At 34.0% G+C, this 57,671-nt stretch carries 41 protein-coding genes, 1 riboswitch and 1 other annotated feature (1 of these 43 cut by a window edge); of the genes, 2 read left to right on the top strand and 39 right to left on the bottom strand.

Annotation, left to right across the window (positions count from 1 at the left end; genetic code table 11):
• Positions 1 to 215: 215 nt before the first annotated feature.
• The 3 genes from ACY2U7_RS01490 to rplJ all read right to left on the bottom strand — a co-directional run bounded on the left by ACY2U7_RS01490 (position 216) and on the right by rplJ (position 3,113).
• Positions 216 to 1,868, bottom strand: coding sequence for a peptide ABC transporter substrate-binding protein (locus ACY2U7_RS01490; RefSeq protein WP_461815728.1), 1,653 nt, complete (start codon positions 1,866 to 1,868; stop codon positions 216 to 218).
• Between the two features lie 289 nt (positions 1,869 to 2,157).
• A complete protein-coding gene (rplL, locus tag ACY2U7_RS01485; RefSeq protein ID WP_461809909.1) occupies positions 2,158 to 2,535 on the bottom strand; it encodes a 50S ribosomal protein L7/L12 in 378 nt (125 codons plus the stop codon).
• 41 nt (positions 2,536 to 2,576) lie between these two features.
• Positions 2,577 to 3,113 (bottom strand): 50S ribosomal protein L10, encoded by a 537-nt coding sequence (gene rplJ / locus ACY2U7_RS01480; RefSeq protein WP_461812204.1) that lies wholly within the window; start codon positions 3,111 to 3,113, stop codon positions 2,577 to 2,579.
• A 37-nt stretch (positions 3,114 to 3,150) separates the two neighbouring features.
• Positions 3,151 to 3,287 (bottom strand) — a sequence feature (ribosomal protein L10 leader region).
• 163 nt (positions 3,288 to 3,450) lie between these two features.
• Between rplJ and ACY2U7_RS01475 the strand changes: the two genes are divergently transcribed.
• Positions 3,451 to 4,848 (top strand): alanine/glycine:cation symporter family protein, encoded by a 1,398-nt coding sequence (locus ACY2U7_RS01475; protein WP_461812203.1) that lies wholly within the window; start codon positions 3,451 to 3,453, stop codon positions 4,846 to 4,848.
• Positions 4,849 to 4,921: 73 nt separating this feature from the next.
• Here the strand turns inward: ACY2U7_RS01475 and rplA are convergent, their stop codons facing one another.
• The 6 genes from rplA to ACY2U7_RS01445 form a co-directional block, all read right to left on the bottom strand.
• Positions 4,922 to 5,611 (bottom strand): 50S ribosomal protein L1, encoded by a 690-nt coding sequence (gene rplA / locus ACY2U7_RS01470; protein WP_461812202.1) that lies wholly within the window; start codon positions 5,609 to 5,611, stop codon positions 4,922 to 4,924.
• Between the two features lie 59 nt (positions 5,612 to 5,670).
• Complete coding sequence (gene rplK, locus ACY2U7_RS01465; RefSeq protein WP_461809905.1) at positions 5,671 to 6,096, bottom strand: 50S ribosomal protein L11; 426 nt, start codon at positions 6,094 to 6,096, stop codon at positions 5,671 to 5,673.
• Positions 6,097 to 6,149: 53 nt separating this feature from the next.
• Positions 6,150 to 6,665, bottom strand: a complete 516-nt coding sequence (gene nusG / locus ACY2U7_RS01460; RefSeq protein WP_461812201.1) for a transcription termination/antitermination protein NusG — start codon at positions 6,663 to 6,665, stop codon at positions 6,150 to 6,152.
• A gap of 32 nt (positions 6,666 to 6,697) precedes the next feature.
• Positions 6,698 to 6,904: a preprotein translocase subunit SecE gene (gene secE / locus ACY2U7_RS01455; protein ID WP_461809903.1), complete on the bottom strand. Its 207-nt coding sequence runs from the start codon at positions 6,902 to 6,904 to the stop codon at positions 6,698 to 6,700.
• A gap of 24 nt (positions 6,905 to 6,928) precedes the next feature.
• Positions 6,929 to 7,078, bottom strand: coding sequence for a 50S ribosomal protein L33 (gene rpmG, locus ACY2U7_RS01450; RefSeq protein ID WP_084667662.1), 150 nt, complete (start codon positions 7,076 to 7,078; stop codon positions 6,929 to 6,931).
• 177 nt (positions 7,079 to 7,255) lie between these two features.
• The gene (locus ACY2U7_RS01445; protein ID WP_461812200.1) at positions 7,256 to 7,624 is read right to left on the bottom strand and encodes a YbaN family protein; all 369 of its coding nucleotides are present in this window, start codon (positions 7,622 to 7,624) and stop codon (positions 7,256 to 7,258) included.
• A 161-nt stretch (positions 7,625 to 7,785) separates the two neighbouring features.
• Here ACY2U7_RS01445 and ACY2U7_RS01440 point away from each other — a divergent pair, with 161 nt between their 5' ends.
• Positions 7,786 to 9,210, top strand: coding sequence for a phospholipase D family protein (locus tag ACY2U7_RS01440; RefSeq protein WP_461815727.1), 1,425 nt, complete (start codon positions 7,786 to 7,788; stop codon positions 9,208 to 9,210).
• A gap of 46 nt (positions 9,211 to 9,256) precedes the next feature.
• Here the strand turns inward: ACY2U7_RS01440 and ACY2U7_RS01435 are convergent, their stop codons facing one another.
• The 30 genes from ACY2U7_RS01435 to ACY2U7_RS01290 form a co-directional block, all read right to left on the bottom strand.
• Complete coding sequence (locus ACY2U7_RS01435) at positions 9,257 to 12,730, bottom strand: LamG-like jellyroll fold domain-containing protein (protein ID WP_461815726.1); 3,474 nt, start codon at positions 12,728 to 12,730, stop codon at positions 9,257 to 9,259.
• A gap of 15 nt (positions 12,731 to 12,745) precedes the next feature.
• On the bottom strand, positions 12,746 to 17,338 hold the full coding sequence (locus tag ACY2U7_RS01430; RefSeq protein WP_461815725.1) for an InlB B-repeat-containing protein: 4,593 nt from the start codon (positions 17,336 to 17,338) through the stop codon (positions 12,746 to 12,748).
• Between the two features lie 150 nt (positions 17,339 to 17,488).
• On the bottom strand, positions 17,489 to 19,216 hold the full coding sequence (locus ACY2U7_RS01425; RefSeq protein WP_461815724.1) for a beta-N-acetylhexosaminidase: 1,728 nt from the start codon (positions 19,214 to 19,216) through the stop codon (positions 17,489 to 17,491).
• 142 nt (positions 19,217 to 19,358) lie between these two features.
• On the bottom strand, positions 19,359 to 24,917 hold the full coding sequence (locus tag ACY2U7_RS01420; RefSeq protein ID WP_461815723.1) for a glycoside hydrolase family 2 TIM barrel-domain containing protein: 5,559 nt from the start codon (positions 24,915 to 24,917) through the stop codon (positions 19,359 to 19,361).
• 230 nt (positions 24,918 to 25,147) lie between these two features.
• A complete protein-coding gene (gene rpsR, locus ACY2U7_RS01415) occupies positions 25,148 to 25,411 on the bottom strand; it encodes a 30S ribosomal protein S18 (RefSeq protein ID WP_461813201.1) in 264 nt (87 codons plus the stop codon).
• 69 nt (positions 25,412 to 25,480) lie between these two features.
• Positions 25,481 to 25,915: a single-stranded DNA-binding protein gene (locus ACY2U7_RS01410; RefSeq protein WP_461813202.1), complete on the bottom strand. Its 435-nt coding sequence runs from the start codon at positions 25,913 to 25,915 to the stop codon at positions 25,481 to 25,483.
• A 21-nt stretch (positions 25,916 to 25,936) separates the two neighbouring features.
• The gene (gene rpsF, locus ACY2U7_RS01405; protein ID WP_461813203.1) at positions 25,937 to 26,224 is read right to left on the bottom strand and encodes a 30S ribosomal protein S6; all 288 of its coding nucleotides are present in this window, start codon (positions 26,222 to 26,224) and stop codon (positions 25,937 to 25,939) included.
• 93 nt (positions 26,225 to 26,317) lie between these two features.
• Complete coding sequence (locus tag ACY2U7_RS01400; protein WP_461813204.1) at positions 26,318 to 26,515, bottom strand: DUF951 domain-containing protein; 198 nt, start codon at positions 26,513 to 26,515, stop codon at positions 26,318 to 26,320.
• A gap of 8 nt (positions 26,516 to 26,523) precedes the next feature.
• Entirely contained in the window at positions 26,524 to 27,348 is an 825-nt protein-coding gene (srtB, locus tag ACY2U7_RS01395; RefSeq protein WP_461813205.1) for a class B sortase, read from the bottom strand.
• Positions 27,349 to 27,544: 196 nt separating this feature from the next.
• Entirely contained in the window at positions 27,545 to 31,357 is a 3,813-nt protein-coding gene (locus ACY2U7_RS01390; RefSeq protein WP_461815722.1) for a DUF7601 domain-containing protein, read from the bottom strand.
• A 177-nt stretch (positions 31,358 to 31,534) separates the two neighbouring features.
• Positions 31,535 to 31,969 carry an RrF2 family transcriptional regulator gene (locus ACY2U7_RS01385; protein WP_461815721.1) on the bottom strand — a complete coding sequence of 145 codons (435 nt, stop codon included), beginning with the start codon at positions 31,967 to 31,969 and terminating at the stop codon, positions 31,535 to 31,537.
• A gap of 152 nt (positions 31,970 to 32,121) precedes the next feature.
• On the bottom strand, positions 32,122 to 32,769 hold the full coding sequence (locus ACY2U7_RS01380; RefSeq protein ID WP_461815720.1) for a Type 1 glutamine amidotransferase-like domain-containing protein: 648 nt from the start codon (positions 32,767 to 32,769) through the stop codon (positions 32,122 to 32,124).
• A 150-nt stretch (positions 32,770 to 32,919) separates the two neighbouring features.
• Entirely contained in the window at positions 32,920 to 34,866 is a 1,947-nt protein-coding gene (lysS, locus tag ACY2U7_RS01375; protein ID WP_461812906.1) for a lysine--tRNA ligase, read from the bottom strand.
• Between the two features lie 17 nt (positions 34,867 to 34,883).
• Entirely contained in the window at positions 34,884 to 35,366 is a 483-nt protein-coding gene (gene greA, locus ACY2U7_RS01370) for a transcription elongation factor GreA (RefSeq protein ID WP_461810654.1), read from the bottom strand.
• 205 nt (positions 35,367 to 35,571) lie between these two features.
• Positions 35,572 to 39,756: a sialidase family protein gene (locus ACY2U7_RS01365; RefSeq protein ID WP_461815719.1), complete on the bottom strand. Its 4,185-nt coding sequence runs from the start codon at positions 39,754 to 39,756 to the stop codon at positions 35,572 to 35,574.
• 173 nt (positions 39,757 to 39,929) lie between these two features.
• Positions 39,930 to 40,895, bottom strand: a complete 966-nt coding sequence (gene dusB, locus ACY2U7_RS01360) for a tRNA dihydrouridine synthase DusB (protein ID WP_461811768.1) — start codon at positions 40,893 to 40,895, stop codon at positions 39,930 to 39,932.
• A complete protein-coding gene (locus ACY2U7_RS01355; protein ID WP_461815718.1) occupies positions 40,892 to 41,239 on the bottom strand; it encodes a DUF6145 family protein in 348 nt (115 codons plus the stop codon). The genes dusB and ACY2U7_RS01355 overlap by 4 nt, the downstream gene beginning before the upstream one ends.
• Positions 41,226 to 43,109 (bottom strand): biotin--[acetyl-CoA-carboxylase] ligase, encoded by a 1,884-nt coding sequence (locus ACY2U7_RS01350; RefSeq protein ID WP_461811770.1) that lies wholly within the window; start codon positions 43,107 to 43,109, stop codon positions 41,226 to 41,228. The genes ACY2U7_RS01355 and ACY2U7_RS01350 overlap by 14 nt, the downstream gene beginning before the upstream one ends.
• A 68-nt stretch (positions 43,110 to 43,177) precedes the next feature.
• Entirely contained in the window at positions 43,178 to 44,128 is a 951-nt protein-coding gene (locus ACY2U7_RS01345; protein ID WP_461811771.1) for an SPFH domain-containing protein, read from the bottom strand.
• 87 nt (positions 44,129 to 44,215) lie between these two features.
• Positions 44,216 to 45,532, bottom strand: a complete 1,317-nt coding sequence (locus ACY2U7_RS01340) for a sensor histidine kinase (protein ID WP_461815717.1) — start codon at positions 45,530 to 45,532, stop codon at positions 44,216 to 44,218.
• The gene (locus ACY2U7_RS01335; protein ID WP_461815716.1) at positions 45,489 to 46,208 is read right to left on the bottom strand and encodes a response regulator transcription factor; all 720 of its coding nucleotides are present in this window, start codon (positions 46,206 to 46,208) and stop codon (positions 45,489 to 45,491) included. The genes ACY2U7_RS01340 and ACY2U7_RS01335 overlap by 44 nt, the downstream gene beginning before the upstream one ends.
• Before the next feature lie 28 nt (positions 46,209 to 46,236).
• Complete coding sequence (locus ACY2U7_RS01330) at positions 46,237 to 46,680, bottom strand: hypothetical protein (protein ID WP_461815715.1); 444 nt, start codon at positions 46,678 to 46,680, stop codon at positions 46,237 to 46,239.
• A gap of 135 nt (positions 46,681 to 46,815) precedes the next feature.
• On the bottom strand, positions 46,816 to 47,853 hold the full coding sequence (locus ACY2U7_RS01325; RefSeq protein WP_461815714.1) for a cell wall hydrolase: 1,038 nt from the start codon (positions 47,851 to 47,853) through the stop codon (positions 46,816 to 46,818).
• A gap of 156 nt (positions 47,854 to 48,009) precedes the next feature.
• The gene (locus ACY2U7_RS01320) at positions 48,010 to 48,783 is read right to left on the bottom strand and encodes a TrmH family RNA methyltransferase (protein WP_461811776.1); all 774 of its coding nucleotides are present in this window, start codon (positions 48,781 to 48,783) and stop codon (positions 48,010 to 48,012) included.
• Between the two features lie 4 nt (positions 48,784 to 48,787).
• Positions 48,788 to 49,438, bottom strand: a complete 651-nt coding sequence (locus ACY2U7_RS01315) for a potassium channel family protein (protein ID WP_461811777.1) — start codon at positions 49,436 to 49,438, stop codon at positions 48,788 to 48,790.
• An 11-nt stretch (positions 49,439 to 49,449) separates the two neighbouring features.
• A complete protein-coding gene (locus tag ACY2U7_RS01310; protein ID WP_461811778.1) occupies positions 49,450 to 50,826 on the bottom strand; it encodes a TrkH family potassium uptake protein in 1,377 nt (458 codons plus the stop codon).
• A 77-nt stretch (positions 50,827 to 50,903) separates the two neighbouring features.
• Positions 50,904 to 51,593, bottom strand: coding sequence for a response regulator transcription factor (locus ACY2U7_RS01305; protein ID WP_461811779.1), 690 nt, complete (start codon positions 51,591 to 51,593; stop codon positions 50,904 to 50,906).
• A complete protein-coding gene (locus tag ACY2U7_RS01300) occupies positions 51,586 to 53,079 on the bottom strand; it encodes a sensor histidine kinase (RefSeq protein WP_461811780.1) in 1,494 nt (497 codons plus the stop codon). The genes ACY2U7_RS01305 and ACY2U7_RS01300 overlap by 8 nt, the downstream gene beginning before the upstream one ends.
• Before the next feature lie 178 nt (positions 53,080 to 53,257).
• Complete coding sequence (gene metK, locus ACY2U7_RS01295; protein ID WP_461811781.1) at positions 53,258 to 54,445, bottom strand: methionine adenosyltransferase; 1,188 nt, start codon at positions 54,443 to 54,445, stop codon at positions 53,258 to 53,260.
• Between the two features lie 124 nt (positions 54,446 to 54,569).
• Positions 54,570 to 54,669, bottom strand: a riboswitch (SAM riboswitch).
• Positions 54,670 to 54,755: 86 nt separating this feature from the next.
• On the bottom strand, positions 54,756 to 57,671 hold the 3' portion of the coding sequence (locus ACY2U7_RS01290) for a discoidin domain-containing protein (protein WP_461815713.1). It continues 1,875 nt past the right edge of the window; 2,916 of the gene's 4,791 nt are visible here — the last part of the coding sequence; its start codon lies beyond the right edge, outside the window — the gene reads right to left on this strand; the stop codon is at positions 54,756 to 54,758.

The following is a 57,671-nucleotide window of genomic DNA, read 5'->3' as shown; positions in this document are numbered from 1 at the left end:
TGTAAGGCACAAAACATTTTCCTGTACGTTTCTATTGCCGTTATTTGTACTTTACATAAGCAACATGAAGAACTTGTGAAATTGTTCTTCATGTCACTATGATAACCGCCACAAATGTACAGGTACGGTTTTTCGGAACAAAGAGGGGTTATCTTCTGTTTCCTCAAGATAAAACTCCCTCTTTCCTTCCTCATGATATATTCACTTATATAGAACTATTTAATCTTAGCACCATCTGTAAAGTCAAATTCTTGGAATCCTGTACGAGTCATTCCTTCTAATTTGTCAGATACTGTATATGTTACTGACTGGAAGTATAAAGGATAAATTGCTGCATCTTTCTGGCATACTAATTTTTCAGCTTCCATTAACATTCCCTGACGTTTCACTTTATCAACTTCTTTTGTTGCATCTGCGATTAATTTATCATATTCTGGATTAGAATATTTACCATAGTTATTACCATTTCCTGTTGCAAACATATCTAAGTATGTCATTGGGTCATTGTAGTCTGGTGACCAACCAGCAAAAACAATATCAAATTCTCCACTATCCATTGCTGCTAATTTTGCTTTAAATGGCATTGGTGTGATTTCCACTTGAATTCCTAATGCTTTTTTCCATTGTTCCTGATAGAACGCTGCTTCTTTCTGTGCCCCTGCACTATCTTCTGTTAAGAATGAAATTTTATATTTATCTGCTGTCATTCCAATTTCTTTCAAGCCTTCTTCAAACAACTGTTTTGCTTTCTTTGTGTTGTATTCTGTAATATCACCAAGTACTTCTGCATATTTCTTTCCGTCTGCACCTGCGATAGATGATGGAACAACTCCTGTTGCTGGTGTAGCCCCTGTTTTGATTACATTCTTACAAAGAGATTCTGTGTCAATTGCCATTCCAAGTGCCTGGCGAATTTTAGCATTGCTTAATTCTTTTTTCTTTGTGTTAAATTGGAAGTACCAGTTACTGTTATCAACATAAGATGTTAATTTCATACCTTCTTTTTTCGCTTGTTCCAATTGTTCTCCACCAACGTTAATAACGTCGATCTGACCAGCTTTAAATGCATTCATACGAGCATTTGCATCTTTTAACATTAAGTATTTTACTTTTGGAATATTTACTTCTTTTGCATTGTAGTATTCTTCATTTTTCGCTAAAGTAATGTGATCATCGTGTACCCATTCTTCTACTTTGTAAGCACCGTTTGTTACAATTTTATCTGCATCTTTTGCATATTTATCAGCACCGATTTCTTCATATGCTTTTTGATTTAAAGGATAGAATGATGAGAATGAGAATAAATGTAATGCATATGGGATTGGGTTAACAAATGTAACTTCCAATGTGTAATCATCCAATGCTTTTACTCCTAATTCTGAAGGAGCTTTCTTTCCATCAAATACTTCCTGCCCATTTAATAAATTCTGGTATACGATAAATCCATATACTGAACCAGTTTCCTTTTTAGAAATTGTTTGGTATGCAAATACAAAGTCATGTGCAGTTACTGGTTCTCCGTTAGACCATTTCACACCTTTTTTCAATTTCATTGTGTAAGTCTTTCCGTCTTCACTTACCTTTGTATCTTCTGCAAGTTCAGGTACAGGTTTGTCATCCTTATCAAGTTTATATAACCCTGAAATAACCATTCTTAAGATATCTCCTGAAGGAACATCTGATGTCTTAATAGAGTTTAACTCCGCTGGTTCTGTTCTTAAATCAACAGTTACCATATCTTTATCTTTTGTTCCTGGATAAGCTCCTGCTGTTTTAGAGTCTCCACCTTTGTTTCCGCTACCACAGGCTACTACTGAAATTGCCATTGCACCTGCTAGACATAGCGCTACAAGTTTTTTCATTTTCATAATTTTCTCCTCCTTTTTTTGCTTTACCTCTTTAAAGTGGCATTATAGTAGAACTTCAACGAGAAGTCAAGTGAAATTGTGAAAGTTTTTCATTTTTTTCTCTTTTTTCATCTCTTTTTGTTCTTTTATGAATTTTTATGCATTTTTAATGTATTTTATAACATCGAATTCAATAAGTCAATAGGTTATATTTATATTTATAAAAAACGGATTAAAAACAAAAGGAAATCCTAGAAACGCAAAAAAGGCACTTGAGAATAAATTCTCAAGCGCCTTTCAAAAACAGAAATTATTTTAAGTTAACTTCTGCTCCTTCTGCTTCTAATTTTGTTTTGATTTCTTCAGCTTCTGCTTTAGTAACACCTTCTTTAAGTACTTTTGGTGCTCCATCTACAACTTCTTTAGCTTCTTTTAATCCAAGTCCTGTGATTTCACGAACAACTTTGATTACTTTAACTTTAGATGCTCCTGCTGATACTAATTCAACATCAAATTCATCTTTTTCTTCTGCTGCTCCAGCTCCGTCTCCACCTGCTGCTGCAACTACTACACCTGCTGCTGCAGATACTCCGAATTCTTCTTCACATGCTTTTACTAATTCATTTAATTCTAATACTGATAATTCTTTGATTGCTTCAATCATTTCAGCTGTTGTTAATTTTGCCATTTGATTTTCCTCCACTAATTCTTATTTTCTTATTTTTTTAATTACTCCTCAACTGGAGCTTCTGTTGCTTCTTCAGCTGGAGCTTCTACTGCTTCTCCACCCTGTTCAGCGATTTGTTTAATAACACGAGCAAAGTTTGTAATTGGTGACTGGATACTTCCAAGTAATTTTGAAAGTAATTCTTCTCTTGAAGGGATTTTTGATAATTCCTGAATACCAGCAACATCATAAACTGTACCTTCAACAACCCCACCTTTTACTTCTAACGCTTTAGCGTCTTTTGCAAATTTGCAAAGAATTCTTGCTGGAGCTGTTGCATCGTCTTTAGAAATTGCTAAAGCACTTGGTCCTTCTAAATATTCTTCAAGACCTGCAAACTCAGTTCCTTCAAAAGCTCTTTTCATCATTGTGTTTTTGCAAACTTTGTAGATAACACCTGCTTCTCTCAACTGTTTACGTAATTCTGTATCTTCTGCTACAGTTAAACCACGATAGTCAACTAATACTGCTGACTGAGCACCTGCGATGTCTTCTGCGATTGCCTGTACGATTGGTTGTTTTAATTCAACTTTTGCCACGAATGGTGCACCTCCTTATAGATTTTGCTTGCACCGCCGATAAATAAAAAAATCTCTTTATCCTAAGACAAAGAGATTGTGTAAATTCGATTTAAGAATTCATATCTCCTCGGTAGGCGTTCTCAACTTATGCCTTACGGCACCTACTGTCTTCGGCAGTTACTAGTATAGTTTAGCATGCTTATCACACAATGTCAATGGTAAATAAAATTTTCTTGACTTTATTTTTACTTTATATTACACTTAACCATATTTTACAGAGAAAGTATGTTTTAATGAAATATCCCCCTTTGCCATGCTATCACTCTGGATAACAAATAATTAAGGAGGACAACATTTGTTTAATCAATTTTTATCAAGTCTAAATGACTTTCTTTACAGTTACATTCTTATTTTTCTGCTCGTTATAGCAGGTCTTTATTTTTCTTTTCGTACAAAATTTGTACAATTCCGATTATTTAAAGATGCCATTCATGCTCTTAAAGAAAAATCAGGAAATACTAAAAAATCAGTTTCTTCATTTCAAGCACTTATGATTTCTACTGCTTCTCGTGTTGGAACAGGAAATATCGCTGGAATCGCAACGGCTATTGTTGCTGGGGGATCTGGAGCTGTATTTTGGATGTGGATTATGGCACTTGTCGGAGGAGCTTCTGCATTTGTAGAAAGCACACTAGCTCAAGTTTATAAAGTAAAAGATGGTAAAACTTTTCGAGGCGGCCCTTCTTATTACATTGAACAAGCACTAGGAAAGCGATATTTGGGGGTACTCTTTTCTATATTATTGATTGCTTGTTTTGCATATGGTTTCAATGGATTGCAAACTTACAATATGTCTTCTGCTCTTGAATATTACATTCCTAATTATAGCAAAAGCATTTTACCTGCAATCGTTGGTTTGATCATCGCCTTTGCGACTGCATTCGTTATTTTCGGCGGCGTACATCGTATAAGTTTTATTACTTCAGTCATTGTACCTATTATGGCTGGAATTTATATTCTTATGGGAATTGTTATTACGTTAATGAATTGGAATCAAATTCCAAAAATGTTTTCTGAAATTTTAGAAGGTGCGTTTAATTTCAAAGCAATTTTCGGGGGATTTGCCGGAAGCACAATTCTAATCGGTATTAAGCGAGGCCTTTTTTCAAACGAAGCCGGTATGGGAAGTGCACCGAACGCTTCCGCTTCCGCAGAAGTTTCTCATCCGGTAAAGCAAGGAATGGTACAAGTAATTTCTGTGTTTATTGATACACTTTTGATTTGCACAACAACTGCTTTTATTTTACTACTTTCCAATGTAGAAGGAACTACCGGAAAATTAGATGGTATTCCTTATGTACAAGCTGCTCTTCAAGCAAATGTAGGGAAAATCGGTATACATTTTATCACTTTCTCCATTTTTGCTTTTGCTTTTACAAGTTTAATCGGAAATTATTATTATGCAGAATCAAATATTCTTTTCATCAAAGATAATAAAGTTTTGCTTTTTCTTTTCCGCATTTCTTGTTTGATTGCAATTTTCTTTGGAGCACAAGCTGATTTTAGTACAGTTTGGAATATCGCAGATATCTTAATGGGATTTATGGCAATTGAAAATATTCTTGTTATCTTCGTACTTGGCAACATTGCTTTCAAAGTACTTGATGACTATACCGAACAAAAGAAACAAGGATTAAATCCTGTTTTTAAAGCTAAAAAGATTGGTTTAAAAAATACAGATCATTGGAAATAAGACAAGTAAAAAGAACTATTGCAAATACTTTTGCAATAGTTCTTTTTGTTATATTTATTCTCGATGTAATATCTTATAGTTTAACTGGATTTAATTTTACTCCAGGTCCCATTGTAGATGTTAAAGTTACGCTCTTTAAGTACTGTCCTTTAACAGCTGCTGGTTTAACTTTGTTGATCGCATCGATAAGCGTCTGGAAGTTGTCCGCTAATTGTTCTTCTGTGAAAGAAGCTTTTCCAACTGGCACGTGGATAATGTTTGTTTTGTCCAATCTGTACTCAATCTTACCTGCTTTAATATCGTTGATTGCTTTTGTAACATCCATTGTAACTGTACCTGCTTTTGGGTTTGGCATTAAACCTTTTGGTCCAAGTACACGTCCAAGACGACCTACAACACCCATCATATCTGGTGTAGCAACTACTACGTCAAATTCAAACCAGTTTTCGTTCTGAATTTTTGGAATTAAATCTTCTGCTCCTACGTAATCTGCTCCTGCTGCTTTAGCTTCTTCTGCTTTAGCATCTTTAGCAAATACTAAGATACGAACTGTTTTACCTGTTCCGTGTGGTAATACTACAGCACCACGGATCTGTTGATCTGCGTGACGTCCATCACAACCTGTTCTGATGTGCGCTTCGATTGTCTCATCGAATTTTGCAACTGCTGATTTTTTTACTAATGCGATAGCTTCGTCTTTATCATAAAGGTTTCCTCTATCGATTAACTTAGCAGCTTCTGTATATTTCTTTCCTCTTTTCATTTAAATAACCTCCTAGTGGTAATATCGGGAGCGAGCCCTCCCACATTCTATGTTTACAATTATTCTGTTACTTTTACACCCATGCTTCGACAAGTACCTTCTACCATGCTCATTGCAGCTTCAATTGTAGCAGCATTTAAGTCTGGCATTTTCATCTCAGCAATTTCCTGTACCTGTGCTTTTGTAATTGTAGCAACTTTGTTTTTATTTGGAACACCTGAACCTGATTTAATGTTGCAAGCTTTTTTAATAAGAACTGCTGCAGGTGGTGTTTTTGTTACAAAACTAAAACTTCTGTCATTGTAAACTGTAATAACAACAGGGATAATCAAGTCACCTTGATCTGCTGTTTTTGCGTTAAACTGTTTTGTAAATTCAACAATATTTACACCATGCTGACCTAAAGCTGGACCAACAGGTGGTGCCGGAGTTGCCTTTCCAGCAGGAATCTGCAATTTAATATAACCTTGTACTTTTTTTGCCATTTTTGTGTACCTCCTTGTGGTATTTGCGGGGATTTCCCTCCCACTTATTCTTGTTACATTTTCTTAACTTCTTTAAAACTAATTTCTACTGGCGTTTCACGACCAAATAATTCTACATTGATAGTTAAACTTTGTTTTTGCGTGTTCATTGCTTGAATTACTCCAACTGTTCCTTCCCACGCTCCGGCAACAACTGTAACTGTATCGCCTTCTTCAAAGTCAACAACAATTTCTTCTTTCTGGATACCTAACGGAGCCATTTCCTCATCCGTAAGCGGAACCGGTTTTGACCCAGGGCCAACAAATCCTGTTACCCCTCTTGTATTTCTTACAACATACCAAGTATCATCATTCATAATCATATGAATCATAACATATCCTGGGAACATTTTTTTAGAAACTGCTTTCTGTACTCCGTTCTTCAATTCCACTACATCTTGCATTGGAACTCTTACTTCTAAGATTTGGTCTTCCAGGTGTCTGTTCTCAATTGTCTTATCAATGTTTGCTTTTACTTTGTTTTCATACCCTGAATAAGTATGAACTACATACCATTTTGCCTCTGACATAAAAACTCACCTTCCATTATTATTCACAGTCATTATTTTATCAAGAAATCGACTCCGTATTTTACGATTACATCAATTATCGAGATTACTACTGCCAACAATAATGAAACTGTAACAACTGCTGTCGTTTCTTTTGCAACTGTTTTTTTGTCTGGCCAAATAATCTTCTTAAATTCCGCTTTAAGACCTTTGAACCAACTTTTCTTCTGAGCCTTTTCCTTACTAGACTTTTCGCCCATACTGTCACGTCCTTTCACAAACGATTATTTCGTTTCTTTGTGTAATGTGTGTGTTCTACAGAACTTGCAGTATTTCTTTGTTTCCATACGATCAGGATGTGTTTTCTTATCCTTTGTCATATTGTAGTTACGTTGTTTACATTCTGTACATGCCAATGTGATTCTTGTGCGCACAACTTCCACCTCGCTTTTTCTGTTCTTAATTTCATAGTTACCGGTAGTTTGCGAGACTACCTATTTTTAGGCATAAAAAAAAGACCTACTTCCATTCGCTTGTTCAGTTTATCACACAGACGAATGCTAGTCAAGTCTTATTCTTTGATTTTTATGGGCATTTTCTCTATATTTCCTCTATATTTCCTCTTTTTTTGTCTGAATCTTTGTAAAGAAATAAACATACTTAAAAATAATTAAAAAGACAATAAAAATTCTCCCATATATATTTTGCATCATTAACATAGCAATGACTAACATCAAAGAAGCAGGAAGTAAAATACACCATTTTGTTTTTAATGTCATACTTCTTTCCTTAACAAAACTATCCAAGTGTTTCTTGTATAATTGCGTTCCTATAAACCAATTGTGAAAACGATCCGAACCTTTTGCAAAACAAAAAGATGCTACTAAAAGAAAAGGAGTGGTTGGAAGAACAGGCAATACAACTCCCACACATCCTAGTGCCATTGCAACAAAACCAATCGTAAGCCAAATAAATTTCATTTCTACCTCCATGTATTGTAAACTATTTTTTGTTAGTCAATTCTAACCCAAGTGTATCGAATTGTCAACTCATAATTCATAAGTAACTGTTTACTTTCTTTTTATGCAGATTTATAATATTCTAATCGAATAGAAAATACAAAGGAGAAAGAGTATATAACATGAAGAAAAAATTTTTTATTTTATTCAAATATTTATCCCCTAGAAAACTTTTATTATTTTTACTTATCATATACATTTCACTTTTGGTTATTCCTTATGTTTCCCACAAAAAAGTTTCCGTTGGTTATCAACGTCAGTTTCATTCAAAAGAGTTTTACAGCGATACAGTCGGAAGTGAAAGAGTTTCTTATATTAATGATAATTCTGATGCTCTTTTATATCGGTTAAACATGATTGAAAGTGCAAAAGAAGAAGTCATTTTATCAACATTCGACTTTAACCCTTCTAAATCTGGAAAAGATGTTATGTCCGCATTAATTCATGCAGCAAAGAGAGGGGTTTCTGTTCGTGTTATTGTTGATGGATGTAGTGGATTTCTTGATCTGTATGGAAACGAATATTTTCAGGCTCTTGCCTCCTATCCGAATATTTCTATACGCATCTACAATCCAATTAACCTACTAAAACCTTATGATTTACAGGCACGCCTTCATGATAAATATGTCATTATTGATCATCAGATGTATCTTCTTGGCGGAAGAAATACAACAAACTTATTTTTAGGAGATTATTCTTCTTCCAAAAACATTGACCGAGAACTTTTTGTATACAATACAAAAGAAAAGAATACTTCTTCTCTCTCTCAATTACGTTCTTATTTTGAAAGTGTTTGGGCATTACCAGATAGCAAAAACTATCTTTGTCAAAAAGAAACTTCTAATATAATAAAAGCAAAAAAAGATTTAGAAAATAGGTATGACTACTTACGCAAAACTTACAAACAAGCATACGAGAAATGGAACTTTGAAGAATTAACTCTACCAACTAACAAAATCACTCTTTTAAGCAATCCAATTGAAACTGAAAACAAAGAACCTCTCCTTTGGTATTCACTACAACAGTTAATGCTTGACTCTACTCATGTAACGATTTACACACCTTACATTATCTGTGGAAAAGAAATGTATCAAGGATTTACTGATTTAAACAAAAAAGGAATTCCAGTAGAAATTATCACAAACGATGTTGCTAGTGGTGCAAATCCTTGGGGATGCACAGACTACCTAAATCAAAAAGAAAAAATCCAAAAAACCGGCATAAAAGTATATGAATTTATGGGAAAATATTCTTGTCATACAAAAGCCCTTCTTCTTGACGAACGCTTAAGTATCGTCGGCTCTTATAATTTCGATATGCGAAGCACGTATCAGGATACGGAATTGATGCTTGCCGTGGATTGTCCTGAATTGAATTCTATTATTCGCAAAGAAGCAGAAAGAGATAAAACTTACAGTAAGACAATGGAAAAGAACGGTGAATATACTTACGGAAAAAATTATAAAGAAAAGAAATTAAGTATTGGAAAGAAAATTTTTTACGGTGTACTTAGAGTGATCGTTTTACCAATACGAAGGTTTTTATAGTAAAATGGGACGTAATGATTACATCAAATCATTACGTCCCATTTTATTAGTGTTTTTTTAATACAACTAAGACTGCTCCAAGTCCCATAATCATCAATGGAAGTATCGGTGCTGTATCTCCTGTTTTCACTGGCTTACTTGTTGTATCTGTTTTGTCATGCTGCTCATTATTTGGTTTCTTATCTGGTTTTTGTGGTTTCTGTGTCTCTTCTGGCTTTTCTACTTCTACTTTTACAAGTTTATTTTGAGCATCTTTTAATTGTTTTACTGCATCTGCAATTTCTTGTTCTGTTGCATCTTCATTTTCATATACTGACTGTGCAACTTCTAATGCATTTACAAATACCTTCCAACCATCTTCCTTATAATCTTTTCCATTTAACTTTTTCGCTTCCATCAAAGCATTTTCCAACGCTTCCTTAGAAGGTTTTTCTGGTTTAGGTGCTGGCTTATTTGTTAAACCTTTAATAGCTTCTTCAATGGCTTTAGCCATTCCATCTACTTCCGCCTGTTTTGTAATATCTAAATCACGTACAACGGCATTTAAAGCTTTCTCTACTTCGCTAAAATCAACAAAATCATCTTTGTTTAATGCATTTGCTTTCTTTATTGCTTCATCCACTTTTGCATAGTTTGCTTTTTTCAAAGTAAGTTTTGCTTGAGCGTCTGTTAGTTCTTTAAGCATTCTATCTACTTCATCTTGTGTAGCAGAGGAATTCTCTAAAACTGTTTTTGCTTTATTTAATACTGTTTCTACAGAAGCAAAATTAGTATAGTTTGCTTTATTTAATGTATTAATTTCATCAACTTTTTTCTGAAGAGCTGTTTTATTTACATTACTACAAATTTTTGCCACAACAAATGAGTGTTTTGGTACAGTAATACTTTGAGTTTCTGTAGCCACCATATTTGTTCTATTCACTTTTACAGTTTCTGGGTTCGCCAATGTGTTCTCATCTGTAATTGTTTTTGAACTCAATGTTTGTAATTCAATTTTATGTCCTGCTAAATTATAATTTGGTATGTTTAATACAACGTTGCGGTCATTTTTGCGATCAACATTCACCATCGCTACATAAATATTTCCACTATTATCTTTACTTGCAAGAGCTGATAACATTTTTACCCCATTGCTCATTGTTGGCACAACATCAAACTGTGCATCTACAACTTTTTCTCCAAATCCCCCATTTAACATTTCAAACACACGAGCTGATGGAGTTGAGAAAAACTTAAATTCTCCCTCTCCTGTTCCTGTATTTGCATTTGTCTGTGGAACAACTTGGATAACTGCCTGCTGAGTTGGTCCAAGTGAATCTCCACCAGAACTATACCAGTCAGCCAAACAATGTTTCTGAATATATGGGCTTCCCAATTTCACATATTCCATTAATACTTTTGCAATATATACCGCATGTGTTTGAGAACGCACTTGTGGTTGTGTATTTCTGAAAATACCATACTCACTAATGACAGGTACTTTTCCTTCAGGTAACATTTTTACATAATCTTTTACATGATCCACACCTTTTGTTTCTGCTTTTTTCATCGCGTCATCATAAAATGCTTCCGCAGTATTTCCTTGTACTGTACCTGAATATGGATGAATTGTCATTCCGTCATACCAATCATTGGCATGTAAATCATTCATATGCTGAATGAATCCTTTTGATTCATAACTTGTATATACGTTTGCTTTATGTTTTGTTCCTTCAATTTCATTGATTTTGTTTGTCGTATTTTTAATTGCTTTTGATACGTCAATGAAACCTTCTCTCTTTACACTATAAGTTGCATATACGTTTTGATTAGCTTCTGGTATCTTACCATGTTTTCCATCACCAAAATGGATAGCACCTGTACTATAATCTACAACACAATGTGTATCATTTTCCTTTGAATTTTCAAAAGAGTTTACCACTTTCCATTCTGTTAATTTTCCATCTACTCCGACATAAACCTGTACTCCATCATTTACTGCCTTAAATTCAGGATCAGCAACAATTTTCCCGTTTTCCATCTTTCCAGGGTTTACATTTGCGTATCGTAAATATCTAACTAAATTTGGTTTTCCATCTGTTCTTGATGCAACTTTATTCCAGTTTTCTTCATCAACAGCATATCTTTGTACAAATTTTGCAACTCCACCTTCTGTGTATGCTTTTTCTGCTCCACCTTCTACATATTGTGTCCAATATCCTTGTGATGTTGTACCGTCAGCATCTTTTCCATAAGCCTGCTGCATTTCATTTCCGATTTCAAAATAACGTACATTGTAAGGGTCTTTATGTCCATTTTTTGCACGAACTTGTGCCCAATCAATTCCGCCATTTGGATTTGTGCCAACTTTTGCATTCAGATATTCTACTAAATCTGCAGCATCCATAGCATTACCGCGTCCCAAACTATATACATAAACAATTTCCGAATTCACTTCATCTGCAAAATCGCCTATTTCTTTAATACCAAAGTTTGGTTCAATACCATTTTGATTCTGATTATTATAAAAACCATGAATTTGTTTTTTACGGTTTTCTTTGCTTCCTAAAGTTGTCTTCCAGTTAAACAAGTTTGAAATCGTTCCTCCTGGATAACGAATAGAACCAAATCCTGCTTGTTCATATAACGATTTGAAATCATCTTTGATTTTCATTTTTTCAGAATCAAATGTTCCATAACCATTAAAAGCATAACGATGATTAATACCAAAAATAGTTTCTGGTTCGATTGTCTGATTTACCTTGTTCAAATCTACTGTCAATTTCACATCATCTACTTTTGGAGCTTTTTCATCATATAAAGCTTTTGCTTCCGCATCTGTCAACGCTTTATTATATACACGGAATTCATCTACATCACCACGCATCGCATGAGGATCAGTAGTCCCCGGTGTTTTATGTGCACCTAACCGCAATGGTAAAACTTTGTTCACCACTTCATTTCCAAGTGCTTGTTCACTATCTTTTTCTCCGTTAATATAATATTTAACTTTTTTTGCACTCTGATCAAAGGTTACAACAATATGTTGCCACTGTCCTTTTTCCACAACATTTTTAGAAGTTACATTCTGTTTATTAATAAATGTATTGTATTTTCCATCTCCCTGTAAAGTTAGTAAAGAACGACCTTCTCCTTCATGTTGCAATAAAACGGTAGCCTTATTTGCATCATCACCTGTAATAGTAGTATCGTAACGATACCACATAGAAAATGATGTAGAACCACTTCCTGTGTTGATGTAGTTGTCTAATCTTAAATAATTGTCTGCACCCCCACCAAATCGAAGTACTTTCCCAAATGTTTTATCTCCACTTTCTACAATGTTAGCATTTCCATGCACTGTTGCAGTTGTTTTTTCTCCTTGATTACTTGTCAAGGAATCAAAATTCCAATAATCTTTTAACTCGGCTGTTAAATCTGTTTTTGCCGCTTCTTCGGCATAAACAGGAAAAGCGTTTGGGACAATCATCCCAAACGCAAGTACCGAGCATAATAATTTTTTAATTACTCGATTCTTCATTTCCCTCTCCTTACTTTATTTTCTTTTTTTGAATAAAAGTGCAATTGCTGCTCCTAATCCTGCCATTGTTGCTGCTAATGGAAGAACTGGTGCTTCATCACCTGTTTTAACAGGTTTATTAGTAGATGTTGCCGGTTTATTATTTGGTTTTGCCGGTTTGTTATCTGGTGTTCCTGGTTTGTTATCTGGGTTTACCGGTTTATTATTATCTGGATTTTCTGGTTTTTCCGGTTTTTCTTCTCCTACTTTTTCAAAGTTAGCAATCAAACTTACATTTTTTGTTACTTCAAATGTATATGTTGCTTCTGTACTAACTTCAACTCCATCTACCGTCCAGTTAACAAACTTATATCCTTCTTTTGCTTTTGCTGTTACAGTTGCATTATCTCCTTTGTTGAATTCTCCTGCACCTGAAACTGTTCCCATTGTTTCATCTGCTGTCTGTACTGCTACTGTATATTTTGTTTCTGGATCAACAGGTGCATCTGTTTTTTCAAATTTAGCAGTTAATGCAGTATTATCTGTTACCTTAAATGTGTATTTTGCTTCATCAGAAACTTTTTCTCCATTTGAACGATACCATCCTGCAAATCTGTAACCTGCATTTGCTGTTGCTGTTACAGTTGCATTTTCTCCTAAAGCAACTTCTTTATTTCCTTCTACTTTACCACCTTCTTCAGCTTGTACAAATACAGTACACATTCTTTGAGGTGCATTTGCCATGTCAAATTCTGATACAGTTACCCATCCGTCACTTGACTGTGTTGCTTCAAATTTCACTCCAAACACTTCTTGTGTTGGGAAATTAAATGTTTTCTTTGAACCATCATTTGCAAATTTTTGATCTTTTGCAACTTCTTTCCACTGACCATCTGCAGAATTCTTCACATATAATGAAGCTCTTGTTACATAACCACTCTTCGAATCTGTTCTTGGTGTGAATGAGAACTGGTTAATTGTATATCCTTTGTGGAAATCAATTTCAGCCCAAATTTTATCATGATTTCCTTTTTTACCATTTACATCTTCAACTTTATCTGTAGCACCTTTCCAATTTGAATGCCAGTGTGTATTTGATTTTTTATCAAATGCTTTTGTAAGTTCGCCCTCTTTTTCTCCACCATTTTTTGTTTCTGAATTTGTTTTTCCTGTCCATGCTGCTTTGTTATATTCATCTTTTTCTACAGGTGCTGTTGTAACTAAAACATTATCAATTTCAGCTTCAATAGAATCTGTTTTCGAACCAATTCTTTCTAATGGAAGAGCAAATGTTGCATTTGAAATATTATCTTTCTTCACCATGTTATTATGGAAGAATCTTCCTTTTGCATCGCTTACAAACTGTCCGTCTACATATAATTTTGCTTTTTGTTGTGTAACTACAATCTGAAGTTTCACTTGTTTTCCTACTGGAAGTTCATAATCAAAGTAGTAATCATATAATTCTCTTGTAAATCCAAGTTTTCCATTGTCCATTACACGAATATCATGAGTTCCGTATGGTGCTGTTTCTTCAAAAAGAATATCTCCTGGTTTTGAAGGTTTGTTTAATTTAATATCAAAAGAAAGAGCATTTCCATTTCCTAACTGTTCCACAGGAGATGTTACATAACTTTCTTTATCTTTTAAATGTAATTTTCCATTTTGTACTTCTGCATTTTTACCATTTTTTAAATCACGTTTGTTTGCAGAAGTATCATTTAGGTTGTTTTCGAATTTATATTCTGCGTAATTATCACCTTTTTTATCTTCTTGATAATATGGGTTTGTATTTGGACCTGTTCCTTTGTCCTGTGCAAGTTTTGCTAATTTATCCGCAGTTTCTTTTTCTTTTCCTGTAGCTGCCCATGTTTTTTCTGCATAGAATGGTAATGCATTAAAGAATCTCCAATATAAATCAGATTCTGTTAAACCTGAAGCAGATTTATCGATATTATCATTCCAAATGGCAAATGCTGCTCCGAGCATCTGATCGTCCCCTGAAGGAACATTGTATGATTGTCCATTCTTCATAAAAACTTTATTCGGTTCAAAACCATTAAACACACTATTTACATTAAGCAAATCCCCATAAGCACCTTGATTAAACGTTCCGTTTGGTACCATATAGCCATAACTATCAATTGTATTGATTAATTTATAGCCCATATCATACATTTCCTTACCGTCTGCCCAATCCTTTGACCATAAATTCATCTCAACATTATCGATCGCATCTTTCTCAATCGGAGTTATTGGATTGTCTTTAATCCAACTTAATCCACCCCACATACGAACTGGGTTTGTCTTTTTCACATACGGCACAAATTCATTTACAAATTTTCTATAGTGTTTATAACTATATAAGAATTCGTCGGCACCAATGTGTACTGTTGTTTTATCATCAAAAGTTGGATTACTTCCTTTTGTATAATCATCAAAAATTTGTTCAATCTTCTTTGTTGCTTCAGGTTTTGTTAAATCAAAGTGGTCAACTAACGGTCTATCTCCTTTTAGCGAAGAAACCTTATTTTTCACCATTAATTCTGGCCATACTTTTGTAAATGATGTAGCATGTGCAGGTACATCAATTTCAGGAACAACTTTCATTCCTAACGCACGTTCTTCTTGAATGAATTTTTTGAATTGTTCCTTTGAAATAGAATAGTCTTTTGCTGTTGGAGATTCTCCTTTTGCATTTTTCAAACCTGATTCCAAACGGAATGCTTCATATGCTTTAAACGCTTCGTTTTCTTTTGCTCCATTACCATACTGTTCCAAGAAAATATAGTTATCTGATAAATGAGCTTGGAAGTCATTCATTTTGTAATAACGCATTGTTCTTGTGATTTCTTTCATCATTTCCAAAGAAACTGGTTTTCTTGCTACGTCAAGCAATAATCCACGTGTTTGATAACGAGGATAATCTCTCATCTGTCCTACTTTATATTCGTTTGCATTTTCTTTGTACATCTGCAAAATAGTCTGCATACCATACATATTTCCTGTTATGCTAACAGAATCTACATTGATACGATCTTCTTTAATGTCCATTTTGTAGCCTTCTTCTCCAAGAAGTTCATCTGGAGCTTGCAACTTAAAGTTAAATGCATTTTTTTCTTCTGTTCCTTTTGAAACTGTTAATGTTTTTCCAGAAAAGTCTTTGTAGTCTTTTACAAATTCGTCTACAATTGGTTTTAATTTTTCATCGTTGTAAACTACCTTTGTCAAACTGTTTGTGCTAATTTTTTTATCAGAATTAGAATACCATTCTTGAATTTCTGGAATAACAACTGGTTTTGCATTCTTTCCATTTACTTTTTCATGTAGTCCTTTTACAGTGTAATCATAATCCCCTGTAACTTTTGAGTTTCCTTTATTGTCAGTTACTTTAAAAGAAACTTTCACTAATTTATCTGTTAATGGATGTTGTACTTTTCCATTTTTAGCAATAATCTGTTCAAAGTCAGCACCATTAAGTTCAATTTTAAATCCTTCTGGCACTTGTGGTAATGCAAACTGTGTTACATCTTTCTCTACATTTCCACCTTTTAAGCTTGCAATAACACTATCCAATGTATTTCCTGAAGGTTTTTGAGACTGTTGGTTAGAGTATGCTTCAAATTCTACAACACTGATATTATTATAATCTTTTGCATTTGCAACAAAATCACTAATTTTCAATTCTTGTGCAACGATTGGATTCTCTAAAACAATATCTACCTCAGTTGCATATCCTCTATTATCACCTAACTTTGAAACCGAAACCTGTTTTGCTTCCTTTTCTTCTCCATTAATATCTTTATATTTCAACTTAAATTGTTCTACATTAGAATCTCCAGGATTTACATCTCTCTTATGGAAACGAACACGTACATGTTTTACACTAGTAGGATTTGAAAATTTCGCTGTTAAGCTCTGTTTGTTTACTTCCGTATAATCACTAGCCCAACGAGTATTCTCTTTCCCATCATTTGCATTTGTTTCTACCAATGATGGATGTGGTTTTCCATTGCTATCCTTTTCCACACTAGATGCAACCATTTCTGCTGATTTTACATGATTTACATTTTGTGTAGTCACAATGTCCTTTTGTTCATTTTCAAACACTTCAATTTCTCGAATTCCAACATTTAACCACTTCAATGGGCCACCGTCAGCATCTAAAATTGTTACTTTAACAGTTTTAGCTTTTTTCGCAGTTTTCAATTTAATAATTTCTAAACCTTTAGCTCTTTCCCCACTATTCTTATATACTTCTTCATACTGATTCTTCTCATTTTTAATTTCGACTTTAAATTTTTTAATATTCTGTTCAGCGTCATTTCTTTCAAAATGTACATTGATCTGTTTTACAGTCTGAACTCCATCCAATGTCACTTCGATGCTTTCATTTACAGCTTTATTTTCTGCAGTTCCCCATCTTGTATCAAAATTTCCATCAACTGCTTTCTGAGGAGATGTCTTTTCCGGCTCTTGATTTGGCCTTTCATAACTCGTTGCTGTAACAGGTCTGTTTAACGCCAAATTCGTCTGTGTTGCCGCCTGCACTGGTCCCATATCTACTAAAGCTACATTCATGACCATAGCAGCAGACAGTAGTCCACTTACTACTTGTTTCTTTTTCATATACCTTTACCTTTCCCTTCTGCTTTTCGCATAACTTTTACCTATTTTCTAATTATATCAAATGTTCTTACCATAGCATATACCACAAAACGCACAAAAAAAGACGTGGGCTTTTGTTAAAAATCACCACGTCTTTTCTGTATTTTAATTCTATCTGTTTACTTTACGTTGTTTTACGTAGAAAACTCCAGCTGCTCCAGCTGACACAACCAATAACATTACCCATAACATCATATTTGTTGTATCTCCTGTCTTAACACTTCCAGATGTTCCACTAGTTGTTGTATTTCCACCAGTTGTTCCGTTTGTGTTTCCGTTAACTGTAGGTGCTTTTTTCTCTAATGTCGCAATAGCATCTTCAATAGCTTTTGCCATAGCATCTACTTCAGCCTGTTTTGTAATATCTAAATCACGTTTTACTGCTTTAATTGCTTTTTCTACTTTTGAAAAATCTTTATAATCTGCTTTGTTTAATGCATTTGCTTTTGCAATAGCTGCATCTACTTTTGTATAATCTGCTGTTTTGTAAACTAAAGCATCAATTGCTGTATTGATTGCATTTGCATACCCATCAACAACATTCTGTTCTGTTACTCTTTTGTTTCTTACAACAGCATTTTTTGCTTCGTTAAGTGCATTTACAGTTTCTTCTGTATACACACTTAAATCAGAAGGAATGTTAGCAATAGCTGCATCTACTTTTGTATAATCTGCTGGACGTACTAAATAGTTACTGTGTTTTTCAGAGAATAAGTCCATTAAACCAAGTACTTTATCTTCTTCATATTTTTCTGATGGATAATCAGACCATACACACTGCATACTTCCGATAAGAGAAAGTTGATCTCCTTCAGCTGCACCTGTTACTGCTGTAAAGCTTTTTTCTTTAATGTTTTTCACAGCACTATCATAGATATAACCATTTTTATGTTCTTCTTTGCTGTAGTTTCCTAATACCCAGTACCAACCGTCATTTGTATTTAAGATTTTATGACCTTTTTCTGCAAAATACTTAGGTTTTGCTACATCATATCCCCCCCATCCTGATGTCCAGTATGAAATAATAATATCTTTGTCAAATGTTCCAAACTTCTCTGTACTCTTATAGTAAATACCATCATTGAAACACATTGGTGTCATTTTTGCATCTTTTACAATTTTAGCTAAATCATTTACATATTTAACTAATTCTCTATATAAACCTGTTCTCTGTAAGTTTGCCCAACCACCAGTATTTTTATCATTTGCATATTCATCTGTACCAAAGTTGAAAATTTCACATGATTTTGAAAAATAATTTACATATTTTGCTACTAATGCTTTTGTAAATGCAATTGCTTTTTCATTTTTAAGGTCTACTGTACGTACAGAACCTTCAAACTGTGGGTTTTCAATTCCTAATTTTTCCATAGCAACTAAGATTGCATCCATATGTCCAGGGCTGTTGATTACTGGAATAATATTCATTCCTCTTTCTTTTGCATATGCAAGTAGACTATCCATTTCAGATTGTGTAAGCACATTTCCGTTTGGATCATCATAGTATGATTTATTACCTGCTAAAATTGCATTTTTAACAGCATCACTGCTATATGTTGTTCCATTTACTTTTAAAGACATATCATTTAATAATAAACGAAGTCCGTCATTTCCTAATAAAACTTGAACATCAGTATAACCATTTTTATACGCTTTATCTACAATTGTCTTTAATTGCTCTAAAGAAAAATATTTTCTTCCTGCGTCAATTGAGAAAACGCTTTTTAAGTTTGCTTGTTCTGCTGCCTTTACTTCTGTTGTCTTACCAGTTGCAACCCCTGCTCCCACAGTAATTCCTAGAGCAAGTGTTACTGCAAGTAACTTTTTGAATACTTTCATAAATTCAAATCTCCTTTTCTGTTAAATATTTTTTAAATAACAGTCGGATTATACCATAGGTTATGTCTCTCCACAATCATTTTTTATACACAAAAATCCCGTTTCATTTCCGAAACGGGATTCTGCTGATTTTATTCAAACTTTATTTTCTTTTCTTTTTGTAAATGATAACACCTACAATTGCTACAACTGCAATTACCATCAATCCAACAATCATTTTAACTGGTGCTTGATCTCCTGTTTTTACATTAGTTGGTGGAGTAGGAACATTTCCTTCTCCTTTTCCTTCAGAGTTCAAATGTTTTGTTGCATCAATTAAGTTTGAAAGTGCATCTTTTAATTCTTTCTTTGTTGCATCTTTATCTTCTAAAGCTTCTTTTGCCTGTGTCATTGCATCTTGATAACGATTCCAATTTTCTTTAGAATAGTTACCCTCTTTGTAGTATGTTAAGCACTCATCATAGAATTTCTGTAATTTTGCACGAAGTTCATCGCGTTCTCCATTATTGTCTGGATTTGGATTCGGATTTGGTTTTACCGACTCTTCTTTCAATCCATTAATTCCTGCATTCAAGTTATCTAATGCTTTCTGTAACTGTGCATCTGTAGCATTTGTATTTGCTAACATTGCCTCTGCTGCTTTCAACGCATCTTTAAACACTTTATAACTATCTGCTGTATATCCGTTTGGAGTAATTGATTGTGCAAATTTCACTCTTTCCTCTAAATCTTTTCTTACAGAAGATGTTGTTCCTTCTGTAACATTTACTGGAATTTCTGTTGTTTTTCCTTCATAAGTTACCGTTACAACTTTATCTGTAGTAGCTAAAGCTTTTTCTAAAGAAGGATTGAATGTAAATTTACCTTTTGTTTCTGCTGTATAAGCAACTTCTGATGATGTAGCATCACTGTAGAATACAGTTAATACCAATCCTTCCGGATTGAATTTATCTCCTACATGGTAATCCTGTTTTGGAGCAGTTTTTACTGCAATACTCTTTAATGAAACTGGATTCTTTTCAATTTCAAAAGTTGTTTCTAATGTTCCTGAGTATTTTCCAATACCTGTTACAATTGCTTTCGCTGTTCCCACTGCTGTATTATTTGCATAACTTACCTTGTAGTCAATTCCATATGTTAATGCTGTTCCATTCTGTTTTACAGTTACTTGTGGTTCTACTGGATGATTTTCATCTACCACATCTACTTTTTGTTTTGCGATAGGGTCAAGCACTACTTTATTTTCAGCATTTGAGATATCTGTTGTTTCTCTCTGCATTCTTAAACGTAATTCTGCAACTGCCATGTGCTTGTTATTTCCTGAATCTGCATATGTTTCGACACCAATTAATTTGAATGCTTTTGCTTTTACAGGTTTTGTAAATTCAAGTAATGTCCAATCTGCTTTATCCTTAGAAATAGTTCCTTCCGCACATACATCTGTGTCTTTAAATGTAGTTCCATCTACACTATACAAAATTTTATATTTTGTTACACGACCATTTCCACCATTATATACACGTGGATGATAATTCATCGCATTAATTGTAGTTGCTTCTTGTAATGTCAATGTAATTTCACGGTGATCTACATTATCTGCCTCATTTGTTTTCCAATTTGTATGCCAATGTGTATTTACATCTCCATCTAGCACATATTCAACTTTCCCTTCATTATTTGTAGGACCTGTTAATACTGATGGTGAAGAAGCTGTAATGTCTTTATTTGGATAGAAAACATCAGGATCTTTATCATTTAAGAAGATTGTAAATGTTTTTGTCGTTTTATGATCTTCTGATTCAATAATAATTTTTACTTGATTTTCTTTGTTCTTTGGAAGAACAGTTACTGCTGCATTGTCTTTTCCTTCTGCTACAACTGTAGCAACAAGTGCTGATGTTGTATATTTTCCAGATGCAAGTTGTTCTGCTGTCAACTCTACATTGTTTACTGCTAATTTGCTTAATTCAGCAGTTGTGTTTGTCTTAAAGGAAGTTGTTGCTTTCTTTAATTCAATTTCTGTAATACCAGTACAAGGTTTATGATCTCCTAAATTAACATCCTTATTCGTTACTTCAAATTTAATATATGTAGCGGAAACAGGTGCATTTAATTGATAAGTATACGCTTTAATACCATCTCTAGCTTCACCAATCTGTTCTTTTGCTGTTACAGTCGTCCAAGGACCATCTGCTGTTTCCGAAACCGAAATCTTTGTTGTATTAGCTGCTGGGAACCTTGCACTATAACTATCTTCAAAAAAGTGAATAACTATTTCCCCAATAACCTGTTGTGTATCATATCCCATAGTAATTGTAGCCTTATTGTTTCCTGCTTGTGAATACTTATAGTTCGTCCAAACACTTTTATTTGTTCCACCTTCAGCGTTTGCATCTTTCCCTAGTTTTCCATCCTTAATTGCTGCTAATGTATCTGATTGCATATTCTCTGGAATATCTTGTTTTAAAATACTTGCCTGTCCTGAAACACTATCACCAATTGCTACATCTTCATTCGCCACACGAACATTTGCCGTTACTTTTACATCTTTCCCTAACACATTTGCTGTACCGTTCACTATGACTACACCTACTTTATTATAGTCTTGTGCAGTTTTTTCTTCCCACTTCACCGGGAACGCAACATCCAACACTTCTCCATTACTTAAATATGCTGTTCTTGCTTCTGGCAATATTGGTTTCGTTCCAACTTTAACAGCTGTAGAATAATTTAATAAGCCACCCACTTCATCAATCATATTGACTCTTACAGATACTTTATATTTACCATCTACAGTTCCATCCAATGCAAAAGCCCCTGCTTTATTTATCTGTTCATTTGTAATTTGTCCCCATTGAACTGCTTTCTGTTCTTTCTTCCCATCCGAATATCTTACTTCGATTTTTTCTGGTAAACTTGGTTTGTTTCCAACTTTAACATAATAGTTCTTTGTCATAAAGAAACTATCTACAACAACTTTCTGCTGTCCACTAGTTGCATCTGCTTTTGTTTTTAAAGTAATTGTCTGTTCTCCTAATCCATTAGCTGAGACTTTAACCGTAATATCACCAGCGTTCTTTGTAGACTGTATAATAGCAATTCCTGAGCCGTTATAAACTCTGCGCTCTGTTCCTTTATAAGAATCATGATCTGTTTGCCATCCATTATCTAACCCTACTAAAGTTCCATTTCCAGTCACTTCAACTTTTACTTTATCATCTGCATTCGGTACAATATTTCCATTTGCATCTGTTACATCAATCTGCAAATAAGATAGGTCTTTTCCGTTTGCTTTGATTTCTTTCCGATCTGCTTTTACTTGCAATTTTGCTTTCGGTCCCGCTGTTGTTACAGAAGAACGTCCTTCTGTTTTTGTGATACGCTCTCCTTTTTCATTAAAGGCTCTAGCTTCCAATGTGCCTTCTTCATACTTCACATTCCAGGTACGATAAAGTTTCTTTGTATTTTCATTTTCATAATAACTATGTCCTACTGGTGTATTTTTCTTTGTTATTGTCTGTGTTTCTCCAACTTTTTTCGCTATCGTGCTTCCCTTTGGTGTCAACCACAGTTCTACTTTTGGAGCATCTGAATATACAGCCACTTCTGCATTTCCATTATTTAAAATAATTCCATCTTTATTCCATGTAGGCAATACATGAAGTGTGTTTACTTTATCATTCCATTGACTCTGATATAAATAATAAGAATCTTTTGGCATTCCTGCTGTATCAATAATACCGAAGAACGAGTTCTTTGGTGATGGCCAATGTCCCTTTGGACCTGCTTTTGTTTCATTCCATGGAGTAGGTTCACCAATATAGTCAAATCCTGTCCATACATACTCTCCTGCAACAAAATCACGTGTAATTACATCATACCATGCATCATTAGCCAATGCTCCCCAACCTACTGTTGATTTATCATAAGATGTTAATTCTTGTGTAGAATCATCTCTTCCTTTTGTATGATATACACCACGACTGTTAATAGAAGATGCCGTTTCTGAACCATAGATCTTCCAGTTAGGATGTTTTTTTCTTAAATCTTCATATCCTGTATTTTTACTATAGTTTGTTCCTGAACTTCCACCAGCTTCTGTAATCTTATCAGCAACTTTAGAATGTTCTGTATCTCCAGTATTAGTAGGTTCGTTTTTTACTTGATTACTCCCAATAGTTAATTCTTTAGTTGTATCTACATCTTTTGCCCATTTAATTAAGTAAGGTACTTTTTCATCATAATCACTATATCCAGCGCCTTCTTGGATTTCATTTCCCAAAGACCACATAATAACAGATGGTGCATTCTGATCTCTTCTCAAAGTAGATTTTAAAGAAAATTCCGCCCATGTCATATTTGGTGTTGCGCCTAACACTGTATTGTTTTCTCCGATTTTTTTATCAAAGTATTTTGCAAAGTCTTCGGTATTTCCATTTTTTGCATGATGCCAACCGTCAAAAATTTCTTCTACAACTAAAATACCTTTTTCATTGCAAACATCAATCAAGTTTTGTGCAGCCGGGTTATGTGTTACACGAATAGAGTTACAACCCATTTCCTGTAAAATTTCAACTTGACGTTCAATTGCACGACGATTTGCTACAGCACCTAATGCTCCTTGATCATGATGCATACAAACACCTTTTAATTTTACAGGTTTTCCATTTAAATAATATCCTCTGTCTTTATTAAATTCTGTATAACGGAAACCATACTCTGTGTCATATGTATCAACAACCTTATCTCCTACTTTTACTTCTGTACGAACTGTGTAAAGATTTGGGTGTTCTGTATCCCATAAGTTTGGATTATTTACAGTAAATTCTGCATTAATATCCTTTTTGCCATTCGCCTGAATTGTTTCTTTTGATGTCGTTGTTGTTCCAATAACAGTATTTGGATTTTTCTTTTCAAACACTTTATGTGTCAAAATAACATCTTTTGCTTCTGTACCATCATTTTCTACAGTTGTTCTTACTTTTGTTTTTACCTGTGCCTGATTTGTTGCAAGTTCAGGTGTTTCTACCTTTGTTCCATTTAAAGCAATATTTACAGCATCTGTCACTGTTAAGTTTACACTTCTGTAAATACCACTTCCTGAATACCAACGACTTGAAGGTGTTTTATGATCAACCTTAACCGAAATAACATTTTCCTCACCGAATTTGATGTGTTTTGTCAAATCAAATGAGAATGGCGTATATCCATATGGATGTGTTCCTAATTCTTCACCATTAATATATACTGTAGAATTCATGTAAACGCCATCAAAATTAAGACGAATCTCTTTTCCTTTTAACTCATTTCCTACAGTGAAATGCTTACGATACCAACCTGTTCCTCCAGGAAGATACCCACTTTCTGCTTCCATTTGCTGAGAATATGCTTGCTCAATACTGTAATCATGTGGCAAAGAAATATTTCTCCACTTGGAATCATCAAAATTACTTGTTTGAGCATTTCCCGCATCACCTAAATAAAATTTCCAGTTCGCGTCAAAATTTTGTGTACGTTCTGTCACATTATTCAATGTGTTCATGTACACAACTTCTTTATCCGAACTCATCTGTGTTTGAGACTGTGTTCTTACTTCTACATTCGCATTCGTTGTTGCTAATGGTGATAAGCAAGACATTGTCAAAACGGCTGTGAGCAAAGTTGCTCCGAAACGTGCTGTTCCTTTTGTAAACCTATTCATTTCTTTTCTCCTCTCCTAAACTCTAGTTTTTTTCAAACCTTGCTATATTATACAATAGATTTGCTATTCTGAACAGAAAAACTATGTATTTTTATTATATTTTTTTGCTTATCTATTCTTCCCCTCTATACTTTGCACTAAAAAGCATCTCAAAATCGCTTTTCATTCTATTTATATCTACACAAAAAAAGAGTTATGATAACAATTTATCATAACTCTCTTTGTTCAAATTAGTCCTGTACGTATGGCATTAATGCTAAGTGTCTTGCTCTCTTAATTGCCACTGTAAGTGCTCTCTGGTGTTTTGCACAGTTTCCTGTGATTCTTCTTGGAAGAATTTTTCCTCTTTCAGAGATATATTTTCTTAATTTTGCTACATCTTTGTAGTCGATTTCGTGGTTTTCTTTACCACAGAATACACAAACTTTTTTTCTTCTGCGTCCGCCTCTTCTCTTCATTGGAGAATCTGCTTTATTACCTTTATCGTAAGCCATTTTAATTACCTCCTAATTTCTTCTCTTTCCATTATACATAATGAAATATCTACGTTAATTAATCGTCATTTAACTGAATGGTAATTCTTCATCAATTCCATCCGGAATATTCATGAATCCATCACCAATATCTGCACTTGGTGACGGCATAGGACTTGCCTGATAACCACTATTTTCGCTTGCAGCTTTACTTTCAGCAAATTCTTGCTCTTCTACAACTACGTCCGTTGTATAAACTCTTACTCCGTCTTTATTTGTGTAACTTCCTGTTTGAATACGGCCTGTTACTACTACTTTCAAACCTTGACGGAAATACTTCTCAGCAAATTCTGCTGATCTTCCAAAAGAAACACAGTTAATAAAATCGGCTGTCGGCTCTCCATCTCTTTTAAAACGGCGATCAACTGCCAATGAGTATCTAGCCACTGCAGTTGCATTGGCACCTTGCGAATATCTGACCTCAGGGTCTCTTGTCAAACGTCCCATTAAAATTACTTTATTCATACGATTGCCTCTTTCTTCTTTCTATGCGTCCTGTCTGATGCACAAAAATCTGATTACATTTTCCATGATACGAAGTCTGCTTTCTACTTCTGCTGGAACAGTTGAATCAGATTCAAAATGAATGAAGTAGTAAAATCCTTCTTTCATTTTCTGAATTTCGTAAGCTAATCTTCTCTTACCCCATTCATCAACGTCTGTCACGTTACCACCGAAACGAGCAATAATTTCTTTTACTTTTTCGATTGTTTCTGTTCTAGCTTCGTCTTCGATTTTTGCACTAACAACAACAGCTAATTCATATTTGTTCATGTTTCTACCTCCTTATGGTCTTTTGGTCCTCGTCTGCGAGAACAAGGATTTATTTAATATATCACAATTTGGTATCTTACCATACTTAAAGGGTTATTTCAAGCCTTTTTTCAACTCTTTCGTATTTTTCTCTACAATCTTTCGCGCTATCATAATTTGGTGACCACAACCTTTACATTTCAACCGGAAATCTGCGCCTACGCGAAGTATTTCCCACTCAAAACTTCCACAAGGATGTTTCTTTTTTAACTTTACAATATCGCCTACCTCATACTCCCATTTTCCCAACATACTTTCTCCTATCTCTCACTAATTTTTACTGCCTGTAATACAAATCGATCTTCATTACTATCAATTGTACAAGTAGATAAGCTGACAATATGTGAATCCTTTGTCACTTCAGCATCTGTTTGATAATTCGAAATAGAACGTACATAATTTATATAATTCATAAATTCCTCATCACTGTTAAAAGTTTTTGTATATGTTTTCGAAGTATCTTTTACTACAGCTGCCGAAATAACTTGATATTTTGATTCTTTTCCATCAGGAGTATACATATAGAAATATGGATGTTCCTTATAGAATGATTCTTCCATATATTTCTCTAATTGTCCAAACATCGAACCACTCTTCATACGATGTCCATAAATAATTGTATTTCTATCTTGAAGATTTCCAGAATTATCTTTATCTACAAATAATGTGCCGTAGGTGTTCTTTCCTGTACCAAAAAGTTTTTTCAAATATTCTTGATTATCCTTGCTGTGTACTACAGGATAGTTAATTCTTGACGGTTCCTCAAAGCGAATCCATGCTACTGTATCTGGGTTAATCTCCCATAATTTATTAAAGTCGACTGTGAATCTCTCTTCACCCTTCTTAGTTTGCTCTACTGTGATTGCTAAATTCTTGATTTTATCATATTCATCATTCCCTTTTTTATAAGAAGAAAAAATCTGATATAGTTGAAAAGCGGAGTAACAAAACACACAAATAGCCACAATCAAAATAATCGTACTAAAAATAGAATTTTTCTTTTTGCCTTGCTTTTTCTTGTTTTGATATTTCCCTTCTTCTTTCATTTTTTGTCTGTGTAATTTTCGTTTTTCTTTTGCGTCCATATATACTCCTTCTTTATGTTTTTGCTTAGAAACTTATTATACCACAAATTATATATAATAAAATATAGCAAATATAAAATATCTCCAAATCTTTTATAGCATTTTTAAAAATGTGTGATTACAAATTTTATTAAATAGGTTTATATAAAAAGAGAATGTTACACCAATTATTCAGTGTAACATTCCCAAAATCTATTTAATTTCTTTTTCTTTTCTTAATTCTCAACAGAACAATTCCGACTCCACTTAAAGAAACCATACTCATCACCATCCACATATATACATGGCTCATATCATTTGTTTTCGGAACAGAAACACGAGTTACTGATACACGTTCTTTTCTTGGTTCTTCCTTTTTCATACTTGTATTTGCCTTTTCTGGTTTTGTTGGCTTTTCTAGTTCCTCTGGTTTTTCTGGTTTCGTTGGCTTTTCTGGAATATCATCATTAATAATAACGAATGTTTTATTCTTTTTCTCCACAGAAGATTGGAATCCTTCTGGAACATCTACCTCTTCAACCGTCCATACATTATCTTTGCTCAAATTTTCCCAAGTGTATGTCCAACCATTTTGTTCGCTCAGTTCAATCGTTTCATATCTAACACCATCTTTCAACAATGCTACCGTCACATAAGAAGTTGCTGTACCACCATCATCCAAATTCCATTTTTTCTCTACTTTTACAGATGTTGTTTCAGGAATAATCGTTTTATTTTCAAAAACCAATTCAGAAACAACCTCTCCTTCATTTTTTTGGTATGTCACTTCTGCCTTTAAGCTATGACTACGCTCATCCTTAGTAACACGAACCACTGCTGTGTAGACTGTTGAATCATAAGAGATAAGTTCAGAATTTCCAGGCTCTTCAGAAATATTATAAGTATACACACCTATTTCTTGTATCGGTATCGAATCAAATAAAATTTTTCCATCAACTCCGTTATTTTTGATATCTATCGTTTTTCCGTTTCCATCTTTTAATATAAAAGTAAATTCTCCTTCTGCTGGAACTTGACCATCAAAAAGTTTTCTCGCCTGCAATGATACTACTGCAGGTGCTATTTTTTCCTTAACATTTTCAAAAACAACTGTTTTAGGAATTCCATCAGTCAACGTTCCTGATTGTTGCTTTGGTATATTCCAACCTTTCACCGGTTTCTCAGCAATAGTATAATTCGATTCTGGAATACCCGTAATCATTTTTGTACCTGCACCTTGAATATTTACTTCAGCATATCCATTTTTAAATGTCACTCCATCTCGAACTCCGTTAAATCTTGCTCCATTTCCTAAAAGTCTAATACTAAAAGTAAAAATATCATCTGTCCAATGATCTCCTGCAATCTTTTTCTGAATTGTGAGCGAAGTGTCTGCTTTTCGGTTTAAAAAGGTCATTGAATTTTTTCCTACACCAATTGTGCCAGATGCTTTTCCAATAATTTTTTTCAGCACATATCCATCCTTTACAACATTTCCCGCAATGGCTGTGTACTCTCCTGGCACACCTGTAAATTCTTCCACGCTATATCGAGTTCCCACTGGCAAATCTTTAATTCTTACCGAAGGAAGTATAGAACCTTTTCCTCCTTTTGTTGCAACAACAGCCACTCCTGAAGAATCAAAATTAATTTTTTCTCCATCCTGGTTTAAATATGTACCTGACAAAGGCACTCCACTCTTATTTTTTAATGTAATCCGAAAACCAAATTCATCATTCTTATCGCTCTTGCTTCCTTCAATAGCCTTAAAAATCTGCAAATATCCTTTTTGCAAATGCTTTGTATTTGTAAAGACAACCTTCATTGTCTTTTCAGCTATAGTAGTCTGTCCATTTCCTGTCACACTTGTAAGTTTATATCCGTTTTCAACAATATTATCTTGTGTACTTGTAAAAGAACCATCGGCTTGTTTTTCTGCAACTTGATAGTGTACACCAACTGGCAAGTCTGTAATAGTGGCAAAACCACTTCCTTTAATGGCAAATTCTAGTTCCCCATTCACAATCTGTTTAGTTACTTTGGAACCATCTTCAAATTTCACTATACAAGTTTTGTTCGTAAGCAATCCTTCGTCATTGCTTAGTGTTAATTTAAATTTGAAAACATCAGCATCTGATGCCCCAGAACCCTCAATCACTTTTTGAACCGTCAACTCTCCGGTATTCAAATATGTATTTACAAAATTAACATCTTTTTGTTGATTCGCAACAATATATCCTGTAGACCCTGTAGATGTCACAGCATACCCATCTAAAGTACGCTCTGTTACAGTATAACCAACTCCAGCTGGTAAGCCAGTAATAATAATTGAACCTCCCGCAGCCACTGATACCGTCGCTTCTCCATTTTTAAATGTAGCACCCGTTACTTTTGAAACGTCTGCTTTCGGATTGTCTAACTTCACCGTAAAGGTAAACTTATCTATTTTCTGTCCGCTAGGAACTCCTTTCACTACTTTACTAATCTTAAGTTTTCCATAAAGCTGAATTGGTTTTGTAGTATTTAAAAACTCTGCCTCTGCTACATTATTTTCTCGAATAGTACCTGTAAGGTTATTTGAGGAGGTTAGAGTATAGTCACTATTCTCTGGCAAAAGATTTTCTGTTACTGTATATGTTATTCCGGCTGGAATATCTGTAATTGTCACCGGTTTATTTTGACTAACTTTTACATTGGCAATTCCTTTACTAAAAGTATATCCCCCAAAGTTTCCAGAAACAAGATTCCCTTGTGCATCCTTCAATGTTACCGTAAAATCAAACTGTTTACTGGAATCGGCACCTTCTCCTGCAACAGTCTTACCTATTCTTAACTGACCAAGTTGTGGTAATTTGACTTTATTAGTAATAACAAGTTGATCTTTTCCTTGTTCTCCATAAGAAACTCGTGTTTTCAAATCTCTTACACCCTCAACAGTAACTGTAATCGGAAATTTACTAGTTTCATATTCTACATCTGGATTATTCCCTTTATTTTCTTGAATATAAAATTGATATTTTCCAGGTTCAGTAAACGTAAGCTCTGGAATCATAATTTTCCCATTAGAATTGTTATAAACCTTTTGATTGTAATCTTGTTTGCTATCTCTTCCAACAAAATCAAAAGAAAATTCTTTGTCCGTTACTTTTCGACCGTTATCCATTTTTTTCTGCACATCTAGCGTAACTTTCACAGGTTTTCTCTCAATTTTCATTTCTTTATAATACGTAACAAGAAGATTTTGCTTATAATCACGGTATTCTTCTGATTTAGGAATGTAAAGATCGAGCACCATATCCTTTGGAGCATCTCCACTATTATCATAGGCTTGATACGCAATATCTGCCGCAAGGTAAGTAATAGGATCTCCCATAGAAGTATCATACTTATCACAAATTTTAATTCGATCCCAATTTCCTTTTCCTAAACTTCCATCTGCTTTAATCGGACTCCAAAATTTATCAAGTGCAGTGTTATAGTCAGTAAATAGCCAAACTGCCATCTGTGTCGCTAAACGCACCGCATCTTCTGCATATTCATCTGGGATATGATAAAAATCTATCGCACGATCTATGAAGGATTGATTATTACAGACACCTTTATTTCCTGGGTATCCCAAATAAGTTGCCCACATAACAGAATTACGAACATAAGTACTTCCAAGACGTCCTTTTATAGGATCTGCTGCAAGACTTGCAAATTCATTTTCTGTACCATTTTCAAACTTTTTCAAATACATTGTACGATTTGGGGCAGATTTCTTTTCATTAAAACAAAAAACAACATACTTTGTTTGATTATCATCCTTCGTCATCCAATAATTTGTAAGGGACATTTTATTAAAACGTAAGACATGTTCTTTTGAATTTTTTCGAGACATATAATCTAGATACTTATTCTCAGATTGAGTTCCCACTCCCAAAATATTTTGATCATAGACATCTTTAGCAAACACTGATAATGGTAACATATTAATAATCATCACCATAACAAGCAACATACTTAAAAACTTAACTTTTCTAATTTTCATAAATTTCCTCCTTATTCCGATTTTATAGTGTCTTTTACCTCCATTTATTTTTTAACAGGCAATAGTATTTAAATTGAAGTTATGCAAAAACAGGCAGACTTATCCCGTCTGCCTGTTTACCTATATATTTAAATTTCGTTAACTTCATCATATTCGTTAACTCCTTTCATCATATACTTAACTTTTCTGCATAGTGAATTCCTCTGCCACAAGATCTGCCAATGTTTTGCTTCCAAAGTGTTCTTCAAACACCTGCTGAAAATCCAAATAAATTTTTCTTACTGGGCAAACATCATCTCGATTCAAATTGCAAGGTATCGAATCATCAAGACATGGGTTTATCTTTATAACTCCCTCCGTCACCTCAAAAATATCTAATAAAGATATTTTCTGCGGATCTATCGCTAGTGAAAAACCACCTTGGCTCCCCGCCTCAGATTGTAATAGTTTATGTTCTCTAAGGGGTCTTAAAATTTTAGGAAGATAATTTCGATTAATCCCTAACGCCTCACTAATAGTACTTATCGATGCAGACTTCTTTCCTTTCTCTTGCTGACATGCAAGATACAGTAAAATGCGAATGGAATATTCTGTCTGTGAAGAAAATTGCATAATTTCTACTCCTTCCAATTACAACCATTGCTTGGTATGGTATATATGATAGCATGTTTTTTTATAATTTACAAGTGTTTTTTCCTTATTGTTTATACAATACCATTATTAAACATCAAATTTCTTATCATTTTCATTTATCACTTAATATATTACCCATTCTCTACTCGAAATCTTTTGGTTAACAAAATCTTATCATTTTTCACTTTAACCAAAAATACTTCTCCATCATCCACAGAATATATCTTTTTATACTGTTGTAGAATCGTAGCATCCATATTTTTCTCAAATTGTTTCAAATTTCGATAACTATAATGTGGAATAATTGTTCCCGAAAATAGTCCAAGTGCTTTCAAGTCTTGTAACATAGGCGTATTCGTTTCAAACTCGTTCCCTAACCCAATGTCATCTCCTGCTACCATTGCTCCTGCACTACTTCCAATATACACCCCTCCTTGCTCTATTATCTTTCTGATAAAAGGTTCTATTTTTCTTTGTTGTATATAATATAACGTCTCAAACACATTCCCTTCACCAACATACACATATAATATTTTTTCCAAAAGCTGAAGATCGTCTTTTAACTCTTCAGCAAAAATGATATTTTCTTTCAAAAATCCAAAATGTACACAAGCTTCTACTACCATTTTCTTCCTTAAATCTGTATGATATGTAACAAGTAAGATTTTTTCTTCTTTTAAGTTTTTCCCTAAAAAATCTAATGATTTTTGAATCAATTGGCTTCCCACATATGTTTGGATTCCTTGAGAACTCAAAATCAAACTATACGAAACATCCACTTCTCAAACACCTCTTTCTAAGCATAGTCTACTTTTCATTTAATATTATATTTTTTCTAAAAAATGGACAATCCCATTCTAGGACTGTCCATTCACTCTACGAATTATACAATTTTTTTGCTCTATATTACTTTCTACATCAAATGCATCTTAGTATAATTTTGCACCTGCTGGAATTCTATCATCTACCATAAGAACATTCAATCCTTCTCTTCCTTCTTCAAGGTGAGTCGCTGAAATAATCATACCACAAGAATCAATTCCCATCATCTTTCTTGGTGGAAGGTTCACAATTGCAATAAGTGTCTTTCCAACCAAATCTTCTGGTTCATAGTAATCATGAATACCACTTAAGATAACTCTATCTTCTCCACTTCCATCATCTAAAACGAATTTAAGAAGTTTTTTACTCTTCGGAACTGCTTCACATTCTTTTACTTTTACTGCACGGAAATCTGATTTACTAAATGTATCAAAATCAACCATATCTTCAAAAAGTGGTTCTACTTCTACTTTAGAAAAATCAATTTCAACCTTAGCTTCTTGTTCTTCTACTGTATTTGCAACTGTTGAAGCCATCTGTGTTGCATTATGTGCTTCATTCTTAGAAGCGCCCTGTGACTTCATTGTTGGGAACAATAATACATCTCTAATTGCTGCTGAATCTGTAAGCAACATACACATTCTGTCAATTCCAAAACCAATACCACCTGTTGGAGGCATACCAATTTCCAAAGCATTCATAAAGTCTTCATCTGTTGTATTTGCTTCTTCATCACCTTGTGCAAGTAATTCCTCTTGTGCTTTGAAACGTTCTCTTTGATCGATTGGATCATTTAATTCTGAATAAGCATTTGCCATTTCCCAACCATTCATAAAGAATTCAAAACGTTCTGTATACTCTGGATTTTCTGGTTTTTTCTTTGTTAATGGAGAAATTTCAATTGGATGATCCATAACAAATGTAGGCTGGATTAAATGTTCTTCTGCAAACTCTTCGAAGAATAACGCAAGAATATCACCTTTTTTATGACGTTCTTCGTATTCAACTTTATGTTCTTTCGCTAATGCTCTAGCTTCTTTTAATGTATGAACTTCGTTCCAATCAACACCTGCATATTTCTTAACAGCATCTACCATTGTAATTCTTTCAAATGGTTTTCCTAAATCCATTTCCACGCCGTTATAACAGATTTTTGTTGTTCCAAGAACTTCCTGTGCTACATAGCGATAAAGATTTTCTGTTAAATCCATCATTCCGTTATAATCTGTATATGCCTGATATAATTCCATTAATGTAAATTCCGGATTATGTCTTGTATCCAACCCTTCATTACGGAATACACGTCCAATTTCATATACACGTTCCAAACCACCAACAATCAATCTCTTTAAATATAATTCTAAAGAAATACGAAGTTTAAAATCTTCACTTAACGCATTAAAATGTGTTTCAAAAGGTCTTGCTGCTGCTCCACCTGCATTTGAAACTAAAATTGGAGTTTCCACTTCCATAAATCCTTGACCATCTAAATATTTTCTAATTGCACTAATAATTTTAGAACGTTTAATAAATGTATCTTTGACATCAGGATTCATAATTAAGTCTACATATCTTTGACGGTAACGTAAATCTGTATTTGTCAAACCATGGAATTTCTCTGGAAGAATCTGAAGACTTTTTGATAACAAAGTTACTTCCTGTGCATGTATAGAGATTTCTCCCATTTTTGTACGGAATACATCACCTTTAATTCCTACGATATCCCCAATATCCATTTTTTTGAAATCTTTGTAAGACTCTTCTCCTACATTATCTCTTGCAACATAAGACTGGATATTTCCCTGTAAATCTTGAATATTACAGAAAGATGCTTTTCCCATAACTCGTTTAGACATAATACGTCCTGCGATGGATACATCTTTTCCTTCCATTTCTTCAAAATTATCTTTGATTTCCATACTATGATGCGTTACATCATATTTTGTAGTAACAAACGGATTTTTCCCGTTTTCCTGTAAGTCTGCCAATTTTTCACGGCGTACTTTTCTTAACTGATTAATATCCTGTTCCTGTGCATTCTTTTGTTCTGCCACTTTTCCCACTCCTTTAATTAAATTGACCTTTCAATTTTTAACACTTTGTATTCCATCACACCTGCTTGTGTTTCTACTTCTACTACATCATCTACTTTTTTCCCAAGCAATGCTTTTCCTACTGGTGATTCGTTAGAAATTTTTCCTTCAAGACTGTTTGCTTCTGTTGAACCTACAATTTTGAATTCCATTTCTTCTTCAAATTCATTATCGTATACTGTTACTGTACATCCGATGCTGATTTTATCTAAATCCACTTCATCTTCTACAACAACTTCTGCATTTTTCAAAATCTTTTCTAATTCTTCAATACGAGCTTCAATATCTCTTTGTTCATCCTTTGCCGCATCATATTCTGCATTTTCAGACAAGTCACCTTGTTCTCTTGCCTCTTTAATTTTTCCTGCTACTTCTTTACGTTTTACAACTTTTAAATTCTCTAATTCATCTTCAAGTTTCTTTAATCCAGCGTAAGTAAGAATAGTCTTTTTGTCTGCCATCTTAACTGCCTCCCTTGATTTACCATTTTATTATTTCATGAAATTTTTCATGTATTTCTTCATTTGAATATACTTTGACAATTTCTGTATTATACTCTAGAAACAAGGGATTGTCAAGATTTTGCCCCTTTTTATAAGAGTAGAAAACAGAGCAATCTTTCCTTCATTATAAAAGGTAAGATTGCCCTGTTTTAATATTTACTGTTTATTTCTTTTTTCTTTTATAAACTATGGTTCCTCCAAATGTTCCTACTGCTCCTAATACTAGCATAAGTAACATTGTAATTGGTGCATGATCACCTGTTTTTACTCCCGCTGTATTGTTTTTCTGTACTGGATCTTTTGGTTGCGTAGTCACTTTATCCGAATGATTATTTCCCGTATTACTTTCAACTTTTTCAAGCATCGGTATTATTTGGGTTTCTTTTGCTCCACACACTTCACAAATTCTTGTTTTTTCTCCATTTTCTGTGTAAGTCGGTTGCTTTATAATCTCCCATTTAGCATTTTCAAAACTATGTTCTGCTTTTTCAATAGTTTTTCCTTTTTGTAGCATTTCACCACATACTGCACACACAAGATCTCCTGTATACCCTTCCTCTGCACAAGTTGGTGCTTTTTTGTTTACAAGTTTTTCTGTATGTTTATTTGGTTTCACTACTCTTTTTTCTTCTAATCCACATTTTTCACAAACGCGAACCTCTTTTCCTTCTTTTGTACAACTTGGTTCAACAACTACAGTCCATTTTCCCCAACTATGCTGGCAAATACTTGGTTCATCTACAATCTGAATCGAATATGTAATTCCATTTGTAATCAATTCTACCTTACCTACATTTACAGCAGTAACTTCCGTACCTGCAGATGCTGTATAAAAATTCCATGCATTGTCATCACTTGCATAAGCTGCCACTTTATTATTTGCTTGGGCCCAATTATTTAAATATTTTCCGTTATTCGAAACTGCAAATCCTCCTTGATTTCGTTTTACTATAGTGAGCACTTGTGGCGTATCTTTTAAGGTTACATTTTGATTATCAATATTTATGTATTTTCCATTCACATCTTTCATTGTGTAACCATTTTCTGCTTTTGCGATAGTCCAAGAAGATTCTGCATATGTACCCGTATGTAAGTTTGCTCGTTTCATACCCAAACCTGTTGGATTTCCTTCTGTACTTGATGTATTTAACATAATGTGTGTACTATTTCCAAATAAATATGTACCCTCTTCTAATTTGTCAATTGCTTTATAAGGTGCTACACCGTTATTTTCTTTTGTTTTAATACTATTCGCATCACCTTTTACCTGAACAACTTTTCCAGAAATTTTATATGTTTCTCCCACTTTAAGTGTTATTTCTTCTTTTTCATTCTTTACAATAATGTAATATGTTGTTTTTCCAATGGTTTCTTCTGTTTTTCCCTCTGCTTTTCCTGTAATAGTTATTGTTGTTTTAGCCTTTTCTGACTGTCCTTCATACAAATTACCAGTCACTTTTGCAACATAAGCGTATTTTTCTGTTTCCTGAGAAGGATTAAGTAAATAATTTTTTCCATCTGCTGCTTTTACGCCAATTAAATATTGTCCGTTATTTTCAATTTCAGATACATCCTTTACTTTTACATACCCTAAAATTTCACTATCCTTTGCAGTTTGCGATGCTTTATAAATAGAAAACTTGCAGTTATCATGTGTACTTCCGTTTCTATCAAAGTATAATTTTCCTGCTTCTTTATGGAAGTATAAATATCCTCCACTATGTCCTTCCCCATCTTGTTTGAAACTAAATACTCCATCATTTTCCTTAGTCACTGTAAGATCTGCACCTGTTTTTGTAAATGGTGTATTTGCTGATGTCGCTGTCTTTGGAGTAAGATATACTTTCTCTCCTTTTTCTGTTATTGCAGAAATCACAAATTTCCCATTATCTTTTTTATCAAATGTAAATAGACTACTGCTGATTTTCTTTTTCTCTCCGCTAAACTGCGCATTTGTTCCCAGTTGAATTTCCGCTTCCGGTTTCATTTCAATCTGTTGTTTCACTACTTTTGCAACATGATTAAAACTACTTGTTGTATTTGATGGATGTAATACATAATTTGTTCCATCTGTTGCCTTAGAAGCGATAAGATATCTTTCCCCACTTGCTATTTCTGATAATTTTGTTACTTTCTTATATCCAGGAATATCTGATTGTTCTTTTTCTACTTTTTTGTATAATTCAAACGTACAATTGTTATCTGCTGAACTGTTTCGATCAAAATGTAATTTTGAAGTATCACCTTTCCAAAAATATAAATACTTTCCATTATTTCCTGCTGAAGTATCGGCCAATGCAAATGTTTCATTTTCTTTCTGCTCCAATTGAATATTTGCAGATGTTGTTGTACATGCACATTTGCTCGGTGCATTTTTGTGGCTTAAATACACCGTTGTTTCCCCACTTTTCGCTGAAACTGTATATGTATTTGTCTTGCCATTTACTGATTGAAATGTAAATAAACACGAGTCTAATATTGTTTCTTGTCCATCAAATTTTCCATTTGCTGTTGCAAGTTTCGCCTTACTTACATTTTCTACTTCTTTTGCGTTTTCTCCTTCTAACGTAATATCAGCGATATTTTTGTTCAAACTTTCTAATGTATCATCACTATAATTTCCTGTTTTATCCGTATAAGTTTTTGTATCACCTACACGAAGATTTACAATCTCATAATGTTCACTGTCTGTCACATTTACACGTATTTTTGTACTTGCTTCTCCAGATTTCACAGTGACAACTGCCTGTTCTAACCCCTTAACTTTTTGCGAGGTTACTGTTAATTTACCCTTTTCATATACTCCCTTTACTGCCAATGGATTATCCGAATCTACAGTCACTTCTGCATTTTCTTTCACTCCATTTACAGTAAATGTTTTTGTTACATTGGATTTCATAGTAACGGAAGATACACCTTTTCCAGTTTCATCCGTACACCAAATATTTCCGACTACTCCACCTTTTACAATCTCTTCAATATCTAAACTCGTATATGTGATTTCTGTCCAACCATTTTCATACAATAGCCCAACTGTTCCATCTGGCAATACGGCCAAACAAGAATACGCATAATACTCTGAGCCATTCACACTATATTCATATGTCCATTTTAACGTTCCATCTTCTTGTACTAAAGCCACAAATATTTTTCCTGCTGCACGACTTCCGGTATTAGAAGGTGCCGCAAAAAGAATAGCTGTTTTACCGTCAATTTTTTTCGGATAAGTGATTGCTGTTAATTGACAACTTAAATTATAAGTTATCCCCATATTTTTTCGTTCAGACCAATTTTCTCCCCAATCTGTTGACACATAATACCCACCATGACGTGTGAACATATACAATTTCCCATCGGCTTCCGTTATAACCGCTTCAGAGCTTTGTCTAGATACAGATTTTCCTCGTTTCCATGTTTTTCCTCCATCATCAGAGTAGATTGCTGTACTATTTTTGTCCCCACCTGTAAATTCATACGCTGTAAATACAATTCTCCCCTTTGAAGTTACCATTCCTCGCCCAGGACCTACAAGAAGCGATTGTTCATTGTCTTTTCTTAAATTTAAGATGGAAGGCACAGACCATGTTTTCCCTCCATTCTCTGATGTCGTCAAATAAAGATAGTCTGTAGGCCACACTTGAAACGGCGAACCCGCTTCAAAAAGATTCGCATTTACGTCTTTTCCTTTCACATTAAAATAAGCATCAACCGTATAACCTTCTACTGTTTTTCCATCTTTATCTTGAATAAAGTATGCATCATTTTTATTTTCTTTTGTATTTTTCACTAAACGATATGTATAATTTTCAGGTTTTGTACGTTCGCCACACCATACATCATTCCAGCCTCTTGCATCTGCTAAAAGAATATTTCCTTTATCATCATGGCTCTTTCCGGCAAGTGGCGATTTCTTTGCTCCGTTTAAAGCATACCCTGCTGGATATAAATCAGCAATCATATATACCTTTTTCCCATCTGTTGCCATTGCTGGATCAATGAAAGCTGTAGAATTGACGTTGTGTTCATTTCCATTATCCCCTAAATAATTGGCAAATGTATAATTCCATGTTTTCCCTTTATCTTTTGAATAGGACACAATTGTATCCAATCCTCCCCCATCCATGTGCGTTGTCCACCTAGCATCACAACCAGCTACCAAAGTTCCATCATCCAATGACACTAAACATGGAATACGAAATTTATCGCTTTCTCCTGTTCCTGCCCAAAAGGGTTGTTCTTTTGTTGTTTGATCGGATGGTTTAACCCCTTCTTTTGCCAAGACCATTGGCATACTACTAAAGGTTAACGTCGCCGCAAGTAACAATGATAAAATTCTTTTCTTTTTCATTTTCCCACTCCCTATTATATGTTTTGTGCAAAACAATTAATAATTTGATGTTTTTTCATTCTTTTTTATTATAATACTAACAATAAAATTTATCTATAAGAAAAGTTATACAAAAAAATATCCTGGTATAGTGCTTTTTGCTCTATAAACAGGATATTTTTTATATAGTTTTACTAATCAATTAATCTTTTATCCAGTAATGTTTTTAATTCTTCAAAACTTTCCACTCGATTAATATCATCTCTCAATTTTGCAGAATTTTTCATTCCCGTTGTATACCATGCAATATGTTTTCGCATTTCACGTATTCCAAGATAATCACCTTTATATTTCATCTGTAACTCAGCATGTTTTAACATTGTCTTTTTCACTTCATCTGCAGTAGGACGTTTTGGCATCTCGCCATATTTTTCATAGTAAAGCAATTCAGAAAAAATCCATGGATTTCCTTGTGCCCCTCTTCCAATCATAATCCCATCACAATTTGTTTGTTTTTGAATTTCTATAGCATCTTCTCCACAAGTCACATCTCCATTTGCAATAACAGGAATAGAAACCGCCTCTTTTACTTGACGAATAATGTCCCAATCTGCTTTTCCAGAATAATACTGTTCTCTTGTTCTTCCATGCACAGCAATAGCTGCTCCACCACTCGCCTCAATAATTTTTGCAATTTCTACAGCATTTACCGATTCATCATTAAATCCTTTACGAATTTTCACTGTTACTGGTTTTTGAATAGCAGCGGACACTTTCTTCACAATCTGTTCCACTAATTTTGGATTTTGCATAAGAGCAGAACCCTCTCCATTCTTTACAATTTTAGGAACAGGACATCCCATATTTATATCTAAAATAGCAAATGGTAATTCTTCAATACTTTTTGCCACTTCACTCATCACATCTGGATCCGATCCAAATAATTGCAAAGAAACGGGTTTTTCCTCTGGATGAATTTTCAAAAGGGCTTGTGTATTTTTATTCTTATACTGAATCGCTTTTGCACTAACCATCTCCATACAAAGAAGACCTGCTCCTTGTTCTTTGCACAACAAGCGAAAAGGTAAATCCGTCACACCTGCCATCGGAGCTAAAATATATTGATTTTCCAATTCTACATTTCCGATTTTTAGCATCATTCCCCGATTTCCTCTCCTAAACAAAACACTTTGTAATATAGTTCTAAGGAACGGAGAAAATCCTCTTTTGTTCTTTGCAACTCTTTAATTTTTAATTGACTTCCGATATCGTCATAAAGAAAATCATTTTCTTCTGAAGATACTTCAAATACAAGAGTTCCATCTTCTTCAAATTCTAGTGCAAGAATTCCTCCAATTTCCTCTGTATACAATACACACATAATTTTCAATTCATCTTTTATCCTACTTGGAAGTGCCTCAAAATCTGGATTAAAATAATATTTTTTTTCATATGCATTTGATGCACACAATACTGTTTTTTCTTCTTGATTATACATATTCATACATTCCTCTCACTGAAACTTCTCCCGCAAAAACATTCTCAATTTTTCCGGTTTCTTTCTCTACAAGCAATTCACCTTTTTCATTGATCCCTATGGCAATTGCCTCATATTCATTCTGTGGTTCCAAAATACGTACTTCTTTCCCACAATTTATTAACATTTCATTGTATTCTTCTTTAATAAAAGATACATCTTTCACCTCTGAAAAGCAATCATATTTTTTTTCAAAGCATTCCATAATCTTTGCAATCAAATCTGTACAAGAAAACTTTCTTCCACTTTCATTTTTAAGAGACGTCGCTTTGTCTCGAAGCTCTACCGGAAATTTTTCCATATTTACATTGATTCCGACTCCTATGATTACCGACGAAATATTTTTTTCTTCCATTTTCATCTCGGTAAGAATACCACAAATTTTCTTTTTCCCAATAACCAGATCATTTGGCCACTTAATCTTTACATCTAAACCTTCCTGTTCACGCAAAACCTTCGCTACACTATATGCCATGACTAAAGTAAGCATTGGAGCCAAATCAGCCGAAAACTTTGGGCGTAACAAAAGAGACATATAAATATTTTCTTCCTCTTCAGACTCCCAAATTCTTCCTCTTCTCCCTCGTCCTGCATATTGTTTTTTTGCTATCACAAGAGTTCCATGTTTTTCCTTCTTTTCTGCCAAACGCAATGCTTCAGTATTGGTGGAATCAATTTCCTCATACGAATATATTGTATTTCCTGCCCATTTTGTATTTATTTTCATCAAATCCGTCACATAATCCCTTCCTATTCTTACAAGTAATGAAACAAATTTAGGAAATTCTTTCTGTTCTTTTCTCCATTTATATCGCGTACAAATCTGCTCATATAATTCTTCTTCGGTATATATCCTATACTTTTGTATATGTAATAATTTTGCACTGGCTTCCAACATCGTCAAATACAATTCCTCTTCTGTATACCCCACTCCCATACGAAGTTCAAAAGCTGTTTCCAGGCGTTCTTTTTCTGACAAGCGCAAAATTCTCGTTTTATAATAGCATTCTTCTTGTGTTTGTTCAATATAGTAAATGCTTCCTTTCAATCCATAAAGCATTCTCTGTGCATCATAATATCCTATTTTTATATTTTGTTTACTTCTTTTTTTATCAAACTCAATAATACTTCCCAATTTTACATGGGGCAAAATTTTATATACCTGTATATCTTCTGTAAGATGTACTTTAGGTTCTCTTCCTGGTCCAAAAATACGAATTTGAATAATGTCTTTATACCCCCGATTTACAAGGGAACCTAATGGTACATTATTGATTACCCCTCCATCAATATAGGTTTTTCCATGTAATTTTTCATTTTTAAATCCGATCAGATATGCACTCGCTAATAAAAAATCCTCCAATAACCCCTCTGAAATATCTTTTATACTTAAATCTAATTCTTTCATATCTGTCACAGAAAATGTCATAATATAGTATTCTTTTCCAGATTCACGTATTTTTTTCTCATCAATATTTTTATGAATCAACTCCCGAAGAGGCGTCACATCAACTCCACCTTCAGACACTATCTTCCATAGTTCTCTTAATACTTCTGTCAAAGCATTTTCCTTTTTGAATAATTTTTCCATCCATATATCATCCACGTCCATGACTTTTGAAAATGTAATCTCACTCCACACTTTCTCAGCTTTTTCCACATCATCCATACAAATGAAAGCTCCATTCAACGCCCCTACAGACGTCCCTGCCACTGCATTGATTTTCACTCCTGCCTCCCGTAATGCTTTCCATGCTCCAATCTGATATGCTCCTCTTGCTCCTCCTCCATCTAACATAATTGCATATTCTTTATCTAAATCAATCACCGGCTTCATTTCAAACCTCCTTATATATGCACATACAACAAAAGGGATATGCTAAACATACCCCTTTCTTTATATACTTATTTTTCTGATCCAATTTCTGTCACAGATTTAACCAATCCTGCAATGCTTTGGATTTCTGATGGAATAATAATCTTTGTTGCTTTTCCGTCTGCTGCTTTTGCAAAAGCTTCTAAACTCTTCATTGTTAATACAGCTTCATCTGCTCCTGCTTCTTTCAAGAAGCGAATACCATCTGCATTGGCCTGCTGTACTTTCAAAATTGCTTCTGCCTGTCCTTCAGCTTCTTTAATCATTTTTTCTTTCTGTGCCTCAGCTCTTAAAATTGCTGCTTGTTTTTCTGCTTCAGCATCAAGAATCGCAGATTCTTTATTTCCTTCTGCAACAAGAATTGTAGATTTCTTTTCTCCTTCTGCACGAAGAATTGATTCACGTCTTTCACGCTCTGCTTTCATCTGTTTTTCCATTGCATCTTGAATAGCAGCTGGAGGAATAATATTTTTCAACTCTACTCTATTTACTTTAATTCCCCATGGATCTGTTGCCACATCAAGTGAAGATCTCATTTTCGCATTGATTGTCTCTCTGGAAGTAAGTGTTTCATCTAATTCCAAATCACCAATAATATTACGAAGTGTTGTCGCTGTAAGATTTTCAATTGCCATAAGTGGATTTGCTACTCCATAACAAAAAAGCTTTGGATCTGTAATTTGATAAAATACAACTGTATCTATTCTCATTGTAACATTATCTTTTGTAATAACAGGCTGTGGTGGAAAATCAGCTACCTGCTCTTTTAAATCTACCTTTCTTGCTACGCGCTCAATAATCGGTATTTTAAAATGTAAACCTACGCCCCAAGTTGCTTGATATGCTCCCAATCGTTCTACAACTAATGCCTGCGCCTGTGTGACAACCTTAATGCAGGAAACCAATATTAGTATAACTAAAATTAATAAAGCAATTCCAATAATTGCTCCCATTCCTATGCCACTATTTTCGTAATACATAGAAACCCCTCCTTATTTTCTGAAAATATTGTTGTTGTTTTTTATATTACTATATTTTATTTTGTTTTTCAATAAAAATTATAACTATTATGTTTTAATTATCGGAAAAGCAAGTCTGATACAAAATATATTATCGTTCTCTACTACTTCAAATGTCCCTTTATGTTTTTCCATAATTGCAGCACAATTATGCAATCCTATTTTTGCTGATTCTCTTTGATCTTGCTTTTTCGCTTTTGTATTCTGCATAGAAAGTACAAGATAATTATTTTCCACTGCATAGCGAATAAAAATTGGCTTAGAAAAATCCCCGTACTTTTCCAAATTAGAAAACAAATTATGAAAAAGTCTATACACAAAACGAACATTCACTTCTAAAGTTGATGTAATATCACTTACATCCCGTCGTATATCTGCCCCCTGCATTTCCAAATCAAATAAATTTTCCTCAAACAATTGCATAATCAATTCATTTCCGTTTACCTGTTCAAAAATAACTTGCTCTTCTCCGCCATGGAGAAGAAAATGTTCAAACAGTTCATTTGTCAATTCTTTTAAGTGATTTGCCTTGTCTAAAGAAATCCCAACATATTTACGCAATTTCTCATCTTCATATTCCCCACTTTTCACTAACTCTAAGTACGCAATCACAGTTGTCAGCGGTGTTTTAATATCATGAGAAAGGGAAGCGATTAAACGCTGGTTCGCTTCATAGGCCATTTTCTCTTTTTCCATTTTCTCTTTAACTGATAATCTCAACGCATCTATACCTCGAGCCACATCTGTAATCTCATCATTGCCCCACAGGCTCACAGAACAATCTAAATCTTCCAACAGCATATTCAGTTCTTTCTGTATTGTAACAAGATATGTGATTTTCCTACGAACCCCAACTACCATAACGATAAAGAAAACAAGGAAAGAAGTAAACAGAGAAATATACATCGCATAATTTTCTGCCGAAAAATCATAACAAAACAGAACTACCTCCGCCTTTTCTAAACCTAATATCAATTCATAATTCTTCATTCTCCCAAAATGTTCTCTTTTTTCTATTCCATCGACAATGTTATCTGTTTGTCCATACATGGCATCATAAATAATGTTTCCCTTTACAAAAATTTTAAGAAATACATCTTCCTTGTCAAATACCCAATCATCAATTTTTCCAATGCTCTGAACAGTAATTTTTTCTCTCGTAATGTAATTTTGCAAGTCTTCAACATATTTCTTTTCTAACTTTTCGATATGTTCCGCTGTATTATAATACCTTGTAATGAAATATGAAGAAGAAAAAAGAAGAAGAACATACACAAATATAGAAATACCAAAAGATAACAGACTCAAAACGAACAACTCTCTATTTAGATACTTTTTTCTCATTTCTTTCATCAGTAATCGCATAACCCTTTCCCCAAATATTTTTAATATATTTAGATGCCTGTGATGTATCATGTAACTTACGTCTCAAATTTCGGATATGCACCATCACAGTAGCATTCACAGAAAAGTGATATGGTTCATTCCATATATTCTCATATAATTCTTCAAGTGTAAAAACTTTGTTAGGATTCTTTGCCATAAAAAGTAACAGTTCATACTCTGTATTAGTAAGAAGAATTTCTCTTTCCCCTTGATAAACACAAGATACAGTTTTATCAATCCGTAAATCTTTAATACAAATATAGTTTTCTTCCACCCTTTTCCCTTGATAAATACAATATCTCCTTAACATCGCTGAAATTCTCGATAAAATTTCTATTTGAGAAAAGGGCTTTGTCAGATAATCATCTCCACCACTTGAAAATCCCATATATTTGTCATTTTCTGTTGTTTTCGCAGTAAGAAATAAAATCGGAAATGTATATGTTTCTCTCACTTTTTTACAAGTAGCAAGTCCATCCTTTCCAGGCATCATTATATCCAAAATCATCAAGTCAACTGTTTCGTCCAATAATTCCAATGCTGTTTCCCCATTATCCGCTTCTTCCACCTCGTAGTTTTCCTTTTCTAACAGCACTCTTAATGCCTGACGAATATCTGCATCATCATCGACAACCATGATTTTACTTCTCCGCATATGCTCCCCTTCTTTCGCTTTTTTCATATTATACCATATCCCTTTTCTTTCTCTGGTAAAAATATGTAATTATAAAGAAGCATAAAATAATAATGCATACCGTAAAATATTCACCCTTTATATCTGGTTTTAAAAAACTGTCATTTTTTAGAAAAATAATTTGCAATGCTCCGATAATAAGATAATTATATAAAACTTTCATCAAAACCCAAATACTGAAAATTATTTTTTGTTTTAAATTTTTCGGAACTTCTAAAAGTGAAGATCCTCTATCACTTTCTCGTGCTTTCCAATATTCATACTCTATTATACCAGAAACAAATACAGCTAATCCTGCCAAAATATATTCTGTTTTTGTCGACGGTTGTAATAATGAAGTCCCATCTCCTAATATAACATCCGCCGCTGCAAAGCAGAGATAACGTCTTAAGATATTAAAAACAGCTACTATTGCTTTTCTATAATTCTTCATAATGATCCCACCTTCATTTTTGATATATCTATTCTACAATACTTTTTCTGAAAGAAGAGAAATAAAATTCTAAAGATTTCTAAAGAATAAGAGGTCAGTTCAAAATTGAACTAACCTCTTGTTTCACCTTTATTTTTAATGGAAGTAATGACTTCCAATTTTATATCCTGTATTTCCATTTCCAAAGAATAAACGATTTCCAATTGGATTTTCTCCTGCTAACGCTGCATCAGCTGCTTTATAACATTCTGCTGTTGCTTTTCCAGACGCAAGTACACGACCTAATTTTCCTGTAATCGCTGGACCAAATTGTCCTCTTTGATAAATCACACCTGAGATTGTATTTGGAAATCTTCCACTTCTTACACGATTCATAATAACAGCTCCAACTGCAACTTTTCCTTGATATGGTTCTATTCCTGCTTCGCAGTAAATAATTGCTGCCATTAAATCTCTATCACTTGTTGATACGGACATTGGTGCATTTCTTTTCTGTGAAGCAGCTGCTTGTTCAGCTTTTTTTCTCTTTGCCTCTTCTTCAGCCTTTCTCTTTGCTTCCTCAGCTTTCTTTCTTGCTTCCTCTTCCGCAATTTGCTTCATAGTCTTTCCATTCTGCGTATTTCTTGTAACCTTTGCTTCATTTACAGAAACAGTGAGCTGTGCATTATCTGCCCCTTTTAATGTTAACTGTTTTCCGTCTGTTCCTACAACAGAATATTCTTTTCCATTTACTGTAGTTTTAGCTGGACAGACTGATTTCGCTCTTTCCACTGCTTTTGTCCCAAGTACAAGATAATCATTTTTTATATATCCTACCACATCACCTGAAGAAACTTTAGACCACATCTCCCCTGCTTCTTCAATGTTCATAATTGTATTGCGATATACCTTTCCAACTAATTCGCTATTTTCATTTGCTTCTGCATAAATTGACATTTCTCCGTCTGTGTTTGCTAATGCTTTCTGATTAAATTCCTGTGTTTCTACCGCAACAGCTGCAACCTCTGGTAAACTAACAGTAATATCATCTAACACTGGCTTATCCCCTAATAGTTCTACAATCCCTTGAGTTTCTGATTGTGCATCTGCTGCTTCACTTGTAAATACCGCTGGAATTACAAGACAAGTTGTAAGTAAAAGACATGCAGTCACTTTCATAATCTCTCGTTTCATATATAACCTCCTGAGTCATTATCTGGTTTGATTTGTTAATATTATTATACCCAAATAATGCGTTTTAATTACGATTTGTTACAATTTTGTTACAAATCTGTCTTGGAGCATACTAACACTAAAAGATTTTCTTGTCAACCCCCATGTCTAAAAAAATTATCGTCTCTGTCTACACACCTCGAACATCAATATCGACGAAGCAATTGCCGCATTCAAAGATTCCACTTGCCCATGCATACGGATTTTCACCCAAATATCAGCCATTTCTGCGATTTCTTGACTCAATCCATTTCCTTCATTGCCAATCAAAAAAGCACATCCACTTTTGTAATTTTCTTCATCATAATTATTTTTTCCTTGCAAATGTGCTGCATACACTTTAATCTTCTGTTTTTTCACTTCTTCAATTGTCTTTTCTAAATTTTCTACATACAAAAATGGCATACGATAAATGGACCCCATTGTAGACCGAATTGTTTTGGGATTATAAATATCCACACAATCTTTACTTAGAATAATTCCACTCACACCAGCCCCTTCTGCCGTTCTGACAATTGTTCCCAAATTCCCCGGATCCTGCAAATTTTCTAAAATCATTAAATGAGCTTGTTTTTGTCTGAAAATTTCTTCCAGTTTTGTCTTTTTTTGTCTAACTATACACAAAATTCCTTGTGGTGTTTTCGTATCTGACACATACGAAAATACTTTATCCGACAAAATCTCTACTTTTAATCCCTCTAAATCTAATTCCTGTTTCTTCTTATTAAATAGTGTTTCAGAAATAAACACCTTTTCAATACGATTTCTTGGTGCTTCAAGAAACATTTTTATACCCTCAACAACAAAAATATTTCTTTCATTCCTCACCTTACTCTTCTTTTGCAATTGTAGCAATTCTTTTACTTGCCCATTGCTTGTACTTGTAATCATGTCCTTACTCCTCTTTTAGTTTCTGTAATACCTTATTTGAACCAATCAAAATAATAATTCCTTCTTCTGGAAGTGGTTCGGTTGGCTCAAAAGAAAGATTCACCTTTCCATCATGAATAATCCCAACAACATTAATTCCTTTTCTCTCTCTTATACGCAATTCCAATAGAGTCTTTCCTGCCCACTTGCTAGGTATTTTCCATTCTACTAAACTATATTCTGGCGATAAGTCAATCCATTCCGCAAAATTTGTCGCTACAATTCCTCTCGCAATACGAATCCCCATCTCTTTTTCTGGATAAACAATAACATCTGCACCAACTTTCTTCAAAATTCTTCCTTGTAATTCTGTTTGTGCTTTTGCTATTACATACGGAATACCCGTTTCTTTTGCCATAATTGTTGCTACAATACTTGCCTCGAGATTTTCCGACAATGCAACTATTGCCCCATCTAAATTTCTTGCTCCAATTGTCTCCATCACTTCCGCTTCTTCAATATCCGCACGCATGGCATATGATACTTCATCAGAAATTTCTTGTATTTTTTCCATTGATTTATCAACGACAAGAACTTCACATCCTAATCTTTCCAACGAAAGTGCCACACTTTTACCAAAATTCCCTAATCCAAATACCGCATATTGTCTTCCCATTTTCTTATCTCCTATCCTACTAGAATACGTTTTTCTGGTAATTCTCTTACCCTATCTTTTGTATGACCTTTTCCAAATATCAATACCATTGTTACAGGTCCAATTCGTCCGATATACATCAACATCATGATAACATATTTACTTGCTGTTCTCAGTTCAGGAGTTAAATCAGCACTTAACCCTACTGTTCCCATTGCCGATGTAGTTTCATATAAAATACGCATAAATTCCATATCTGGTTCCAATACAGAAACAACTACTGTTCCCATAATCAAAAAGCCCATGGAAAGAAAAATCACTGCAAGTCCAGTGCGAATATTGTCTTCTACGATCTTTCTTCCAAAACATTCTGTATCTTTTCCGTTTTTAATAACGGATCGACATGTCAAAACAAGCATAGCAACCGTTGTCGTCTTCACACCTCCGGCTGTACCCGCTGGCGACCCACCAACAAACATAAGAAGACACGTAATCAATTTTGATCCGTTTGTTAAACCTGATTGAGATACGGTAGCAAATCCTGCTGTTCTTGTTGATACCGAATGGAATCCTGCTGCCATAAGTTTTTCTCCCAACGACATATTTCCAAAAGTCTCTGGATTAGCATACTCCATAACAAAAAAACTAACCATTCCCACAAAAATCAATGCGATTGTCATACTAATGGCAATTTTAGAATGTAATGTTAATTTTGTAAACACTTTCCTAATGGAAGCCCTTTCTTTTCCAATTTCTCGAAATATATTATTAATGACATCCCACCAAACTGTAAATCCAATTCCACCTAAAACAATTAACATCATCGTTGTAAAATTAACCAAAGGATTTATTGCATACTTTGTAAAACTAGAATTACCTAAAATATCAATTCCCGCATTACAAAAAGCCGAAATTGAATGAAATATAGAATAACAAATTCCCTCTACGATTCCATATTCTGGTATAAATTGAAAAGCGAACAATATTGCTCCTATTCCTTCCACCACAAAAGTACCTTTAATGATTTTAATCAAAAATTTTACAAGCCCACTTAACGTATCCATATTATAAGTTTCTTGAATAATAATTCGTTCTCGCAATGTGATTTTCTTCTTTATGATCAAAAAGAAGGAAAATGTACAAGCAATAACTCCAAGCCCCCCAATTTGAATGAGTACAAGAAGAATTCCTTTTCCTAACACTGTAAATTGTGTTGCTGGGACAATAGTAACAAGTCCTGTCACACATACCGCAGAAGTTGCTGTAAATAGTGCATCTGTAAATTGAATTGGTTTTGTATTACTTACTGGTAAATACAATAAAATTGCCCCTAAAATGATAATCCCCAAAAAACCTGCAGCAATCAGCTGCATTGTAGTAAACCTTATACTTTTCTTTCGTTCCTTCACAAATTTATTCCCCACATTCTAATAAATTTTTACATAGGTAAAGCAAATACGATAACGTATTTGCTTTGATTAGTATACTACACTTTAAAGCGATAGCCAACACCCCAAATCGTTTCTATATATTGTGGTTTTGATGTGTCAAACTCTATTTTTTCTCTTATCTTTTTAATATGAACTGTTACAGTTGCAATATCACCTATGGATTCCATATCCCATATTTCACTAAATAACTGATCTTTTGTATAAACGTGATTTGGATGACTAGCCAGAAACGTAAGTAAATCAAATTCTTTTGTTGTAAATGACTTTTCCTCACCGTTCACCCATACACGTCTTGCCGTTGTGTCAATCTTTAGTCCTCTAATCTCAATAATCTCATTTTCTTCTATTGTACTACCTATTAATCGTTCATACCTTGCAAGATGAGCTTTTACTCTAGCAACAAGTTCGCTTGGGCTAAATGGTTTCGTCATATAATCATCTGCTCCAAGCCCGAGACCTCTAATTTTATCAATATCATCTTTTTTAGCTGAAATCATAATAATAGGTGTATTTTTTTCATCACGAACTCTTCTACATATTTCAAATCCATCTATGCCTGGAAGCATTAAATCTAAAATAATAAGATTGTACTCCTCACCAAGTGCTTTCTCTAATCCAATTTCTCCATCATTTGCCACTTCTACTTCAAATCCACTTAACTCTAAGTAATCTTTTTCTAAATCAGCAATTGCTTCCTCATCTTCTACAATTAAAATCTTATTCATTCATCGGTACCTCCTGATATTTTCTAATAACAAAGTACATTACTGTCCCTGTTCCTTCTTTGCTTGTTGCCCAAATTTTTCCACCATGCTCCTCAACAATTTTCTTTACAATAGAAAGCCCAATTCCACTTCCTCCTTTGGAAGAATTTCTTGATGCATCCGTCCTATAAAATCTATCAAAAATATTAGGTAAATCTTTTGGGGAAATTCCTTTTCCATTATCTTCAAGTTCTACTTGAATAAAGTCTCCAACATCTTTTATGCGAAGATTAATACGACCTTGTTCCTTATCCATATATTTTATCGAATTTGTTACAATATTATTGATAACTCTCTTCAATTGTTCCGCATCAGCAATAATCTTCTGTTCTCCTTCTACATAATTAGAATATCCAAAAACAATTCCTTTTGCCTCCAATTCTAAGGACAAATCTTCTGCACAATCATCAAAGTAATCATTTACTAAAATCGTACTAAAATTATATGGTATTCGATTTGTATCTATCTTTGAATAAAAGGTCAATTCATTAATTAGTCGATCCATCTCATTTGCTTTATTATAAATCGTTCGGATATATTTTTCCATCTTTTCAGGCGTATCGGCAACACCATCCATAATTCCTTCTGCATACCCTTTAATTGCCGTAACTGGAGTTTTTAAATCATGTGAAATATTACTAATCAATTCTTTTCCTTCTTTATCATATTGCAATTTTTCTTCTGCATTTGTCTTTAAACGCCTTCTCATATCTTCAAAATCTTGGCAAAGTTGTCCTAGTTCATCATCCGTTTCTGGTTCTAACTTAAATTCAAGATTCCCTTCTTTAATATTCTTCGCTGCTTTTTGCATTTTTCCAAGAGGGCCTGTAACTCCTTTATATATCCAAAATATAAGAAGAGCTGCTGTCACAACAAAAATAATGACAATTGCTAACAATGCATCCGTAATCAATTGACGCACTTCTGGAATCACATTACTAACATCCGTCACAAGAAACGCACTTCCCACACTCCCATCTACTTGATGAAAATCGATTTGTTTAACTAAAGATTGTGCATTTCCATAATATACTCCATTCTTTGAAGTCGAATCATGTTCACCGTATTCTGGCAACTGATAAATCATCTGCTTTACCTGTTCAGCATTTCCTCCAATATATATAATTTTCATATTATTTCTAACAATCAGATAAGAATTTTTAGAAAGTAGTTTTTCATTTATTTTCTCTAAATAAGTAACATCACAAAGTTTGCTTGGGTTTTCAGCGGCAACTTCCTTCAACTCGTGATATGGTTGTTCCGTCAAACTATTCATCACTTGCACAGAATTAGAAAAATTTTTATACGTTGTTCCTGTAATTCCATAATTTTGCTCAATCAAATTAATCTGATACTGACTTAATCCAAAAATAATAATTGTAGTCAATAAAATTGGTAGAACGCTGACGGTTACGAATGCTATAATCAACCTTGTTTTTAACTTCAAGCGGACACTCCCTTTCATTTTACTTGTTTCGCTCTCGAAACTTGCGTGTTCATTATAGCATGGTATGTTCTGTTCTACACCAAAACCATTATAAATATTTATAAAATTCTTATAAAAAATCGGTTAAAATGCACTTTGGGACGTAGCATTTCACAATCACTACGTCCCAAATGTATTTTTATAGATATTTTTTCAAATTTTCTACTTTATCTAACTTTTCCCAAGGTAAATCTAAATCATTACGTCCAAAATGTCCGTATGCTGCTGTCTGCTTGTAAATTGGACGTCGTAAATCTAACATTTTGATAATTCCTGCTGGTCTTAAATCAAAGTTTTCTCTAATAATTTCTACCAATTTTTCTTCAGACAATTTTCCTGTTCCAAATGTATCAACCATAATTGAAGTTGGTTGTGCAACCCCAATTGCATATGATAATTGAATTTCACATTTATCTGCTATTCCAGCTGCTACAATATTTTTCGCTACATATCTTGCCGCATATGCTGCTGAACGATCCACCTTTGTACAATCTTTTCCAGAAAATGCTCCACCACCATGACGAGCCATTCCACCATAAGTATCTACAATAATTTTACGTCCTGTTACACCACTATCTCCATGTGGTCCACCAATCACAAATCGCCCTGTTGGGTTAATAAAGAATTTTGTATTTTCATCAATCATTTCTTTTGGAAGAATAACATCAAATACATGTTTTTTAATATCTTCATGAATCTGTTCTTGTGTCACATCTGGATCATGCTGTGTAGAAAGAACAACAGCATCTAATCTTTCTGGTTTTCCTTCTTCATTATATTCTACAGAAACCTGTGTTTTTCCATCTGGACGTAAATATGTAAGTGTTCCATCTTTACGAATTTTTGTTAACTGCAATGCCATCTTATGTGCTAATGAAATTGGGTATGGCATATACTCTTCCGTTTCATTTGATGCATATCCAAACATCATTCCCTGATCACCTGCACCAATTGCTTCAATTTCTTCATCTGTCATTCTATTTTCTTTTGCTTCTAACGCTTTATCAACACCCATGGCAATATCTGATGATTGTTCATCAATTGCTGTAATAACACCACAAGTATGTGCATCAAACCCATATTTTCCACGATTATATCCTATTTCATTAATTGTTTCTCTTACAATTTTTTGAATATCTACATAGGCATTTGTTGTGATTTCACCCATAACTAATACAAGTCCTGTTGTAATAGCCGTTTCACAAGCTACACGGCTATTTGGATCTTGTTCCATCAACGCATCTAAAACAGCGTCTGAAATCTGGTCACAAATTTTATCTGGATGTCCTTCTGTTACTGATTCTGACGTAAATAATAATCTCTCCATTTTCTTTTCCTTTCTTTTTCTACTTTCTCTTTGTAAGGATTTCTTTGTAAAAAACTATCTTTTCCTGCTTTTTACAAAAAAACAGCCCACAAAAGTGGACTGTTTATATTCTCATAAATCAATCCTCTTATTGTTCGATTACTCGCTCAGGTTGGCACCTTCCTAATAACAAGGGGTTGCCGTGGCTTCATCAGTCCTTTTACCTCCACCACTCTGAATAAGAGAAAGTCTCTATATAATACATATATTTGCTACGCTGATTATCATAACACTACTTGCAGATTACGTCAACCTGTATTTTAAAAAGCAATTAATCTTCTTTTTTCTTCTTTTTACCCATCACTATCGCCCCTGCTGCTGCCATAAGTCCTAAATACCATACCGGTGACTGTGTATCTCCTGTCTTAACCGGTTTCTTTTCGTTTTGGTTTTCTGCCGGTTTAACATCTGCAGGCTTGTTTTGATTTTCTGGTTTTAGTTCTGGTTGATTCGGTTTGTTTGGTGTTTCTGGTTGCGGTTCTGGTTGATTTGGTTTGTCCGGGGTTTCTGGTTGTGGTTCTGGTTTATTTGGTTTGTCTGGGATTTCTGGTTGTGGTTCTAATTCAGAATCTTCTACAAACACCGCATACACAATCATATCTTCCTGAACAACTGTATCTGCTGTTACTTTTGTTCCTTTACCACCATTGTCTGTATTCCATTCTTTAAATTTAAAACCTTCTTTTACAGGTTCTGATGGCAAGTATTCTCCTAGCACCTCTCCTTTTTTCAATTCTATTGATGTTTTTTCCCCTTCCACGTCAAAGATCACTTTTACTTTTTCTTGTTGTTCAGGAATTTTTCCAAGAGCATCTTGAAGCATTTTTTCTACTTCTTTTACATTTTCCTGCTCAGCAAGAGCGTTTTTATAAATAGAATTTCCTTTTACATAAGCTTCTACCAAAACGTCATACCCTTTTCTATTTGCAAATGTCACATCAAGTTCTTTTAATTTTTTTTCTGCTTCTTTCACTAATTTCCCTAGTTGTGTTTTATCTACAGATTCATACGCTTCAAATTCTCTTAACTGGAATGTTTGATTATTTTTCAAACTTATTCCTTGCATTTTTAAGTAACGTGTATGTAATGGCGTTTCAAATGTAAGTGTATTTACATTTTCTCCAGCAACAGTTTTCACATCTGTCCATACTTTTCCATCTATTGACGTCTGTATTTTAAAATTCTGTGGTGCTCTATCCCACTGTAATACGAGTTTGCTAATCTTCTGCTCCTTTAACAAATCTACTGCAAATGAACTATCTGCATATGTTCCTTCAAAATAAGAATCCTTTTCGCTTACAGTTGTATCGTGTTTTCCCTCTAAAGTATTTCCATCTCCGTCGATTGCTTTCCAGCCTACACGCAACTTCTTCCAAGCCACATCTTGATTAGTATCCCCTTTATGCTGCGCCACTCCAGCTGCTGCTGTTCCCTGAGATACATTTAATTCATTTACAACATTTCCTTTTGAAATCTCATCAATTTTCTCAGGCGACAATGCTTTATTATATACTTTAATGTCTGCAATTTTTCCATCTAGTCCTTCTCCAATCGTTGTGAGTGGGAACACAAATGTAGACAATAAATGCGCATAATCTGTCTCAGATTCTGATGTTCTCAATAAAGCCTTCGAAAGTTTTCCGTTTACATATAGTTTTGTTACCTGCTGTGTGCCTACAACGGTCAATTTTACATCTTCACCTTTTGGAATATTAAATCCAAAATCTTGATTAAAGTATGAACGATTCAATCCTAAATTTCCATTTTCTTTAATTGTCAAACGCCCATCTCTTCCATCAAATAAATTCACTTCTTTTTTTGTATCTTTTGGAATATGTAAATCAAACTGTACTGTATATGGATAATCCATAGAACGAATTCCTGTTTCTACTTTTCCATTACCAGTTAATTTCAACCATGTCTTTCCGTCTTTTTTCTCAACATCTGCACCTGTAATTTTTCCATTGTACTTATTTCCACTTGCATCATATACTTTTCCGTCTTTTACATTTGCAAAATCATAATCCAATACAAGTCCTGTCTTGCTTTTCACCTCTCTACCTAAAGAGACTCCTGGACCTTGCTGAAGACTTTCGTATTTAAAGCTATATTCTTCAAAACTTTGTGCTTCATCTGTTCCACCCCATGTTTTTTCACTAAGCACAGCTGCTTGACGTAAAATTCGTTCAAAGTTATCTCTTTCTGTAACGCCCATATCGCTAATATCTGCCCAAAGCGCTGTTTTTGCTCCAAGAAGATTTGGCTCTGATTTCTTCACATCATTACTGCCTGTCATTACTGTAGGATTCCAGTTGTTAAAAATATGCTCTACATTTACAATATCTCTTTTATCTCTTCCAGGGTTTCCATATAAATGGAAAGAATCTACATTAACTACTTTATATCCTTGTTGAATTCTGCTCTGAGCATCTTCCCAAGAGTTTGACCAAAAATCAATTTCAATATCATTATATGCCTTTGCTTCTTCTTGATTAGCGAAAAACTGTTTTGTCGAACCCCACATACGTACTTTTTTATTGTGCTGTTTAATATGATCTGCTGTTTGACGAATATAAGTTTGCACACCTTTTCGTTCTTCAGGTGTAATATTCCAATATTCATCTGCCCCAATATTTACTGTGTCTCCTAAGAAAACATTTTCTCTCAAATATTCATCAAATAAGGCATTCATAAATGCAAATGCAGAATTTTTCTTTTCTCCTGTCATTGCCAAAAGTTCCCAATCTTTATCTGCATTAATATTTCCTGTAACCCCAGGAACTTTTTTCTTTACCTCTTCCAAATTATTTTTTACATATTTCGTAAACAGAAGGGAATGTCCCGGTGCATCAATCTCAGAAATTGGATTGATTCCATAATCCATAGCCATTTTCTGCAAATTTTTATACTCTTCTTTTGTATATTGAGGAGTTCCTCCAAATACTTCATTATAATATTTATCTTTTTTCGGAGTTGTCACCAAACCTGGAAATGTATCACTTTCTAAACGGAACATACCTTCCACATCTTTCCAATGCTCATATTTATCTCGATCTTTATTTCCTGGCACATGGCGATTATCATTCAAATGGAATTGCACTTCATTGATTTTATAAAATGATAGAGCTTTTACAATATCTTCTAAAGCATCTATACGATATGGTGTTCTTGCAATATCAATCATAAC

The sequence above is a fragment of the Faecalimonas sp. genome (assembly GCA_029264305.1).
Taxonomy (GTDB): domain Bacteria; phylum Bacillota; class Clostridia; order Lachnospirales; family Lachnospiraceae; genus Faecalimonas.
Note: the sequence above shows the minus strand (reverse complement) of the source record. Positions and strands in the feature narration are given on the sequence as shown.

Coding starts and splice junctions, on each gene's coding strand:
- ACY2U7_RS01490 (WP_461815728.1), bottom strand. CDS start 1,868: ATGAAAATGAAAAAACTTGTAGCGCTATGTCTAGCAGGTGCAATGGCA.
- rplL (WP_461809909.1), bottom strand. CDS start 2,535: ATGGCAAAATTAACAACAGCTGAAATGATTGAAGCAATCAAAGAATTA.
- rplA (WP_461812202.1), bottom strand. CDS start 5,611: ATGAAAAGAGGAAAGAAATATACAGAAGCTGCTAAGTTAATCGATAGA.
- rplK (WP_461809905.1), bottom strand. CDS start 6,096: ATGGCAAAAAAAGTACAAGGTTATATTAAATTGCAGATTCCTGCTGGA.
- nusG (WP_461812201.1), bottom strand. CDS start 6,665: ATGTCAGAGGCAAAATGGTATGTAGTTCATACTTATTCAGGGTATGAA.
- secE (WP_461809903.1), bottom strand. CDS start 6,904: ATGGGCGAAAAGTCTAGTAAGGAAAAGGCTCAGAAGAAAAGTTGGTTC.
- ACY2U7_RS01445 (WP_461812200.1), bottom strand. CDS start 7,624: ATGAAATTTATTTGGCTTACGATTGGTTTTGTTGCAATGGCACTAGGA.
- ACY2U7_RS01440 (WP_461815727.1), top strand. CDS start 7,786: ATGAAGAAAAAATTTTTTATTTTATTCAAATATTTATCCCCTAGAAAA.
- ACY2U7_RS01435 (WP_461815726.1), bottom strand. CDS start 12,730: ATGAAGAATCGAGTAATTAAAAAATTATTATGCTCGGTACTTGCGTTT.
- ACY2U7_RS01430 (WP_461815725.1), bottom strand. CDS start 17,338: ATGAAAAAGAAACAAGTAGTAAGTGGACTACTGTCTGCTGCTATGGTC.
- ACY2U7_RS01425 (WP_461815724.1), bottom strand. CDS start 19,216: ATGAAAGTATTCAAAAAGTTACTTGCAGTAACACTTGCTCTAGGAATT.
- ACY2U7_RS01420 (WP_461815723.1), bottom strand. CDS start 24,917: ATGAATAGGTTTACAAAAGGAACAGCACGTTTCGGAGCAACTTTGCTC.
- rpsR (WP_461813201.1), bottom strand. CDS start 25,411: ATGGCTTACGATAAAGGTAATAAAGCAGATTCTCCAATGAAGAGAAGA.
- ACY2U7_RS01410 (WP_461813202.1), bottom strand. CDS start 25,915: ATGAATAAAGTAATTTTAATGGGACGTTTGACAAGAGACCCTGAGGTC.
- rpsF (WP_461813203.1), bottom strand. CDS start 26,224: ATGAACAAATATGAATTAGCTGTTGTTGTTAGTGCAAAAATCGAAGAC.
- ACY2U7_RS01400 (WP_461813204.1), bottom strand. CDS start 26,515: ATGTTGGGAAAATGGGAGTATGAGGTAGGCGATATTGTAAAGTTAAAA.
- srtB (WP_461813205.1), bottom strand. CDS start 27,348: ATGGACGCAAAAGAAAAACGAAAATTACACAGACAAAAAATGAAAGAA.
- ACY2U7_RS01390 (WP_461815722.1), bottom strand. CDS start 31,357: ATGAAAATTAGAAAAGTTAAGTTTTTAAGTATGTTGCTTGTTATGGTG.
- ACY2U7_RS01385 (WP_461815721.1), bottom strand. CDS start 31,969: ATGCAATTTTCTTCACAGACAGAATATTCCATTCGCATTTTACTGTAT.
- greA (WP_461810654.1), bottom strand. CDS start 35,366: ATGGCAGACAAAAAGACTATTCTTACTTACGCTGGATTAAAGAAACTT.
- ACY2U7_RS01365 (WP_461815719.1), bottom strand. CDS start 39,756: ATGAAAAAGAAAAGAATTTTATCATTGTTACTTGCGGCGACGTTAACC.
- dusB (WP_461811768.1), bottom strand. CDS start 40,895: ATGATGCTAAAAATCGGAAATGTAGAATTGGAAAATCAATATATTTTA.
- ACY2U7_RS01355 (WP_461815718.1), bottom strand. CDS start 41,239: ATGAATATGTATAATCAAGAAGAAAAAACAGTATTGTGTGCATCAAAT.
- ACY2U7_RS01350 (WP_461811770.1), bottom strand. CDS start 43,109: ATGAAGCCGGTGATTGATTTAGATAAAGAATATGCAATTATGTTAGAT.
- ACY2U7_RS01345 (WP_461811771.1), bottom strand. CDS start 44,128: ATGTATTACGAAAATAGTGGCATAGGAATGGGAGCAATTATTGGAATT.
- ACY2U7_RS01340 (WP_461815717.1), bottom strand. CDS start 45,532: ATGCGATTACTGATGAAAGAAATGAGAAAAAAGTATCTAAATAGAGAG.
- ACY2U7_RS01335 (WP_461815716.1), bottom strand. CDS start 46,208: ATGCGGAGAAGTAAAATCATGGTTGTCGATGATGATGCAGATATTCGT.
- ACY2U7_RS01330 (WP_461815715.1), bottom strand. CDS start 46,680: ATGAAGAATTATAGAAAAGCAATAGTAGCTGTTTTTAATATCTTAAGA.
- ACY2U7_RS01325 (WP_461815714.1), bottom strand. CDS start 47,853: ATGAAACGAGAGATTATGAAAGTGACTGCATGTCTTTTACTTACAACT.
- ACY2U7_RS01320 (WP_461811776.1), bottom strand. CDS start 48,783: ATGATTACAAGTACAAGCAATGGGCAAGTAAAAGAATTGCTACAATTG.
- ACY2U7_RS01315 (WP_461811777.1), bottom strand. CDS start 49,438: ATGGGAAGACAATATGCGGTATTTGGATTAGGGAATTTTGGTAAAAGT.
- ACY2U7_RS01305 (WP_461811779.1), bottom strand. CDS start 51,593: ATGAATAAGATTTTAATTGTAGAAGATGAGGAAGCAATTGCTGATTTA.
- metK (WP_461811781.1), bottom strand. CDS start 54,445: ATGGAGAGATTATTATTTACGTCAGAATCAGTAACAGAAGGACATCCA.